Source organism: Sphingomonas sp., from assembly GCF_017745215.1.
GTDB lineage: Bacteria > Pseudomonadota > Alphaproteobacteria > Sphingomonadales > Sphingomonadaceae > Sphingomonas.
The window spans coordinates 57,672-111,990 of sequence record NZ_JAGHZV010000012.1; the positions used below are offsets into that span (position 1 = coordinate 57,672).

35 protein-coding genes and 1 pseudogene (1 of these 36 running past the window's edge) are annotated in these 54,319 nt (G+C 70.2%); 30 read left to right on the forward strand and 6 right to left on the reverse strand.

Going from position 1 to position 54,319, the window contains the following annotated elements:
- Together J7495_RS13270 and J7495_RS13275 are read left to right on the forward strand one after the other, a co-directional pair.
- Window positions 1-1,057 carry the end of a TonB-dependent receptor gene (locus tag J7495_RS13270; protein WP_294057051.1) on the forward strand. Its footprint begins 1,199 nt before the window's first position, so only the last 1,057 of its 2,256 coding nucleotides appear in the window; its start codon lies beyond the left edge, outside the window; its stop codon occupies window positions 1,055-1,057.
- Between the two features lie 346 nt (window positions 1,058-1,403).
- A complete protein-coding gene (locus tag J7495_RS13275; RefSeq protein ID WP_294057052.1) occupies window positions 1,404-3,734 on the forward strand; it encodes a TIM-barrel domain-containing protein in 2,331 nt (776 codons plus the stop codon).
- Here J7495_RS13275 and J7495_RS13280 read toward each other — a convergent pair.
- The 5 genes from J7495_RS13280 to J7495_RS13300 form a co-directional block, all read right to left on the reverse strand.
- Window positions 3,720-4,319, reverse strand: coding sequence for an alpha-ketoglutarate-dependent dioxygenase AlkB (locus tag J7495_RS13280; RefSeq protein ID WP_294057054.1), 600 nt, complete (start codon window positions 4,317-4,319; stop codon window positions 3,720-3,722). The two genes, J7495_RS13275 and J7495_RS13280, sit on opposite strands and share 15 nt — an antisense overlap.
- Before the next feature lie 41 nt (window positions 4,320-4,360).
- Window positions 4,361-5,047, reverse strand: coding sequence for a helix-turn-helix domain-containing protein (locus tag J7495_RS13285; RefSeq protein WP_294057055.1), 687 nt, complete (start codon window positions 5,045-5,047; stop codon window positions 4,361-4,363).
- Between the two features lie 4 nt (window positions 5,048-5,051).
- Entirely contained in the window at window positions 5,052-6,677 is a 1,626-nt protein-coding gene (locus J7495_RS13290; protein WP_294057056.1) for a tannase/feruloyl esterase family alpha/beta hydrolase, read from the reverse strand.
- Complete coding sequence (locus tag J7495_RS13295) at window positions 6,674-8,302, reverse strand: AMP-binding protein (protein WP_294057057.1); 1,629 nt, start codon at window positions 8,300-8,302, stop codon at window positions 6,674-6,676. Before J7495_RS13295 ends, J7495_RS13290 begins: the two co-directional genes overlap by 4 nt.
- A 76-nt stretch (window positions 8,303-8,378) precedes the next feature.
- Window positions 8,379-11,045: a TonB-dependent receptor gene (locus J7495_RS13300; RefSeq protein ID WP_294057059.1), complete on the reverse strand. Its 2,667-nt coding sequence runs from the start codon at window positions 11,043-11,045 to the stop codon at window positions 8,379-8,381.
- A 137-nt stretch (window positions 11,046-11,182) separates the two neighbouring features.
- Between J7495_RS13300 and J7495_RS13305 the strand changes: the two genes are divergently transcribed.
- The 28 genes from J7495_RS13305 (at window position 11,183) to J7495_RS13440 (ending at window position 53,317) form a co-directional block, all read left to right on the forward strand.
- Window positions 11,183-13,129 carry a cellulase family glycosylhydrolase gene (locus J7495_RS13305; protein ID WP_294057060.1) on the forward strand — a complete coding sequence of 649 codons (1,947 nt, stop codon included), beginning with the start codon at window positions 11,183-11,185 and terminating at the stop codon, window positions 13,127-13,129.
- 21 nt (window positions 13,130-13,150) lie between these two features.
- Window positions 13,151-14,692 carry a carboxylesterase family protein gene (locus tag J7495_RS13310; protein WP_294057061.1) on the forward strand — a complete coding sequence of 514 codons (1,542 nt, stop codon included), beginning with the start codon at window positions 13,151-13,153 and terminating at the stop codon, window positions 14,690-14,692.
- A gap of 14 nt (window positions 14,693-14,706) precedes the next feature.
- Window positions 14,707-15,759: an alpha/beta hydrolase gene (locus tag J7495_RS13315; protein WP_294057062.1), complete on the forward strand. Its 1,053-nt coding sequence runs from the start codon at window positions 14,707-14,709 to the stop codon at window positions 15,757-15,759.
- 21 nt (window positions 15,760-15,780) lie between these two features.
- Entirely contained in the window at window positions 15,781-17,940 is a 2,160-nt protein-coding gene (locus tag J7495_RS13320; protein WP_294057064.1) for a glycoside hydrolase family 3 N-terminal domain-containing protein, read from the forward strand.
- Window positions 17,937-19,277, forward strand: a complete 1,341-nt coding sequence (locus J7495_RS13325) for an MFS transporter (RefSeq protein ID WP_294057065.1) — start codon at window positions 17,937-17,939, stop codon at window positions 19,275-19,277. Before J7495_RS13320 ends, J7495_RS13325 begins: the two co-directional genes overlap by 4 nt.
- On the forward strand, window positions 19,274-22,576 hold the full coding sequence (locus J7495_RS13330; protein ID WP_294057067.1) for a glycosyl hydrolase: 3,303 nt from the start codon (window positions 19,274-19,276) through the stop codon (window positions 22,574-22,576). Before J7495_RS13325 ends, J7495_RS13330 begins: the two co-directional genes overlap by 4 nt.
- An 84-nt stretch (window positions 22,577-22,660) precedes the next feature.
- Window positions 22,661-23,269 (forward strand): TetR family transcriptional regulator, encoded by a 609-nt coding sequence (locus tag J7495_RS13335; RefSeq protein ID WP_294057068.1) that lies wholly within the window; start codon window positions 22,661-22,663, stop codon window positions 23,267-23,269.
- Window positions 23,270-23,699: 430 nt separating this feature from the next.
- Entirely contained in the window at window positions 23,700-25,748 is a 2,049-nt protein-coding gene (locus J7495_RS13340; protein ID WP_294057069.1) for a phage tail sheath C-terminal domain-containing protein, read from the forward strand.
- Window positions 25,749-25,761: 13 nt separating this feature from the next.
- Window positions 25,762-26,283, forward strand: coding sequence for a phage tail protein (locus J7495_RS13345; protein ID WP_294057070.1), 522 nt, complete (start codon window positions 25,762-25,764; stop codon window positions 26,281-26,283).
- A 17-nt stretch (window positions 26,284-26,300) separates the two neighbouring features.
- On the forward strand, window positions 26,301-26,966 hold the full coding sequence (locus J7495_RS13350) for a hypothetical protein (protein ID WP_294057071.1): 666 nt from the start codon (window positions 26,301-26,303) through the stop codon (window positions 26,964-26,966).
- Window positions 26,963-27,724, forward strand: coding sequence for a hypothetical protein (locus J7495_RS13355; protein WP_294057072.1), 762 nt, complete (start codon window positions 26,963-26,965; stop codon window positions 27,722-27,724). The genes J7495_RS13350 and J7495_RS13355 overlap by 4 nt, the downstream gene beginning before the upstream one ends.
- Window positions 27,721-28,449, forward strand: coding sequence for a DUF4255 domain-containing protein (locus J7495_RS13360; protein ID WP_294057073.1), 729 nt, complete (start codon window positions 27,721-27,723; stop codon window positions 28,447-28,449). The genes J7495_RS13355 and J7495_RS13360 overlap by 4 nt, the downstream gene beginning before the upstream one ends.
- Window positions 28,446-30,299 (forward strand): ATP-binding protein, encoded by a 1,854-nt coding sequence (locus tag J7495_RS13365; protein WP_294057074.1) that lies wholly within the window; start codon window positions 28,446-28,448, stop codon window positions 30,297-30,299. Before J7495_RS13360 ends, J7495_RS13365 begins: the two co-directional genes overlap by 4 nt.
- Complete coding sequence (locus J7495_RS13370; RefSeq protein WP_294057075.1) at window positions 30,296-30,496, forward strand: hypothetical protein; 201 nt, start codon at window positions 30,296-30,298, stop codon at window positions 30,494-30,496. Before J7495_RS13365 ends, J7495_RS13370 begins: the two co-directional genes overlap by 4 nt.
- Window positions 30,493-33,762, forward strand: a complete 3,270-nt coding sequence (locus J7495_RS13375; RefSeq protein WP_294057076.1) for a DUF4157 domain-containing protein — start codon at window positions 30,493-30,495, stop codon at window positions 33,760-33,762. Before J7495_RS13370 ends, J7495_RS13375 begins: the two co-directional genes overlap by 4 nt.
- Window positions 33,759-34,409: a hypothetical protein gene (locus tag J7495_RS13380; RefSeq protein ID WP_294057077.1), complete on the forward strand. Its 651-nt coding sequence runs from the start codon at window positions 33,759-33,761 to the stop codon at window positions 34,407-34,409. Before J7495_RS13375 ends, J7495_RS13380 begins: the two co-directional genes overlap by 4 nt.
- On the forward strand, window positions 34,406-34,720 hold the full coding sequence (locus J7495_RS13385; protein WP_294057078.1) for a hypothetical protein: 315 nt from the start codon (window positions 34,406-34,408) through the stop codon (window positions 34,718-34,720). Before J7495_RS13380 ends, J7495_RS13385 begins: the two co-directional genes overlap by 4 nt.
- A complete protein-coding gene (locus J7495_RS13390) occupies window positions 34,713-35,831 on the forward strand; it encodes a hypothetical protein (protein WP_294057080.1) in 1,119 nt (372 codons plus the stop codon). The genes J7495_RS13385 and J7495_RS13390 overlap by 8 nt, the downstream gene beginning before the upstream one ends.
- Window positions 35,828-36,340 carry a phage baseplate assembly protein V gene (locus tag J7495_RS13395; protein WP_294057081.1) on the forward strand — a complete coding sequence of 171 codons (513 nt, stop codon included), beginning with the start codon at window positions 35,828-35,830 and terminating at the stop codon, window positions 36,338-36,340. The genes J7495_RS13390 and J7495_RS13395 overlap by 4 nt, the downstream gene beginning before the upstream one ends.
- Entirely contained in the window at window positions 36,340-36,684 is a 345-nt protein-coding gene (locus J7495_RS13400) for a PAAR-like protein (protein WP_294057083.1), read from the forward strand. Before J7495_RS13395 ends, J7495_RS13400 begins: the two co-directional genes overlap by 1 nt.
- Window positions 36,681-37,055, forward strand: coding sequence for a GPW/gp25 family protein (locus J7495_RS13405; protein WP_294057084.1), 375 nt, complete (start codon window positions 36,681-36,683; stop codon window positions 37,053-37,055). The genes J7495_RS13400 and J7495_RS13405 overlap by 4 nt, the downstream gene beginning before the upstream one ends.
- Entirely contained in the window at window positions 37,052-39,571 is a 2,520-nt protein-coding gene (locus tag J7495_RS13410) for a putative baseplate assembly protein (protein ID WP_294057085.1), read from the forward strand. Before J7495_RS13405 ends, J7495_RS13410 begins: the two co-directional genes overlap by 4 nt.
- On the forward strand, window positions 39,568-42,126 hold the full coding sequence (locus J7495_RS13415; protein WP_294057087.1) for a baseplate J/gp47 family protein: 2,559 nt from the start codon (window positions 39,568-39,570) through the stop codon (window positions 42,124-42,126). The genes J7495_RS13410 and J7495_RS13415 overlap by 4 nt, the downstream gene beginning before the upstream one ends.
- Window positions 42,123-44,540, forward strand: coding sequence for a hypothetical protein (locus J7495_RS13420; protein WP_294057089.1), 2,418 nt, complete (start codon window positions 42,123-42,125; stop codon window positions 44,538-44,540). The genes J7495_RS13415 and J7495_RS13420 overlap by 4 nt, the downstream gene beginning before the upstream one ends.
- On the forward strand, window positions 44,537-47,338 hold the full coding sequence (locus tag J7495_RS13425) for a DUF6519 domain-containing protein (protein ID WP_294057090.1): 2,802 nt from the start codon (window positions 44,537-44,539) through the stop codon (window positions 47,336-47,338). Before J7495_RS13420 ends, J7495_RS13425 begins: the two co-directional genes overlap by 4 nt.
- 133 nt (window positions 47,339-47,471) lie before the next feature.
- Window positions 47,472-48,686, forward strand: coding sequence for an efflux RND transporter periplasmic adaptor subunit (locus J7495_RS13430; protein WP_294057098.1), 1,215 nt, complete (start codon window positions 47,472-47,474; stop codon window positions 48,684-48,686).
- Window positions 48,687-48,692: 6 nt separating this feature from the next.
- Window positions 48,693-51,896 carry an efflux RND transporter permease subunit gene (locus J7495_RS13435; protein WP_294057091.1) on the forward strand — a complete coding sequence of 1,068 codons (3,204 nt, stop codon included), beginning with the start codon at window positions 48,693-48,695 and terminating at the stop codon, window positions 51,894-51,896.
- Window positions 51,893-53,317 carry an efflux transporter outer membrane subunit gene (locus tag J7495_RS13440; RefSeq protein ID WP_294057093.1) on the forward strand — a complete coding sequence of 475 codons (1,425 nt, stop codon included), beginning with the start codon at window positions 51,893-51,895 and terminating at the stop codon, window positions 53,315-53,317. The genes J7495_RS13435 and J7495_RS13440 overlap by 4 nt, the downstream gene beginning before the upstream one ends.
- Before the next feature lie 96 nt (window positions 53,318-53,413).
- Here the strand turns inward: J7495_RS13440 and J7495_RS13445 are convergent.
- Window positions 53,414-54,319 (reverse strand): annotated as a pseudogene (locus tag J7495_RS13445) (DNA-directed RNA polymerase subunit beta'); the annotation flags it as partial.

Sequence of the window (54,319 nt, forward strand, 5' to 3'; positions counted from 1 at the left end):
CGTGCGCGGGCCGTTCTTCTCGGTCGCCAACTGGTACGGCACCAACGGCAACAAGCAGTACGCCGCGTTCGGCCAGCTCGAATATGACGTGCTCGAGAACACCACGCTGATCGCCGGCGCGCGCGTGGGCAAGAACAAGATCTACGTGACCTTCAAGGACCGCACCGGCGCGGGCGCCTTCTATCAGGGCAGCAGCCCCGAGACCTACGAGACCTACAAGCTCGGCGTGCAGCAGAAGTTCTCGCCCGATGTGATGGCCTTCTTCACCTTCGCCACCGGCCACAAGGGCGAGGCGTACGACGTCGGCACCGGCTTCAATGCGACGCGCCTGATCCCGGTGCGGCCGGAGAAGTCGACCGACTGGCAGCTGGGCTTCAAGTCGCAGTTCGCGGACCGCCGGGTGACGTTCAACGCGACGCTGTTCAACACCACCTTCGACGATTTCCAGGCGCAGGGCATCGAGACGCTGTCCGACGGCACGATCAACTTCCGCCTGGCCAATGTCGGCAAGCTGCGCACCCGCGGGCTGGAGCTCGAGGGCGGGGTGCGCGCGGCGCAGGACCTCAACTTCTCGGGCGGCGTGACCTACACTGACGCCAAGATCCTGTCCTTTCCGCTCGCGCAATGCTGGCCCGGCCAGACCTCGGCGCAGGGCTGCACCGGCAGCCCGGCGCGGCAGAACCTCAAGGGCTTCCGCCCCGCGCAGGCGCCCGAGTGGAAGCTGTCGTTCAACGCCGATTATTCGCCCGAGCTCACCGACACGCTGAACGGCGTCGCGCAGGTGGCGTTCAACTATTCCAGCAAGTTCAACTTCGGCATCAACAACGATCCGGAGACGATCCAGAAGGGCTATGGGATCATGAACGTCTCGCTCGGCGTGCGCGATCATGGCGACCGCTGGGAAGTTGTCGGCTTCGTCAACAACCTGTTCGACAAGCAGTATTTCTACAACATGGCCAATTCCTACGGCAACCAGGGCAACGCCCAGGCCACGCAGAGCTACATCCCCCGCGATTTCCGCCGCTACGGCGGGGTCCGCGCTTCGTTCAACTTCTAAGCCCCCAGGCTTTCCAACCCCCTTTGGGCGCGCCGGCGACGGTGCGCCCGTTTGTTTTGGAACGTTGTCGAGCGCGCCGGACCCGATCGGGTTAAGCAGCCGTCATCCCGGCGAAAGCCGGGACCCGGGGCCACGAGCGGCATCCTTTGTAACCCTGGGTCCCGGCTTTCGCCGGGATGACGTTTCAAGTTGATCGGGTCCAGATCCAGGGCCGCACGAGCGATCGAGGGCACCCCCTGTTCCGGGCCTTCGAACACGCCGGCTATTCCGCCATTCCCCCGATCGTGCCATGGCTTCACCCGCAAGCGCCGGCGGCTGCACGGCGTCGTTCAGGAAGAGGAAGCCCATGACCGTTCGCCAGACCCTGCTCGCCGCCGCGGCGCTGCTGACAGCGCTGCCAGCCGCCGCCCAGTCGCTCGGCACGGTCGAGCGCAACGGCAGCCGCGTCGCGGTCGAGGCCTATGGCCCGAACATCGTCCATGTGACGATCGCGCTCGATCCGGCGGAGATCGACGCGGGGCCCGGCTATGGGATCAGCGCCAAGGCCGATCCCGCCGGCTGGAGCCATCGCGCCGACGCCTCGGGCGACGTCTATGCCTCCGCCGCGCTCAGCCTCACCGTAAAGGCCCAGCCCTGGCCCGCCGCGCCGAGCCAGATGGAGCGTTATTTCGCGCCGTCGCTCCCGCCCGTCTCGATCGTCATCGCCGGCGCCGACGGGCGCGAGATCACCCGCATGGACGGCTGGGAGATGGCGCCGCAGACGGTCAACGGCGAGAAGACCTTCAAGGTGGGTGCGAGCTTCGCCGACACGCCCGACACGCATTACTATGGCCTCGGCCAGAACCAGGAGGGCATCCTCGATCTCCGCGGCCGCACGATCGACTGCCGGCACTATTACGACGCGCCCGCGGGCGAGACGGTCTGCGTGCCCTTCCTCGTGACCAGCAAGGGCTATGGCATCGTCTGGGACAATCCCTCGCCGACGATCGTCTCGCCGGGGCTGCACGATGCGACGCGCTTCCAGTCGCAGGTCGGCGAGCGCGTGTCCTTCTTCGTCATCACCGGCAAGTCCGCCGACGAGCTCTATGCCGGCTATGCGAAGCTCACCGGGGGCACGCCGCTGCCGCCCAAGGCCGCGTTCGGGCTCATCCAGAGCAAGGCGCGCTACGAAAGCCGCGACGAGCTGATGGGGATCGCCCAGGGCTATCGCAGCCGCAACTACCCGCTCGACGTGATGGTGCTCGACTGGTTCTATTGGACGCGGATGGGGCAGATCGACATCGACCGGAAGTATTTCCCCGATCCCGCGGCCATGAACCGGCAGCTCCACGACTGGGGCATGCATTCGATCATCAGCGTCTGGCCGCGCTTCGAGCGCGAGTCGCGCTATTACGACATGCTCGCCGCCAAGGGCTGGCTGCTCCACGACAAGGACGGCGGGGTGGTCGACGGGCTGGCGGTGCGCTCGGACCGCGCCGGCGCATTGCTCGACAGCACCAATCCCGAGGCGCGCGCGTGGTTCTGGGAGAAGATCCGCGACAATATCGCGAGCCAGGGCTTCGACTGGTTCTGGCTCGACGAGACCGAGCCCGATCTCGTGCCCGACGGCTATCAATATTCGATCGGCTCGGGCGACCGGTTCCACAACCTCTACCCGCTCGTCCACACCTCGAGCGTCGCCGAGGGCTCGGCGAAGGACCGTCCGAACCAGCGCAACCTGATCCTCTGCCGCGCCGCCTATCTCGGCACGCAGCGCAACGGCTGCCTCTTCTGGTCGTCCGACGTGCGCGCGACCTGGGAAGCGCTCAGGCGCCAGGTGCCGACGGGGCTCAACTTCACCGCGAGCGGCATGGCCTATTGGGGCAGCGACACCGGCGGCTGGCAATGGCCGAGCGGGCCCAAGGCGCCGCGGCCGGTGCTGGTCGATCCCGCGGGTGCGACTGCGATGGGGGCGAACTACCCCGACTATCCCGAGCTGTTCGTCCGCTGGTTCCAGTATAATGCCTTCACGCCGACGCTGCGCATCCACGGCCAGCGCCCGGCGACGGCGATCTGGGAGTACGGCAAGGCCGCCGAGCCGATCCTCGCGAGCTATCTCCGCCTGCGCTATGCGCTGATGCCCTACCTCTATTCGCTTGGGCGCCAGACCTATGAGACCGGCTCGCCCTTCATGCGCGCGCTGTTCATGGACTTCCCCGACGATCCAGAAGCGGCGACGCTGGGCGACGAATATATGTTCGGCCCCGCCTTCCTCGTCGCCCCCGTCACCGAACAGGGGGTGACCAGCCGCAGGGTCTATCTCCCGGCCGGCAGCGACTGGTATGATTACTGGACCGAGGAGAAGCATGCCGGCGGCCAATGGATCACGGCCGCCGCGCCGATCGACCGCATCCCGCTGTTCGTCCGTGCGGGATCGATCGTGCCGATGGGCGTGCAGGTGCCCAACACCTCGGTGCGCCAGCCGCTCGAGGCGATCCGCGTCTATCCCGGCCGCGATGCGAGCTTCGCGCTCTATGACGACGACGGCGTGACCAACGCCTATCGTGGTGGGGGCGGCGCCAAGGCAGTGATGCTGCGCTGGAACGACGGTGCGAAGACGCTCACCGCCGCGGGCAAGCTGCCCACCGGGCAGGACCCGGCGAAGCTGGCGCGCGTGGCGGGCTCAGCGCCCCGCTGAGGCAAGGCTACGGAAGGTGATCGAACAGCGCAGCGCGTCGATCGGGGCGATGCTGTGTTCCCAATCGTGCCGCGCCTCGCCGCTCAGACGGTAGATCGATCGCGGCGCCAGCGGCACGGCGGCGCGATCGAACCCGCCCTCGCGGCGGCGGCGGAAGCGCAGCGTCGCGGGCTCGCCGAGCGAGACGCCGACGACATGCTCGAACGCCGGCCGGTCGCGGTGCCAGCCGATGCCCGCGCCGGGGTCGTAGCGGACGAGCAGGACCTGGACGAGCTCGGTCGGGTCGAGCCCGGCGAAGCCCGCGGCGCGATCCCGCAGCGGTTCGAGCCAGTCGGGGATCGGCTCGGCCTCGCCGAGGTGGCCGGTGGTGAAGTCGTAGCGCCAGCCGAACGAGCGCGTGAGCCGCTTGCCGGTCCATTGCTGGAAGCGGAACGGCGACAGCCCGGTCGCGTCGATCCGTGCCAGCAAAGCGCGCTCCTCCGTCTCGCTGACGACCGCCTCGCGATAGTCGAGCCCGGGCAGGATCGCGCCGGACAGGATCTTGGGGCCGAACAGGTCGGCCTGGGCGTCGGGGAATGCGTTCATGGCTGCGATATGGGAAGGCGCGCGCGGCGCGGCGAGTCCGCTCAGCGGCGCGGATCATCCCAGCCGAGCAGGCGGGCGAGCGCCATCGCCGTCTCGGCGACCGCTTGCGCGAAGGCGCGCTCGACCGCGGGGTCGCGGCGCTCGGCGACGCCCGAGATGCCGATCGCCGCGGCGATCGTCCCATCGCCGCCGAACACCGGTGCAGCGATGCAGCGGACGGTCGGGTCGCTGCTGTCGGGGGCCGAGATCGCCCCCTCCGCCGAGAGCGGCAAGGGGAAGCGCGCAGGCTCGCTCGCGAGCACCGCACCCAGCGCATGGGCGCCGAGCGGCAGGCGCTCGCCGATCGGGCGGAGCACCAGGATGCGGCTCTGCCCCGCCGCCCGGTCGAGCACCATCGCGGCGTCGCCCTGGCGCGCGGCGAGGTCGACGCTCTCGCCGGTCTTCGCCGCCAGTGCCTCGAGCAGCGGCCGCGCGGTGCGGACGAGGTCGAGCTGGCGCCGCGCCTGGAAGCCGATGCGCAGCGCCGAGGGCCCGAGCCGATAGCCCGCGCGCGAGACCGGCACGAAATAGTTGCGCGCGACCAGCACGCGCGCGAGCCGGTGCGCGGTGCTCTGCGACAGCCCCGTCGCGGTGGCGAGCGCGGCGAGGCTCGAATCCCCGCGCGCGACCGCTTCCATCAGGTCGAGCCCGCGCTGGAGCGTCTGCGAGGTATTGCCGGCCTCGTTCACCGCCTCACTCCTTGCCGCAGCGATAGCTCGACGCCTTGCCGGGGTCGTTCCGGCCATCCCAGATCGACACCTTGGGATAGGCGCAGATCAGGCCGGTGCGGCGCGGCTCGGCGAGCCGCATGTCGCCGGGCGCGACCTGCCAGTTCCTGGCCGAGACGCCGACGAGCTGCTCGGGAACGCGCCCGCGCTCGATCCAGGCTTCCATCGCCGCATCGATGTTGCCGGCCGGGTCGGCGCCCGGCTCGGGCGCGGCGCCCTGGCCGAAGCTGTTGAGGCCGGGGCCGGCGTTGCAATGCTCCATGCCGGGGACGAGGAACAGCCGCATCGCCCCCGCCGCGCGGCCGCGCATCCGGGCCATGACGGTGTCATAATAGTCGATCGTCATCTCGGGCGGTACCGCGGCATCGCCCCAGCCGTGGTAGAGGATCAGCTTGCCGCCGCGGCCGAAGAAGCCGCTCAAATCGGTGTCGGTCGCGTTGAGGAAGGGCGCGAGCGCGCCGTCGAGCGCCGGGCCGTCGCGCATCGGATCGAAGCTCGCGAAGCTCAGCTTGGTCATGTTGGCGAAGTAATGCGGCAGCCCCAGGCCGAACACGCCCGCGGCAGTGAGCAGCGGGTTGGCATTGGAGATCCACGGATTCCACCCGCCAGGCTCGGCCTCGACGCCGCCGAGCGAATAGCCGATCCGGCGCGCGCGGCTGTTCGGCGGGCCCTGGTGGATGCGGTCGAGCGCTTCGGCCTGGTCGGGGGTGAGGCACTGGTTGGTCTCGGCGCCGGTGCAGACCATCGAAGCGGCCTTGAAGTCGCAGCGGCGCGGGTCGCGGATCAACCCGTCCTTCTGCCCGTCGAGGCCGTCGCATTGCGCGAGGATCGCCGCCTGGATCGCGGGCAGCTTGGCGGGCGGGATGTTCGAGCCCGGCGTGCGCGTCAGGCTCTGGCCGTTCCACAGGAAGATTTGCGCGAGCCGCGTCCAGTCGTACGCCGGCGCGCCGGCGATGATCCCGTCATAGTCGCCCGGGTAGCGCTGCGCCTCCATCAGCGCCTGGCGCCCGCCGTTCGAGCAGGAGCTGAAGATCGAGAGCCGCGGCTTGCGCCCGTAATAGGCCTGGACGATCGCCTTGGCGTTGACCGCGGTGAGGTGGACGGCGCGGTGTCCATAGTCGATCTGCGCATCGAGGTTGCCGATCGCCCAGGTCGCGGTGAGGCCATTGGCGACGTGGCCGGTGTCGGTGGTCGCGACCGCATAGCCGCGCTCGACGCCTTCGACGAGGCCGCCGCGATAGGCGATGTCGCCGGCATAGCCGCCGTTGCCCGCACCCTGGAACTTGCCGTTCCAGCCGCTCGCCGGCATCCAGACCTCGAAGCCGATGTTCGAGCGCGGCGCCGGCTTGATCACGCCGACGATCCGGCAATGCGCGGGCAGGGTGACCTTCACGCCGCCGGCGTCGGCATTGGGTCCGATATAGGGCCCGGCCGCGACATAGGCGGCGGACTTGATGGTGACGTCGGGCAGCGCGAGCTTGGCGAGGTTCTCGCAGCGCGCGGCGGGGTCGTTCGCCGCATCTGCGGGCGCGACCCAGCCGAGCAGCGCCGTGCCGCCGAGCAGCGCTGCCATCATCACCTTGGACTTCATGCGACTTCCTCCGCTTCGTGCGCCATCATGCGGCGCATCTCGAATTTCTGGATCTTGCCCGTCACCGTCATCGGGAAGCTGTCGACGCAGCGGACGATCGACGGGATCTTGTAGTGCGCGATGCGATCGCGGCAGAAGGCGCGCAGCGCCTCGGCGTCGATCTCGCGCGAGGTGCGCACCCAGGCGACGACCTGCTCGCCCCAATGCGGATGCGGCATGCCGAACACCGCCGCCTCGATCACATCCGGGTGCGACATCAGGAAATTCTCGACTTCGGCCGGGTAGATGTTCTCGCCGCCGCGGATGATCATGTCCTTCACGCGGCCGACGATCCGGCAGGTGCCGTCCTCGCCGAACACCGCGAGGTCGCCCGAATGCATCCAGCCGGCGGCGTCGATCGCGGTCGCGGTCGCTTCGGCCTGGTTCCAATAGCCGCGCATCACGCTGTAGCCGCGCACGAGGAACTCGCCCGTCTCGCCGCGCGGCACGACGCGCCCTTCGCCGTCGACCAGCTTGGCCTCGAGGAAGGGGAGGATGTGCCCCACGGTGGCGGTGCGCGTGCGGAGGTCGCTGCCGATCCGCGTCTGGAAGCTCACCGGGCTCGTCTCGGTCATGCCGTAGCAGATGGTGACGTCGCGCATGTGCATCCGCTCGATCACCTGGCGCATCGTCTCCTCGGGGCACGACGCGCCCGCCATGATGCCCGTGCGCAGGCTCGACAGGTCGAACTCGGCGAAGCGCGGATGGGCCAGCTCGGCGATGAACATCGTCGGCACGCCGTAGAGCGCAGTGCAGCCCTCCGCCGCGACCGCTTCGAGCACCGCCTCGGGATCGAATGCCTCGGCGGGGAAGACCATCGTCGCGCCGTGGGTCACGCAGGCGAGCACGCCCATCACCATGCCGAAGCAATGGTAGAGCGGCACCGGGATGCAGATCCGGTCGAACGCCGTCAGCGCCATGCCGCGGCTGACGAACAGGCCGTTGTTGAGGATATTGTGATGCGTGAGGGTGGCGCCCTTGGGCGCGCCGGTGGTGCCGCTGGTGAACTGGATGTTGATCGGGTCGTCGGGCGTCATCGCTGCGGCGCGCGCGGCCAGCTCGGCGCGGGCCTCGGCCACGGGCGTGGCGGCGAGCGTGTCGAAGGCGATGAGCCCGGCATGGCGCGGGCGCCTGATCTGGATGGTGAACTCGAGCTCGGGCAGCTCGTCCGCGACCGAGGCGAGGATCGCGACATAGTCCGAGGTCTTGAACCGCTCGGCCATCACCAGCGCGCGCACCCCCGCGAGTCGCAGCGCATGCGCGAGCTCGCTCGAGCGACAGGCCGGGTTGACCGTGACGAGGATCAGCCCCGCCTTGGCGCTCGCGAGCTGGGTGAGCACCCATTCGGCGCAATTGGGCGCGTAGATGCCGATCCGCTCGCCGCGCGCGAGCCCGAGCGCGACGAACCCCGCCGCCAGCCGCTCGACCCGCGCGGCGAGCTCCGCCCAGGTCCAGCTTATGCCCTGGTGGCGCACCACCAAGGCGGTACGGTTCGGGTAGCGGTCGACGGCCTCGTCGAACGCTTCGCCGATCGTCTGGTAGCGCAGCGGCACCTCTCCCGTGCCGAACAAATGACTGGCCCGCACCGCCTGCCTCTCCTCTCCGGTGGATCGCCCCGCCGCCCTCCCATCCGGGCGGCGAGGCGAAGCCGGCATCCTCCGCTCAGAACGTCTTGCGGACGCCGAACTGGAACAGCCGCCCCAGCGTCGACCCGTTGTACTGGCTGAAATTGGTGTTCGACACATTGGCATAGGGCGGGCCGACGTCGAACACATTGTCGACGTTGAGCATCAGCTGGGTGTCCTTCAGCCAGCCCTTGGCGGGCAGGTCGTAGGCGAAGTGGAGGTCGACCGTCTCGAACGCGCCGATCCGCGTCTGGTTGACCAGCCCCAGGATCGGATAGCCGCCGCGATAGTTGAACTGCCCCCGCGCGGTGAAGCCGCGGAACTTGCCGCCCAGCATCGCGACGAAGCTGAGATCGGCGGTGCCGTTCTTGAGCGTGTCGGTCCAGGGGCCGTTGGTGCCGGTCGCGGTCAGCCGGTCTAGCGTCCAGGTGCCCGCCCAGTCGGCGAGCAGCCCGAACTCGCCGAACTGGTGGGCATAGGCGAAGTGGAAATCGATCCCCTTCACCTTGATCCCGCCGAAATTCTGCAGCCGCGCGTCGGCGAGCAGATAGGGCGAGCTGCCCGGCGCGCCGGCGAACAGCGCGGCGACGCTCGGCGCGCCCACCACCGTCATCCCGCCGGTCAGCGCCTGCGCCTGCGCCAGCGTGGGGTTGACGATGTAGAAGGGCGCGAAGTTGGGATCGGTGAACAGGGTCGTCGCCGAGAGCAGGCCGATCCGGCTCTTGAAGTCGATCTTGTAATAGGTCGCGCTCACCAGCAGCCCGGGGATCGCCTTGGGCTTCCAGTCGGCGCCGACCGACCAGGTGTCCGCGGTCTCGGGCTTGAGGCCGGGGTTGCCGCCCGCGAGCACGATCGTCGGCCGCAGGAAGTTGAGCGCGGAGTCGCCCGGACGGATATAGGGGCTGACCGGCAGGATCTGCGCCTGCTGCCCCACCGGGCTGATCGATTCGAGCCCCGGCGCGTGGAACGAGGTGCCCCAGTTGCCGCGGATCTTGAGATCGTCGAACGGCTCCCAGGTGACGCCGACCTTGGGATTGGTGGTGCCGCCGACGTCGTTGTAATCGTCGTAGCGCACCGAGCCGCTGAGCGTCAGGCTGCGCAGCCCCGGCATGCCGTTGCTCGCGCCGAACAGCGGCACCGCGATCTCGCCGAACACCGACTTGACCGTGCGCGAGCTGTAGGTGCGCGTGGCGCCCGCGGTGGTGCCGCGCGGGCCGCTCACCATCATCTGACGCAGGTTGTTGTAGTGATATTCGCCGCCCGCGGCGAGGCGGACGTCGCCGCCCGGCAACGCGAACAAGGTGCCGTCGGCGACAACGCGGCCCTCGGCGAGCTCCTGCACGCCATAGGAGTAATTCTCCCAATTCTCGACCGCGGCTAGCACCGCGGGGTTGGTCGCGCCCAGGTTGTAGGGATTGAGCGCGGTGGTGGTCGAGGTACCGGCGAGCGCCAGCGCCGCGGCGGTGGCGTTGATCCCGTCCTCGTGGATCGTGCTCTCGCTGCGCCCGAAGTTGCTCTCCGCGCGGATCTGCCAGCCGCCGCCGACGTCCCAGGTCAGCCCCTGGGTGGTGCCGTAGGAATCGAAGCGCTGGTTGGTGACGTTGCTCGGCCCGAACACGCTCGACCAGGAGAAGGCGACGCTCTGCGACGTCTCGGCGCCGATCGGCGAGAAATAGGGATTGAGCGCGGTGATCGTGCCCGTCGAGGTCGATTGCGCGGTCTTCACCGTCGTGTCGCGGCGCGACCAATAGGCGGTCGCGTTGAACTCGAGCGACGGCGAGAGCTGCTGGTCGAACGAGGCGAACACCGAGTTGCGCTGCTCGCGCGGGTAGAGGTCGATCACCTTGGGATCGTCGCAGCGGTTGAGCGTGCCCGCGACGCGGCCGGGGAGCGCATAGGTGACGCCGCCCACCGTGAGGTTGCCCGGCGCGCAGGCGGTGTTGCGCAGGTCCGATCCGCCCGCGGCGAGGTGGTTGCTCGTCGCATAGTCGCGGTACTGGCCGAGCAGGTCGCTGTGCCACGCATAGGCATAGGCGACGTAGAGCGAGCCGCTGCCCCAGTCCTTGCCGACGGTCAGGTCGGCGTCGACCGCGTCATAATGGTCGGCGGTGCTGTAGTGGCTGGCCGCCTCGACGCCGTCGAAGCGCTTGCGGGTGACGAAGTTGATCACGCCGCCGATCGCGTCCGAACCGTAGATCGACGAGCCGCCGTCGGGGATCACGTCGACGCGCTGGAGCACCGCGGGCGGGATCACCGTCGGGTCGGCGGTGGTCGCCTGGATGCCCTGGCCGACCATGCGGTGGCCGTTGACCAGCAGCAGCGTGTCCTGCCCGCCCGAAGCGCCGAGGTTGCGCAGGTTCGGATAGAAGACCGGGCTGCCCGCGTCCTGGTTGGCGCGCGGCACGCTGCCGAAATAGTTGAGCTGCGGGATCGAGGCGAGGACGTCGGTGGTCGACGCCGCGCCGCTCGCGAGGATCTCCTCGCGGTCCTTGCCGATCACCTGGGTGCCGGTGGGCGCGATGCCGCGGATCAGCGTGCCGGTGACGACGATCTCGCTCTTCTGCGCGTCGTCCTGCGACTCGGCCGGCTGCGACTCGGCGGTCTGGCCCGAGTCGGCGGGCGCGTCCTGCGCCTGCGCCGGCACCGCCGCGGCGAGCAGCGCGGCCATCGCGGCCGAGGTCATCCACATGGTCTTGTTCTGCATTTTCCGTTTCTCCTCCCCCCTGCGACCGAAATCCAGGGCGACCTTGTTTTGCGTACTGGACTGAGCGGCTCTCAGCTCTTATTGACCATTTGCATAACGAAAACGAATCCGAAGTGGAAGAGAGAATGCGAAAGCCCATGATCGACGTTGCCGAAGGGCGGTTCGTCGACGCCCATGGCCGGCATGTCGTGCTGCGCGGGCTGAACCTGGGGGGCGACTGCAAGATCCCGTATCCGGACGGGGGCACGCACCTGCCGAGCGACTTCGCCGACCATCGCTCGGTGAGCTTCGTCGGCCGCCCGTTCCCGCTCCCCGAGGCCGACGATCATTTCGCAAGGATCGCGTCCTGGGGCTTCAATTGCCTGCGTTTTCTTGTGACGTGGGAAGCCATCGAGCACGAGGGGCCAGGCTGCTACGACACCGACTATCTGGAGTATGTCGCGGCGCTTTGTCGGCGCGCGGCGGCGCATCGCTTCGTGATCTTCATCGATTTCCACCAGGACGTGTGGAGCCGGATGACCGGCGGCGACGGCGCGCCGGGCTGGGTGTTCGAAGCGGTCGGGCTCGATTTCACGCGCTTCGACGCGGCTGGTGCGGCGCATGTGATGCAACGCCGCTATGATTATTCAAGCGGTGAGGGACGCCAGGAATCGCGCTATCCGATGATGAGCTGGTCGCGCAATTACCGGCTCCCGGCGAACGGCATCCTCTGGACGGCCTTCTTCGCCGGCGCGACGCTGACGCCGCATTGGACCGCGGGCGGCGTCAACGTCCAGGGTTTCCTCCAGCGTCACTACCTCGGCGCGATGGCGGCACTTGCGAAGCGGCTCGCGGACATCCCCGAAGTGATCGGCTTCGACACGCTCAACGAGCCCAGCCTCGGCTTCATCGGCCAGCGCATGTCGGAGCCGCAGCTCGCGGCCGATCGCGATTGTCCCATTCCGGTACGCGCCGGCCCGTGCTGGACGCCCTTTGCGGCGCTCCGCGCGGCCGCGGGCGAGCCGGTCGAGCTGCCGGTCCTGGGAGCAGGAGAGGGCGGGATGCAGATCGTCGGCAGCCAGATCGCCAACCCCGAGGGCGTCTCGATCTGGCTGCCCGGCGTCGAGGACCCGTTCGAACGCGCCGGCGCCTGGACGCGCGAGGGCGGCGCGGCGCGGGTGCGCGACGAGGATTTCTTCCGCCGCACGGGCGGCCGCGCGATCGACCCCGACGCCGACCTCGTGCTGCCCTTCCACCACGCCGTCGCCGCGACGATCCGCAATGTCTGCCCCGACTGGCTGGTCTTCGCCGAAGCCAACCCCTATCAATTCACCCACGGCCGCGGCTTCGCCAAGGGCATGCCGGCCCGGACAGTCAACGCCAGCCATTGGTATGACGTCGACATCCTATGGCGGAAATCCTTCGATCCTGCGGCCGACCGCGCCGCGCTGAGCGAGCGCTACCGCGCCGAGATGGCGATGCTGTTCGACACCGGCGCGATCGAAGGCGCGCCGCGGCTGCTCGGCGAGTTCGGCATTCCCTATGACTTGGATGGCGGCCGCTCCTTCGCGCGCTGGGCAGCGGGCGAGCGCGGCGAGGCAGTCTGGGACGCGCATGCCGCGGCGCTCGGCGCGATGTACGATGCGATCGACGCGCTGCTGCTCAATTCGACGCAATGGACCTACACCGCCTCCAACCGCAACGACCTGCGCATCGGCGACGGCTGGAACCAGGAGGACCTTTCGGTCTACTCCGCCGACCAGGTCGAGAACGGCGACGGCGCGCGCGGGCGGAGCGGCTTTGCGCGGCCCTATGTCGAGCGCGCGCAGGGCGTGATCCGCGCGATGCGCTTCGATTCGGCGAGCGGCCGCTTCGAAGCCGAGATCGACGTCGACCCCGCGATCGCCGCGCCGAGCGAGATCGTGCTCCCCGAGGCCTGGTTCCCCGGCGAGATCGTCGTCTCCGGCGCCGAATGCCGTTTCGACGGCGAGCGCCGCCGGCTGATCGTCGCGGCGCGCGCGCGCGGGCTCCTCAGCATCGCCGTCGAGCCCGCGACCGGAAAAGATGCGAAAGGGGAGTCGACAATTCGTTATGCACGTGCATAACGTTTTTCCAAGGAGAGGACGATGCGCGGTTTGGGAGAGTCGCTGGCGGCGGCGGCCATGGCGATTGGCGTCGCGGCGATGCCGGGAACGGCTGCGGCCCAGGCCGCCGCGCCGGTGGTGAAGGTGGAAGGGGGAGCGCTCTCCGGGTCGCACCAGGGCGGGCTCGATGTCTTCAAGGGAATCCCCTACGCCGCGCCACCCGTCGGCAACCGGCGCTGGCGCGCGCCGGCGCGGGCGCAGCCCTGGGCGGGCACGCGCCCGGCGACCGAGTTCGGCGCCGATTGCGAGCACAGCCGCCGCGACTGGGAGGCCGACCGCAACGGCGCGCCGATGAGCGAGGACTGCCTGTTCCTCAACGTCTGGGCGCCGGCCAAGGCGGTCAAGGGCGGCGCGCCGGTGATGGTGTGGATCCACGGCGGCAGCTTCACCGCGGGCTCGGGCTCGCAGGCGGTCTATGACGGCAGCGCGCTCGCGGCGCGCGGCGCGGTGGTGGTGACGCTCAACTATCGCCTCGGCCGCTTCGGCTTCTTCGCGCACCCCGCGCTCACCGCCGAGGCCAGGGGCGCCCCCACCGGCAATTGGGGCCTGATGGACATCCTCGCCGCGCTGCGCTGGGTGAAGCGCAACGCCAGGGCGTTCGGCGGCGATCCGGCCAAGGTGACGATCTTCGGCGAATCCGCGGGCGGCGGCGCAGTCAATGCGATGATGGTCTCGCCCCTGGCCAAGGGGCTGTTCCAGCGTGCGATCGTCCAGTCGGGCGGCGGACGCGATCGCGGCGGCTCGCTCGCCGACGCCGAGGCGAAGGGCGTGGCCTTCGCCAGGAAATACGGCGTCGAGGGCAACGACCTAGCGGCGCTGCGCGCGATCCCCGCCGACAAGGTGCGCGGCAACATGTCGCTGATGAACAGCGAGAGCGACACCTATTCGGGCGCGATGGCCGATGGGCAGATCGTGCTCGGCAACCTCGACGACGCCTGGCGCTCGGGCCGCGCGGCGAAGGTGCCCTATCTGGTCGGCTCGAACAGCGACGAAGTGGCGTTCCTGCCCGCGCCGCTGCGTGCCGCCGCCGCGGCGATGGCGCCCGGCCAGCTCGGCGAGGATGCCGCGGCGATCAAGGCCGCCTATGGGTCGGACGAAGCGTTCAAGCATGCGATCGTCACCGACCTGGGCTTCGGCGAGCCCGCGCGCTTCGCCGCGACGATGAACGCGGCCAATCCGAGCTTCCTCTACCGCTTCGACTATGTCCCCGAAGCGGCGCGCGAGCCCGGCACCGGCGCGGCGCACGGCGGCGACGTGCCCTTCGTCTTCGGCACGCTGGGCACGCTCGCCAGGCCCGCGACCGACGCCGACCGCGCGATGGCCAGGGCGGTGGGCGATTATTGGGTCGCCTTCGCCCGCGACGGCGTGCCCGATCCCAAGGGTCTTCCCGCCTGGCCGCGCTTCGCCCCCGACGGACCGATGATGGTGTTCGGGCCCGCCGGCCCCGCGGTCGGCAGCGCCGCCTCGCCCGCGCTCGATGCCGTCGCGCGGCACAATGACAAGCCCGCCAAGCCCAAGCCCTGAAAGGAATCCCTGCCATGCGTTCGATCAAGCTGCCCGTGCTGCTCGCCGGGCTGATGCTCCCTGCGGCCGCGCTCGCGCAGGCGGCTCCGGCGGAGGACCTCCGCTTCGTCCTGCCCAAGACCGTCTCGCCGCAGGCTGCGGCGGTGCTCAAGCCCGGCCTCGCGGCGCAGAAGGCGATGCGGCCGCAGCGCATGGCGATGGCACTCGATTTCGCGGCGCTGCGCGCGATGGCGGAGAAGGATGTCGACACCAAGGTCGCGGCGACTGCGGCGGCTTACAAAGTGACCTATGCGCCGGACACCGTCGGCGGCGTGCCGGTGCTCCGCGTGACGCCGCAGAACGCCGCGACCGACGGGCGCGTGCTCGTCTATATCCATGGCGGCGGGTGGATCGGCGGATCGCCCAAATCGGCGTTCCGGCTCGCGGCGATCTATGCCTCGGCGACCGGGCTTCCCGTCGTCTCGGTCGATTACGGCCTCGCGCCCGAGCACGACTTCCGCGACATCACCGGCCAGGCCGTCGCGGTCTACAAGGCGCTCATCGCGCAGGGCCACAAGCCCGGCCAGATCGGCCTCTACGGCGACAGCGCGGGCGGCAACATCATCCTCGGCAGCACACTCCGGATGCGCGACGAGGGCCTGCCGCTCCCCGCCGCGCTGGTCGCGCTCTCGCCCGCGGTCGATCTCGGCAACGACGGCGACACGCGCACCACGCTCGCCTATGTCGATCCGGTGCTCGATAATCAGGCGTGGCTCGACGCGGTGATGAAGGCCTATGCGGGCGCCGATGTCGGGGCCGGGATGAAGAACCCCTGGGCCTCGCCGGTGCTCGGCGATTATTCCAGGCCCTTCCCCGCGACCCTGATCCAGGGCGGGACGCGCGAATATCTGATGAGCGACTTCATCCGCGAATATCAGGCGATCCGCATGGGCGGCGGCGAGGCGGTGCTCGACCTCTACGAGGGTATGCCGCACGTCTTCATGGGCTTCCTGTCCGACACGCCCGAGGGCAAGCAGGCGATCGGCACCGCGCGCGACTTCCTGCTCAAGCGCCTCGCCAAGCAGTGACGCACTGCTAGGATGGCATCCGTGCGTCCCGCGTCTCGTCTCGACCGGAGTCCCGAGCAGCTGCTCGGCCTGATGACGGTCGCCGAGAAGGTCGGCCAGCTCAGCCTCTATTCGGCGGCGGTGCACTGGGGCGGCGATCCGGTGAACCCGGCGCTGACCTTCGATCCGCCCGAGAAGCGGCTGGCGGCGATCCGCGCAGGCGAAGTGACGGGGATCTTCAACGTCCATGGCGAGGCGTCGGTGCGCGCGCTCCAGCGCATCGCGGTCGAGGAATCGCGCCTCGGCATCCCGCTGGTCTTCGCCGCCGACGTGATCCACGGCTTCCGCACCGCGCTGCCCGTGCCGCTGGCCGAGGCGGCCAGCTTCGAGCCGGCGCTGGCGGGGCGCGCGGCCGAGCTGGCGGCGAGCGAAGCGGCGGCGGCGGGGATCCACTGGACCTTCGCGCCCGGCGCCGACCTCTGCCGCGACGCGCGCTGGGGCCGGGCGGTCGAGAGCTACGGCGAGGACACCCATCTCGCGAGCCTCATCGCTGCGGCGCGCGTGCGCGGCTTCCAGGGCGAGGACCTCGCCGATCCGCGCCGGCTGATGGCGACGGTCAAGCATTTCGCCGGCTATGGCGCCGCCGAGGCGGGGCTCGACTATGGCTCGGCCGAAGTCTCCGACGCGACCTTCGCCGAAGCCTATCTGCCGCCCTATCGCGCGGCGATCGACGCGGGCGCGGGCGCGGTGATGACCGCGTTCAACGACGTCGGCGGCGTGCCCTGCACCGCGAGCCGCGACCTGCTCACCGGGGTGCTGCGCGAGGGCTGGGGGTTCGAGGGGGTCACCGTCTCCGACTATAATTCGGATGCCGAGACGATCGTCCACGGCCACGCCGCCGACCGGCGCGAAGCGGCGAAGTGCTGCTTCCTCGCCGGGCTCGACATCTGCATGGAGAGCGGGCTCTACGCCGAGCATCTCGCCGATCTCGTCGCGAGCGGCGAGGTGCCGATGGCGCTGCTCGATGCCGCGGTGCTGCGCGTGCTCCGCGCCAAGGCGGCGCTGGGGCTGTTCGACGATCCATATCGCGGACTGGCCGTCGAGCAGGACGCCGCGGCGCTCAAGACCTTCGCACGCGAGGCAGCGCGGCGCTGCCCGGTGCTGCTGAAGAACGAGGGTGGCGTGCTGCCGCTCAGGCCAGGCGTGCGCGCCGCGCTGATCGGGCCGTTCGCGGACGAACATGCGCACCTCAACGGCGCCTGGGCGATCTTCGCCGACAATGGCGAGTCGGCGAGCCTCCTCGACGGCTTCGCGGCCTCGCCCGAGATCGCCGCGCTCAGCGTCGCGCCGGGATGCGGCATCGAATCGCCGATCGAGGGCGGGATCGCGGCTGCGCTTGCCGCGGCGGAAGGCAGCGATGTCGTGGTGCTCGCGCTGGGCGAGGGGCAGCATATGTCGGGCGAGTCCCGCTCGCGTGCCGATCCGTCGCTGCCGGCCGCGCAGCTCGAGCTGGCGCGGGCGATGCGGTCGCTCGGCAAGCCGGTCGTCACGCTGCTCCGCACCGGCCGGCCGCTCGCCATCCCCGAGCTGGCGGGGCTGTCCGATGCGCTGCTCGTCACCTGGTTCCTCGGCGCCGAGACCGGCCATGCGATCGCCGACCTCGTCCTCGGCCGCGCCGCGCCGGGCGGGCGGCTGCCGATGAGCTTCCCGCGCCATGTCGGCCAGCTGCCGCTCTACTACGCCCGCAAGCGCACCGGTCGCCCGCCCGAGGCCGGCAAGCCGCGCTTCACCGCGCGCTACATCGATGTCGAGCCCGGGCCGCTCTACCCGTTCGGCTTCGGCCTTGGCTATGGCCGCGCCGATTACGGCCCCGTCCGGCTGGATCACGCGACGATGGCGTGGGACGGCACGCTCACCGCGCGCTGCACGATCCGCGAGACTGCGGGCGCAGCGATCGAGGAAGTGGCCCAGCTCTACCTCCACGACGTCGCCGCGAGCCGCATCCGCCCGGTGCGCGAGCTCAAGGGCTTTGCCAAGCTGGCGATCCCCGCGAACGGCGAAGTCGAGGCGGTGTTCGAGATCACCCGCGGGCTGCTCGCCTTCGCCGACGGCACCGCCGAGCCCGGCGCCTTCGAGCTCTGGATCGCTCCCCACGCCGAGGCCGGCGAGCCCGCCCGCTTCGTCCTGGAGCCCGAAGCATGAGCGCCCCGCTCGGCTGGCGGCGCACGATCGCCTTCGCCTCGGGCGACTTCGCCTTCAACCTCTACTGGCAGAGCGTCTCGCTCTACCTGCTCTTCTACTACACCGAGGCGGTGGGGCTCTCGGCCTCGGCGGCGGGGCTGATCTACATGGTCGCGTCGATCTGGGACGGGTTCGCCGACCCGGTGATCGGCGCCGCCGCCGACCGCACCCGCACGCGCTGGGGCCGCTACCGGCCCTGGCTGCTCTTCGGCACGCTTCCGCTCGCGGGCGGCTTCGCGCTGCTCTACTTCCGCCCGCCGCTCGCCGGCACCGCGCTGGTCGTCGCGGTGATGGCGGCGCACCTCGTGTTCCGCAGCCTCTATGCCGCAGTGAACGTGCCCTATGCCGCGCTCACCGCCCGGATCACTCGCAGCGCCGCCGAGCGCGGCAATATCGCCGGCGCGCGGATGGTGTTCGGCACCTGCGCCTATGTCGCCGTCGCGCTGCTCACCCAGCCGGTGGCGGCGCTGGCGACCGGCAGCCGCGACGCACCGTTCGGCTTCTTCGTCGCGGCGCTGCTCTTCGCGCTGCTCGCCACGCCGATCCTGCTGCTGGTGTTCCGCACCACGCGCGAGGAGACCACGGAGGACGCGCGCGCTCGACGCGCGCTCGACTGGGCTCCTGTGCTGCGCAACCGTGCCTTCTGGACGCTGGTGCTCGCCGGGCTGTGCTTCGTCGTCTGCTACACCGTCTTCGCCAAGTCGGTGCTCTACTATTTCAAATACGTCCTGCTCGACGAGAAGGGCGCGCCCGCCGCGCTGGCGATGGCGGGGGCGAGCGGGCTCGTCGTCGTGCCGCTGTGGATGCTGGTCGCCCGGCGCATCGGCAAGCGCGCGGTGTGGCTGGCGAGCTGCGGGCTCTTCGCCTCGGGCCTCATCCTGTTCGCGCTCGCGCGGCCGGGCGCGGGCTGGGGGATGAACGCGCTGCTCGTCTATGTCCAGGCGGGCTATCTCGGCATCGTCTTCGCGTATTGGGGGATGCTGCCCGACACGGTCGAATATGGCGAGTGGCGGAGCGGCGGGCGCGCCGAGGGGCTGGTGTTCGGGCTGGCGCTCTTGTTCCAGAAGGTCTCGCTCGGGCTCGGCGCCGGGCTGTTCGGGCTGGCGCTCGACCATGTCGGCTTTGTCGCAAACCGCGCGCAGAGCCCGGCGACGATCGCCGGGCTGGTGACGATCATGGTCGCGCTGCCGCTCGCCGGCGCGCTGCTGTCGATGCTTGCGATGGCGTTCAACCCGCTGCGGCGCGGTACCCACGAGGCCATCGTCGCCGAGATCGCGGCGCGGGGAGAGACGCGATGATCCGCTCGCTCGCCGTCGCGCTGGCCGCGATGCTGCTCGCCGCCGCGCCCGCCCAGGCGCAGGAGGACCCGCTCCGCGACGGCTTCCGCGATCCGCCGCAGTCGGCGCGGCCCTGGGTCTGGTGGCATTGGATGGACGGCAACGTCACGATCGACGGCATCGACCGCGACCTCGCCTGGTTCCGCGACATCGGCCTCGGCGGCTTCCAGGTGTTCGACGTCGCCCAGCCCGGCGTGCCCAAGGTCGTCGACCATCGCCTGATCTACATGCACCCCGACTGGCAGGCCGCTTTCCGCCACGCGATCGAGCAGGCGGCGCGGCTGAAGCTCGAGGTCGGCATCGCCTCCTCGCCCGGCTGGAGCGAGACCGGCGGCCCCTGGGTGGCGCCCGAGGCGGCGATGAAGAAGCTGGTGTGGAGCAGCACGTTCGTCGAGGGCGGGCGCCGCTTCACCGGCATGCTCGCACCGCCGCCCGCGGTGCCGGGGCCCTTCCAGGACCTCGCGCGCGACGACAAGGCCAGGGCGACCGCCTTCTACCGCGACGTCAAGGTCCTCGCCTGGCGCGTGCCCGCCGACGCCGCGCCGCTGCCGCCCGCGCGGGTGACGTCGAGCGGCGGCCCGCTCGATGCCGCCTTGCTCGCCGACCCGCGGCTCGAGCGCGCGTCGGCCGCCACGCTGCCGCTCTCGCAGGGCTCGCCGCAGTGGATCCGCTTCGATTATGACCGGCCCCAGACCGTCCGCGCCTTGGTCTATGCCCCCACCAGGCCCGGCCTGTTCGACCTCGCGCCCGCCGCCATGCTCGAGGCGAGCGACGACGGCGTCACCTTCCGCAAGGTCGCCGACCTCGCCTTCTCGCCACGCAGCCAGAGCACGGTGAGCTTCGCCCCCGTCACCGCGCGCAGCTTCCGGGTCAGCTTCTCGCCGCCCGCGGACCCCGGCTCGCTGTGGCGGCGCGTGGTCAACCTCGCCGCGCCCGGCATTGCCAACAAGCGCTACGATCGCGCGCCTGCGCCTGCCGACCTCCGGCTGCAGCGGCTCGCACTCCTTCCCGACGCGCGCGTCAATCGCTTCGAGGACAAGGCCGGCTTCGGCGCTGCCGACGATTATTATGCGATCGAGACTCCCGCCGCCGATCCCGGCTCGGCGATCCCTCAGCAGGGCGTGCTCGACCTCACCGACAAGCTCCGCCCCGACCGCACGCTCGACTGGACGCCGCCGCGCGGGCGCTGGGAAGTGCTGCGGCTCGGCTGGTCGCTGACCGGCGCGGTCAACGCCCCTGCGCCGGCGGAGGCGACCGGCTATGAGGTCGACAAGCTCGATGCCGCGGCGGTGCGCGACTATATGGCGCGCTACCTCGCCACCTATCGCGCGGTCGTCCCGCCCGAACTGCTGGGCAAAGGCGGCATCACCACGATCCTCAACGACAGCATCGAATCGGGCCCGCAGAACTGGACCGGCGCGATGCTCGCCGAGTTCAGGGCACGGCGCGGCTACGACCCGACGCCCTGGCTCCCCGCGATCACCGGCCGGATCGTCGGCAGCGCCGCGGCGAGCGACAAGTTCCTCTGGGACTATCGCCAGACCATCGCCGAGCTGATCGCCGTGAACCACTACGGCGAAGTCGCCCGCAGCGCGCATGAGGCGGGCCTGCGCGTGCGCGGCGAAGCGCTCGAAGACCATCGCCCGGTGCTCGGTGACGACATGGCGATGCGCGCGCATGCCGACGAGCCGACCGGCGCGATCTGGGCGCCCAACGAGCAGGGCCATGTCGAGCCCATGTCGGTCGCCGACCTCAAGGGCGCCGCCTCGGTGTCGCACCTCTGGGGCACCGGGCCGGTCGCGGCCGAAAGCTTCACCTCGGGGCTCGCGCCCTGGGCGGGGTCGCCGCGCAGCCTCAAGCGCGTCGCCGATGCCGCGCTGGCGATGGGCGTGACGCGCTTCATGATCCACAGCAGCGTCCACCAGCCGGTGGAGGGGCATCCGCCAGGGCTGACGCTCGGCATCTTCGGCCAGTTCTTCAACCGCTACGAGACCTGGGCGGGGCAGGCCAAGCCCTGGGTCTCGTACCTCGCCCGCTCGGCCTATCTGCTCCAGCAGGGCCGCTATGCCGCCGACATCGCCTATTTCTTCGGCGAGGAAGCGCCGCTGACCGCGCTCTACGCCGCGGGGCCGCCGGCCGACCTCCCCGCGGGGCACGGCTTCGACTTCGTCGATGCCGAGGCGCTGAAGGGCCTTCTCGGCGTTCGCGACGGACAGCTCGTCACGCCGTCGGGGATGCACTATCGCGCGCTGCTGCTCGGCGGCACGTCGCGGCGGATGACGCTGGGAACGCTGCGCAGGATCGCCGCGCTCGCCGACGCCGGCGCGCTGGTGATCGGCCCGCGCCCGTTGTCCTCGCCAAGCTTCGCCGACGATCCCGCGGCCTTCGCGGCGCTGGTCGCGCGGCTCTGGGACGGCGGCAAGGTCGTCGATGCGCCCGCAGCCGACGCGCTTTCCCACGCCGGGATCGCCCCCGACTGGCGCGTCGAAGGGCAGGCCCCCGAGTTGATGGTGCTCCATCGCACGCTCGACCATGGCGAGCTCTATTTCCTGTCGAGTCGCTCGCGCACTGCTGCTCGCGCCGAAGTCTCCTTCCGCGTGACCGGCCTCGCGCCCGAGCTCTGGGATGCCGACACCGGCGAGGTCCGCCCGCTCGCCTGGCGCAGCGAGGGCGGGCGCACGATCGTGCCGCTCGACTTCGATCCCGACGGCGCCGCCTTTGTGCTGTTCCGCAAGTCCGTCGTTGCGCCCGCACCGGCGATCCCCGCCCCGGAACCGCATCTTCTCCAGACGTTCGACCAGGGCTGGACGCTCGCCTTCCAGCCCGATCGCGGCGGCCCGGCGGAAGGCATCCCCGCCAGCGCCGGCTCGTGGAGCGACAGTCCCGATCCGCGCGTCCGCTATTTCTCGGGCACCGGCACCTACAGCCGCACGATCGACGTTCCCGCGGCGATGCTCGCCGGGCAACGGATCCTCCTCGACCTCGGCGAGGTGCGCGAGCTGGTCGACGTCGTGATCAACGGCCAGACCCTCCGTACGCTGTGGAAGCCACCCTATCGCCTTGATGTCACCCAGGCGCTCAAGCCCGGCGCGAACCGCGTCGAGCTCCGCGTCACCAATCTCTGGGTCAATCGCCTGATCGGCGACGCCCAGCCCGGCGCCGCGCCGCTCACCAGCACCGCGCTTCCCAGCTATCGTCCCGACGCCAAGCTGCTCCCCTCGGGGCTGATCGGCCCGGTGAGACTGGTCGGCGAGCGCTGAGGTTCGCTCACCATTCGGTCAACGATTGATTTCGCTAGCCCGATTGGCGAATGTGGGGGTCGAGGCCATAGGGGATCGAGCGAAATGAACATGCGCGTGCGCCAGAAGGAGGCGACGAGGGCGAACATCCTCGAGGCAGCGCTCCAGGAATTTTCGACGCACGGCTTCGAAGGCACGTCGACACGCGTCATCGCCGAGCAGGCGGGGGTGCACCATGCGCTGATCAAATATCATTTCCAGAGCAAGGACGCGCTGTGGCGCGAGGCGGTGACTTTCCTCTTCGAGCGCCAGCTCGCGCAAATCCAGCATTCGCCGCGGCTCGAGGATTATGAGGACAAGCGCGAATACGCCCGCGCGATGCTGCGCCAGCGCGTCCATTACTGGGCGCAGCATCCCGAGCACGCCCGGCTGATGGTGCAGGAGAGCTGCCGCGACACCGAGCGCTTCCGCTGGATGGTCGACACTTTCATCCTCAAGACGAGCGAATCCTCGGGCGCCTTCGTGCAGTGGCTGATGGACGAGGGGCTGGTGCCGCCCGCCTCGCTGCCGGCGCTGGTCTATATCCTCGTCGGTGCGGCGCAGCTGTTCTACACGCTGGCGCCCGAGGTCCAGCGCGTCTGGGGCCTCGACCCGTCGAACAAGGCGGCGATCGAAGCGCATGCCGACGCGCTCGTCCGGCTGGTGATCCGCTAGGCTCCCGCAGGATCGCTAATCGGAAAATAATAAACTCATAGTGGAATGAAATCCGATCCCTCGATCGGCGCAGAATCCGATTGCTCAATGACTTAGGCGAGCGAGCCGAGAAAATACCACTCAATCTGACGCATCTGACGCTTTCGACGCCGTTACGATGGCGATAGAAGCGCGAGCAAGAGCGGGTCCGGATTCGCAAGAGTCCGAAGATAGATGATCGTTACCCGGGTCGCCACAGATCAAGAACTGCCGAGCCGACTGTCGACAAAGTTCGGCGGGATCGGACAGGCAATCGGGCACATAATATCTTCCGATTTTCTTTGAATTTCGGAGAGTCGCTTTGGCGGTCGGGAGATCGCCGAAGGCGTGTGGTTTTGTCTTGCGTATGGATCGGGGGATATTTCCTATCGACTGAGGGAGTATTTGACGGATGCGACTGACTGCACCGGGCGTCTACACGCGCGAACTCGACAGCGGCGTGAGGACCATCGTCGGCGCCCCCACTTCGACGGCGCTCTTCGTCGGCCCTTCGGTCAGCGGGATCGACCTTCGCCCTCAGCGCATCGCGAGCTTCGCCGATTTCGAGCGGCTCTACGGCGGTCTCAGCGCGACCAGCCTCACCAGCTATGCCGTGCTCCATTTCTACGCGAACGGCGGCGGCGAGGCCTATTTCATCCGCGTTCCCCCGAGCGGATCGGGCGCGAGCGCGAGCAGCTTCAAGGCCAATGGCGTCGCGAACGCGGTGGTCTCGCTCAAGGCGCTGTCGAAGGGCCTGTCGGGCGACGGCCTGATGATCGAGTTCGACAGCTTCGGGCTCGGTGCCAACCTCGAGGCCGCGACCGCGCCGAGCGATTTCAACGTCACGCTGACCGACCGGATGAGCGGACTGAACGAGCGCTTCGGCAGCCTCACCACCTCCGCCGCGGGCGGCCGCGCGATCAACAAGGTGCTCAACGATCCCGACACCGGCTCGAAGTTCGTTTCCTCGACGCTCGACCAGCCGGGCAAGCCGGCGCCCCAGGCGAACGGCACGATCGTCAAGCTGCCCGACATCGCCAATCCGGGCGCGGACTTCGCCAAGGATTGCCGCGTGTCGCTGCAGGTCGATGTGCTCGACGGCACGGGCGCCTTCGCCGCGGCGCAGGGCTTCACGCTCAAGAATGTGATGGTGTTCGAGAAGGGCAAGCCACGGCCGAGCTCGAAGCTCGAGCTGCTCGCGCGGACCTTGTTCGCGCTCAACACCGCGATTTCGAACGATGCGGGCGCAGCGCCCAAGATGAACGGCCTGGCGATCGAGGCGACGCTGCACGACGGCGGCAAATATGCCCGCTTCCGTGTGAGCGCGCCGGGAGGCGGCATCTACGACCGCCGCATCTACGACGCCGCGGTTCGCTTCGCCGAGCCCGATCCGGCGCCGACCAGCCCCGAGAAGAGCTGGCTCGCCGACTTCACCGACGTGGCGGGCTTCGGGCAGAAGATCGCGCCGGCGCGCTACCAGCTCGGCGCCAAATATCCCGCGGACTTCGTGACCGCGCAGGCGGCGGGCGTCGCCGGCAATGCCGATGGCCAGCCGGGCGAGAGCGACTTGCTGAGCGCGGTGCAGATGCTCGGCACGCGCGATCCCTTCTTCAACACGCTGTGCCTGCCCGAACTGGCGCGCGCCAAGACCGACGATCCCAAGGCGCCCTATTTCAGCAATGCCGGATCGATCTACGCCGCCGCCGCGCAGGTCTGCGACAACAAGTTCGCCTTCCTGATCGTCGATCCGCCGCCCGACATCACCGATGCAAGCGCCGCGGTCGCGTGGAAGAGCCTGAAGTTCCCCTTCCAGTCGAGCCATGCCGGCGCCTGGTTCCCCAACATCCGGGTCGACGATCCGCTGGTCCGCGGCTCGATCGTGTCGATGCCGCCCTCGGGCGCGATCGCGGGGATGATGGCGCGGATCGACGGCGAAGTGGGCGTGTGGCAGGCGCCTGCGGGCACCGATGCGTCGCTCAACGGCGTCTACGGCCCGTCGATCGTGCTGTCGGACGACGAGCACGGCCTGCTCAACCCGCTGGGGGTGAACTGCATCCGCCAGTTCCCGATCTTCGGGACGGTGGGCTTCGGCTCGCGCACCACCGACGGCGCCGATGCGATGGCGAGCGACTGGAAGTACATCCCGGTCCGCCGGACCAGCAACTACATCCTCCGGACCTTGTCCGAGGGGCTGCGCTGGGCGGTGCACAAGCCCAATGGCGAGGAGCTCTGGTCGCAGCTGAGGATCAGCGTGACTGCCTTCATGCAGGGGATGTTCCGCCAGGGCGCGTTCAAGGGCGTCTCCGCGCGCGACGCCTATTTCGTGAAGTGCGACTCCAGCACCACCACGCCCGCGGACATCAACCTGGGCATCGTCAACATCGTGATCGGATTCGCGCCGCTCAAGCCGGCCGAGTTCGTCGTCGTCAGCCTGCGCCAGATCGTGCAGCCGGCGGCCTGAGGGGAGAGGCGAAATGGCACAATTCTCGGTCAACGCCAATCGGCTCGATCCGTACAAGAACTTCAAGTTCCGGGTGAAATGGGACGGGCGCTACGTTGCCGGCGTCTCCAAGGTGTCGACGCTCAAGCGCACCACCGAAGCGGTGAAGCACCGTTCCGGCGGCGACCCTTCGACCAGCTACAAGGGTCCCGGCCGCACCGAATATGACGCGATCACGCTCGAGCGCGGCGTCACCCACGACCTCGATTTCGAGCGCTGGGCGAACAAGGTGTGGAACTGGGGTTCGGGCAACGGCGGCGAAGTGTCGCTCGCCGATTTCCGCAAGGACATCATCCTCGAGCTGCTCAACGAAGCCGGGCAGGTGGCGCTCGCCTATCGCATCTATCGCTGCTGGGTGTCCGAATATCAGGCGCTGCCCGATCTCGACGCCAACGCCAACGCGGTCGCGATCGCCAAGCTCAAGCTGGAGAACGAGGGCTGGGAGCGCGACTATGACGTCGTCGAGCCCAGCGAGCCGAGCTTCACCGAACCCTGAGCGGGGGCACGCAACGGATGGACATGCAGATCCTGCTCGACGGCTGGCCCGGCGGCGGGCCACCTCACCAGCGACTCGATCGCCTGCTCCGCGCGCTCGCTTCCGGCGAGGGCGCGGGGCTGGGGCGCGACACGTTGGGCATGCGCAACCAGCGGCTGCTGCGGCTGCACGCCGAGCTCGGCGGCGGGGCGCTGGAGGCGGTGGCGAAATGCCCGGCCTGCGGCACCGACAACGAGTTTGCGCTGCCCGGCGACGCGCTGCTCGCGCTACCCCTGCCCGCGAGCGACGCCGCAGCGACGATCGGCGCTGCGCGCTTCCGGCTGCCGCGGATGGACGATCTGCTGAGCGACGACCCGCGCCCGCTCGCAGTGCGTTGCTGCGACGGGCGGCGCGCGCCCTCGGCGGCGAGCATCGTGCAGGCGGGCGAAGCGCTCGACGCGCTCGATCCGGCCGCGAACCCGGTGTTCGACCTCGCCTGTTCGACCTGCGGGGGTGCCTATCGCGCGGCGGTGGACATCGCGGGCTTCGTCGCCGCGGCGCTCGACCGGGTTGCCACGCGCCTGCTGCATGACATCGATACGATCGCCGCGGCCTATGGCTGGAGCGAGCAGGCGATCGCTGCGCTGCCCGCCGATCGCCGCCGCCGCTACGTCGAGATGATCGCCGCCAGGGGGACCCGATGAGCTATTGGGCGGCGGCCGAACGCGTCCGCAGCGGTGAAGCGGGCGACGCCGCGCCGCGCCCGCTCAGCCGCTTCGAAGGCGAGTCCGACGAGGCAGGCGGGTTCGACGTGGAGGAGGCCGACTTCGTCGCGCCACTGCCGGTTCCGCGGACGCCGGGGCGCGAGCCGGACGAAGCGCATCGGCTCGCCGACGTCGATCGCCCGCCGCCGCAGGTCGCGGAGAAGCAGACGAAGGTCGAACCGATCGAGCTGCCGACGATCGCGCCGGACGAGGCCGCACCGCCGCCCGTCGCCACCCGGCCGATCGCCCCGGAAGCGATCGAGGCGCCGCCGGTTGCGACGCCCCCGACGGTGCCGGCCCCGTCCGAACAGGCGATGCGCGTGACCGAGCTGCCCGTTCTTCCGCCGCCGCCGGTGGAAGCCGCGCCGCTACGCCCGATGGTGTCGCCGGTGGAGGCCGCGCCGCCCGTCGCGCCGACCCTAGCGATCGCTGCCGAACCCGTCGCCGCAGCACTGCCGCCGGTCACCGCCGCACCGCTCGAAGTGGTCGCTCAGCCGCGCGTACCCCAGCCCGTCAGCGTTCCCTCGGCCGAGCCGCCCCGCGCCGAGGGAGTCGCGCCCGAGCCCCTGCACATCCATATCGACCGCATCGAGATCCGCATCGACGCCCCCACGGCGCCCGCGCTCGCTGGCCAAACCCAACGCCGCGCCCCCGCGCCCGTCGACCTCAACGACTATCTCGCGCGGAGGAGCCGTTGAGCGAAGCGCTTGCCATTCCCGCCACCACTTTGGTGCTCAAGCTGCTGATCGAGAAGCGGCTCAAGGCGGCCTATGACACGCTCACGCCGCCGCCCGTCTCGATCGCGCCGCCGCCGCAGCGCGCCGCGGTCCCGCCCGGGCCGGGCCCCGCGCCGTCCCCCGAGGGGGCAGGGCTCTATCTCTTCCTCCACCACGTCACTCCCAATCCGGCGTGGCGCAACATGTACGACCCGCATGTCGGCTTCGACGGCAAGCGCATGGGCCCCGCGCCGGTGGTGCTCGACCTCTGCTACCTCGTCACCGCGCAGGGCGCCGATCTCGAGCGCGAAGCGATCCTCGGCGTCGCGGTGAGCGCGCTCACCCGCAACGCGATCCTGCCGCGGCCGATGATCACCGCGCTGCTCGGCAGCGTCTCGGTCAACCCCTCGCCGACGAGCATTCACGACGAGATCCCCAAGGCGCCGCTCGCCGATCCCGCGCACCAGCTCGAGAGCCTGGCGATCTCGCAGACCCCGCTCGACATCGACCTTTCGACCAAGCTCTGGTCGGCGCTCCAGTCGCCGCTCAGGCCCAGCGCCTATTTCACCGTGACGACGGTGTTCCTCGACGTCGACGAGACCTTCCCGGCCGGCATCGACGTCGAGAAGCTCCGCCTCGGCGTCTGGCCCGACACCGCGCCGCGATCGGACCTGCCCGCCGACAACCTCGTCGAGGTGACGCCATGAGCTGGCCGCTGCTCGCCCGCGCCGAAGCCGAAGTGCTTGCGGCGCTGGAGAGCGGCACGCCGTGCCTGGCCGATACGATCGCGATGGTCGGCGCCGCCGAGGAGGATGCCCCCGAGCGCAGGCTGGCCGAGACCTTCGTCCTTTCCGACGGCGAGCTCGGCCTCGTCCTGCTGCTCGCCACCGCCGCCTTCTCCGAGCCGGCCGCGCGGGCGCTCGAGGCGCGGGGCGGCGCGGGCGGCGTGCCGGTCTGGCTCGCGCGTTCGCTGCTGCCGGCGCTCGCGCTCGAGCAGCTCTCGGCGCAGGAACGGCTGCGGCGCTTCGAGCTGGTCGAGGCGAGCGGCGGCGACATCGCCGCGCGGCTCAAGCTTCCCGCCGCGATCCAGGACTGGCTGCTCGGCCTGCCCGCGCTCGATCCGCGCTGTCGCGCCTGGATGGCGCCAGTGCCGGTCGTCCCCGGTCTCGCCGAGCCGCAGCTCACCGTCGCGCTCGCTGCGCGCCTGCGCGAACGCAGCGGTGCGCTTCCGCCGCTGGTGCAGGCAGGCAGCGAGGAGCCGGGCGCGCTCGCCGCCGCGCTCGCCGCGCTGGGGCTCCAGCCCTGGCTGCTCCGCGCCGCCGATCTCCCGCCCGAAGCCGAGGCGCGCGACAGCCTCGCGCGGGCCTGGAGCCGCGACGCCGCGCTCAACCGCGGCGCGCTGCTGCTCGACGCCGGCGGCGTGGCGCCCGCGCTCGCGCTTGGCTTCGCCGCGCGGGTGGCCGGGCATGTCGTCCTCTCGGGGCTCGAGGGAACCGCGGCGAGCCTCAGGCCGCTGCACCCGCTCGCCGCGCCCGCGCCGGATCGCCGCAAGCGATGGGCGCAGGCGCTGGGCGAGCCGCGCGCGACGCGACTAGGGGCGGGCCTTGACCGCGTCGCGCGCCAGTTCCGGCTCGACGGAGCGACGATCGACGCGCTGGTCGCGAGCCATGGCGCGCGGATCGACGCGGCCGAGGATCCCGCCGAGCTGCTCTGGCATGCCGCCGCGCGCGCCGAGCCGGCGCGGGGCCTGCCCGGCGTCGCGCTGGTCGAGCCGTCGCATCGCTGGGACCAGCTCGTGCTGCCGCCGGGGATCGAGGCGGCGCTCCACCGGCTCGAGGCGCACGTCCGTCACGCCGGGCGGGTGTTCGACGAATGGGGATTCGCGACCGGCTTCGGCGGGCGGGGCAGGGGCGTCGCGGCGCTGTTCGCCGGGCCGAGCGGCACCGGCAAGACGATGGCGGCCGAAGTGCTTGCGCATGCGCTCGACCTGCGCGTGCTCGTGATCGACCTGTCGCAGGTGATCAGCAAGTTCGTCGGCGAGACCTCGAAGAACATCGCCGCCGCCTTCGACCTCGCCGAGCGCAGCGGCGCGGTGATGGTGTGGAACGAAGGCGATGCGATCTGGGGCGCGCGCGGCACCGTCGGCCAGGCAGTCGATCGCCACATCAACGCCGAGGTCGGCGACCTGCTCCAGCGGATCGAAGCGTTCGAGGGCTTCACCGTCGTCACCACCAATCTGCGCCACGCGATCGACCCGGCCTTCCTGCGGCGCTTCCGCTTCGTCGTCGATTTCCCCGTGCCCTCGGCGGCCGAGCGGCTGCGGATCTGGCAGCGCGCCTTCCCCGCGGCGGCGCCGCTCGACGAGATCGACTTCGGCGTGCTCGCGCAGCAGCCGCTCACCGGCGCGGCGATCCGCAACATCGCGCTCGCCTCGGCCTTCCAGGCGGCGGCGGGCGGGGGGCGGATCGACCGCCAGCTGATCGCCGCCGAGCTCGCCGCCGAGCTCAGGAAGTCCGATCCGCTGGTATCGGTGATCGACTGGGGGACGGCGCAATGAGCGCGTTCCTCAGCATCTCGATCGGCTCGATCTCGGTCCGCGCGTCGAGCGGGATCGATGCGCGCCGGCTCGCCGATGCCTTGCCGAGGGCGCTCGAAGCGGCGCTGGCCGAAGGCGCCGTCCGCCCGGCGCGACCGACGCCCGTCGAGCGCGCCGCCTGGGCGGTCGCCGATGCGGTGCGGGAGAAGCAGCCGTGAGCCTTACCCAGGCCCGCCGCGATCCCGTGCTCACCGCGCCGGCATTCCGCGACGCCGGCCGCCCGCTCGACGCGGCGACGCGCAGCGGGTTCGAGAGCGGCTTCGGCCGGGATTTCTCGCGCGTCCGCGTCCATGACGACGCGCATGCGCACGACGCCGCCCGCGCGCTCGACGCGCGCGCCTATGCCGCGGGCGATCATCTCGTGTTTGGCGCGGGCCAGTATCAGCCCGAGACCGCCACCGGCCGCGCGCTGATCGCGCACGAGCTCGCGCACACCGTGCAGCAGGCGGGCGTCGCGATGAAGGCCGACGGGCCGCTTCCCGCGGGCAGCGACGCGCGGCTCGAGGCCGAGGCGGACCGGGCGGCAGTCGACGTGCTCGCCGGCCGCAGCGCGCCGGCGCTCAGCCGCGCGAACAAGCCGGTGGTGTTCCGCAACCCCGCGAGCGCGCCGCCCCCGGCCCCGCCTGCCGGCAGCGCTCCGTCGGGGGTGGTGCAGCCCCCCAACATCAAGCCGGGCTTCACAGTCGACAAGGCCAACCCGCCGATTGCCAATTCGAACGAGGTCACGATCTGGCTCGACAAGTTCAAGATGCCCAAGCCCAAGGGTTCGGGCCCCTGGGTGCAGCAGGCGTTCAACGAAGTCGCCGCGGGCAAGCGGCTGGGGACGACCTTGTTCGTCGACCAGAGCTATTCGGCGTGGAAGGAGGATTCGAAGACCGACGAATATCGCGACGCCTGGCTGCGCCGGAACGGGTTCAAGACCTTCTGGGAGCTGGCCAATGCGATCACCGTCGCGAGCAAGCACCCGACCAACCCGCTCGTCGTCCATGCCGACATCAAGGCGATCCTGCCGACGCTCGGCGGGGGCTTGCAGAAGATCAAGTGCGACATCGACCATATCGTCGAGAAGCACATGGGCGGCACCAGCCAGCCGTCGAACCTCCAGCTGCTCACCTCGAACGTCAACCAGCCGTCGGGCAGCGCCGCGCACGGCGAGCTCAAGGCGCTGGCGCAGCAGTTCATCGACTATTCGCCCGATTGGAAGAATGTGAAGCGGATCACGCTGCGCATCGCCAATTGCGAGATCGACCCGACGCCCGACGACATGAGCGTCAAGCTCGAGACGCTGCTGCGCGCCAATCCGCAGCTCGGCAACGCCAAGGTGGCGGCCTCGGCGGACCGCAAGCCGCTCTACCTCGCCGCGGGCGCGATGGGCGAGACGATCCAGGTCCAGCCCAAGGGCGAGACGCCGATCGACGATGCCGGCGTGCGGATCGTTCCCGGGGTGAAGCTCTCGAAATACAAGCGCGGCGCGGCGGCGACGCTGCCCGACACCGTGGTCGGCGAGCTCGACAATCGCGCGATGACCAAGAGCGGTGCGGCGGACAAGGGCATCGAGTTCCAGGCCAAGCCGCCGCCGAAGCCCGTCCCCGGTGCCGCCGCGGCCGCGGCCACCGGTCCCGCCACGCCCGCCGAGACGATGATCCCGGCGAACACCGAGCATCGCGTGCTCTCGCTCGACAAGACCAAGTTCAAGGGGCTGGCCTTCTATTATCCCTACCTCAGCCCCGGCACGATCAAGACCGTCGACATCGACGGCAACGGCGGGCTGATCGGCACCGGCGTGATCAAGCCCACGGTGCAGTTCTTCGGCGACCTCGACATCGCCTTCGGGCCCAACGAGCTCAAGCTGGTCAAGAAGCTCAACGTCGAGACGCTCAACGGCTCGGCGCTGATGCAGCGGCTGAAGAACAACTTCCGCTTCACCGACAGCAGCCTCGACCTCGACCTGATGAAGTTCGTGCCGAGCGGTCAGGTGAGCTTCAGCGCCGGGCCGGCGGACAAGCCGATCGTCACCGGCACGATCAAGGCGAGCGTCGAGGGCGGCGCCTTCGTCGCGACCGGCGACCTCAAGGCGGGCGAAATCCCCGGCATCACCGCGGCCGACGGCAAGGTCACCTACAACAGCAAGACCGGCTGGTCGGGGCTGGTGAAGGCGACCTCGACGAAGTTCCCGGGCGCGACCAAGGTCGATGTCTCGGTCGGCATGCGCGAGGGGGCCAAGGGGCTCGAGTTCTTCGGCGACGGCGGCGTCACCACCAAGGTGCGCGAGACCGACATCACTCTGAACGCCTCGTGGCGCGGCAGCACGATCGGCTATTACGGCAAGGCCGTCATCCCCAAGCCGTTCCCGCTGGTCGATGCGGTCGAGATCGGCGGCAGCTACCAGGATTCGACGCTGGTGCTGAACGGCACGGTCAAGGGCTTCACCTGGAAGAACAAGTTCCAGGGCGACCTGGCGGTCAAATATGTCAAGAAGGACGGCGAGGACGGGAAGTTCTCGGGGACCGTCGACGCCAAGACGATCGGCGACACGTCGAAGATGGACGGCCACATCAACCTGACGCTGCACGACAGCGGCCGGCTGAGCGGCCTCGGCGAAATCTCCTACCAGGTCACCAAGGACATCCGCCCCAAGCTCGGTATCGAGCTGCTGGCCGGCAATCCGGGGTATCGTGTGCGGCTGTTCGGCGAAGTGAGCTTCAACACCATCCCGCTCACCGGCCAATGGCCCAAGCCCGGCGGCGAGCGGCGCGATATCCTCAAGGGCGTCGGCGTCAAGGTCTCGCTGCCGGTGGCGCCGGTGCCCGGCCTCTCGGTCTATTTCAGCGCGAAGGGGTCGCTCGGCGTCGAATATGGCGTCGGGCCGCTCGCGCTCAACAATGTGAAGTTCAACGGCGAGCTCTGGCCGCTTGAGGACGATCCCAAGGTCAAGGCCAAGCTCACCGGTCGGCTCGCCGCGCCCGCGTTCGTCGGCGTCTACGGCACCTTCGGCGCGCGGTTGGGCGCCGAGGTGTTCGCCGGCGCGCTGGGGCTGAACGGCGGGATCGACATCACCCCCAGCCTGCGCCTCAACGTCGATGCGGGGATCGACGTCGCCGCCGAATATGGCGCGCAGGGCTTCTCCTTCGAAGCGATCGCCACCGTGAAGGGCGCGCTCGAGGCGGCGCTCGGCATCGACCTCAAGGGCGAGATCTACGGCGCCTATGGCCTGCTTTCCTACACCTGGACCTATCCGGTCGCGCGGACCCAGCCCAAGCGGCTGGGCCCCGAGCTCAAGGTGACGCTCGGCAAGCTCGCCTATTCGAAGGAGAAGGGCATCACTTGGCCGAGCCTCGACCAGATCGACTATGAGCCCAAGGAGTTCGATCCCAAGTCGATCATCTCCGACCTGCTCAGCGACACGAAGCCGCAGAAGACGTGAGCACGACGCCGATCGCGCCGCCGGTGCTCCAGGGCGGGTTCATCCTCTTCGACGGGGAGGGGAAGACGCTGCTGCGCACCATCCCCTTCCAGTACAACCCCGACACGCTCACCCGCACGCTCACCCCGCGCGCCGCCAAGGCCGAGGGCGGCGACCGGCTCGAGGCGCTGCGGCTGATCGGCCCGCCGGTCGAGACGATCAAGCTCGACGCCGAGTTCGACGCGGTCGATCGGGTGGGCGGCAGCGGCGGCCAGCCGGGCGGCGACGGGGTGGCGGGCGACCTGGCGGCGCTCGAGACGATCGTCACCCCGCGCGCCTCGGACATCCAGAGCGAGGCGCGCAACGCCGCGATGGGCACGCTCGAGATCCTGCCCGCGCCTGCGCCGCTCGTGGTGGTGGTGCTCGGCCCCAACCGCATCCTGCCGGTCCGGATCAACGACCTCGGCATCGTCGAGGAGATGTTCGACACGCGCCTCACCCCGATCCGCGCGCGGGTCAGCCTCACCCTGCGCGTGCTCAGCACCGACGATCTCGCGCCGGGCAGCAAGGGCGCTTCGCTCTACATCGCCGCGCTCCAGCGCCGCGAGCGGCTGGCGGGCGCGCGCAAGGGCTCGCTCGGCGGGCTCGGTCTCACGGGAGCGCCATGATGGCCGAACTGCCGCTCAACAGCCGCTATCGCTATGTCGCCGAGCGCCGCACCACGCTCCCTTCGGGCGACGAGGTCGCGTTCCTCGGGCGGCGCGTGATCCCCGACCTCGACAAATACACCCCGCTCGACCGCCACCGCGTCGTCGAGGGCGATCGGATCGACCAGGTCTCGACCGGCGCCTATGGCGATCCGCTGCTCTACTGGCGGATCGTCGACGCCGCGGGCGAGTCCGATCCCTTCGCCGCCTGCCGCCCGGTGGGGCGCACGCTGATCATCCCCTTGCCGATCGAGGTGACCGGCAATGGCTGACCTGAAGGGCGTCTCGCTCACCTTGCTGATGGGGCCGGTCGCGGTGATGCCGGTGCCTGCGGTGGTGACGCACGCGTTCGAGAGCGCGCAAGTGACGCGCGGAGTCGACCAGCGCTCGGGCTTCCAGATCAGCTTCACCTATTCCAAGACCTCGCCGATCGCGACGCAGATGCTGCCTGCGGGCTTCTTCGACCCGATGATCCGCGTGATCCTGGTCGCGACGCTGAACGGTCTTCCCCATGTCCTCGCCGACGGGCCGATCAAGCGCCAGGACGTCGCGGCCTCGCCCAACCCGGGCGAGAACAAGCTGACGATCACCGGCGAGGACGTGACCAGCTACATGGACCTGATCTCGCTGGACGGCATGCCCTATCCGGCGATGCCGCCCTTCGCGCGCGTCGCGATGATGCTGGCGAAATACGCGATGTTCGGGGTGATCCCCGCGACGATCCCGACGCCCTTCTCGTTCACCGCGAGCCCGACCGAGAAATACGCCCAGCAGAAGGGCACCGACTATAGCTACGCCAAGAAGCTCGCCGACGATGCGAAATACGCCTTCTACGCGACGCCGGGGCCGATGCCGGGCACCAACACCGTCTATTGGGGGCCCGAGATCCGCGTCGGCGTGCCGCAGCCGGCGATCACGATCGACATGGACCAGGCGAGCAACATCGACGCGCTCAACTTCAGCGCCGACGGCAATGCCGCCGAGCTGACCTATGCCTTCGTCAAGATCGCCGGCTTCTCGGTGCCGCTGCCGATGCCGCCGATGTCGCTGCTCCGCCCGCCCTTGAGCGCGCGGCCGCTGATCACCACCAAGCTCCGCCTGCTCGACACCGAGCGCAAATCGACCCCCGAAGTGCTCGAGGCGCTGCTCGCCGGCGGCGCGCGCGCCGAGCCGATGAGCGCGACCGGATCGCTCGACACCCAGCGCTATGGCACCCCGCTCGATGCGCGCCAGCTCGTCGGGGTGCGCGGCGCGGGGCTCGCGCATGACGGGCTCTGGTACGTCAAGCAAGTCACCCACACGCTCGGCCGCGGCAGCTGGAAACAGGCGTTCCAGCTCGCGCGCGAGGGGCTGATCTCGAACGTCCCGGCGGTGCGGCCATGAGCGAGGGCCAGCGCTATTACGGCAAGTACCGCGCGACGGTGCTCAACAACATCGATCCGCAGATGCAGGGCCGCGTCCAGGTCCAGCTCGGCGACCAGTACGGCCTCTTCCCCTCGACCTGGGCGCTGCCCTGCTTCCCCTTCGCGGGCAAGGGTCAGGCCGGCGCGGTCGCGCTCCCCGCGATCGGCAGCCTGGTGTGGGTCGAGTTCGAGGCCGGCGACCCCGACTATCCAATCTGGACGGGCTCCTTCTACGGCGATCCCGCGGGCTTCCCGGTGCTCGCGATGGGGCTCACGCCGGTGACGCCCAACATCCATTTCCAGACGACGACGGGGGTGACGCTCACCCTCTCCGACAATCCCGCCGCGCAAGTGATGATCAAGACCGCGGCGGGCGCGAGCATCCTGATCGGCGCGGCGGGGATCACCATCTCGAACGGGCAGGGCGCCTCGATCGCGCTCGCCGGGCCGACGGTGGCGATCAACGGCACCGCGCTGGTGGTGACCTGATGCCCGGCCCCGTCCTCCACACCGGCGCGACCGCGATGTGCCCGCACGGCGGTCAGCTCAACATCGTCGTCGCGAGCCCGCGGGTGGTGGTGAACGGCATGCCCGCCGCGGTGATCACCGACCAGGGGCTCGTCGCCGGCTGCCCCTTCCAGGTGCCGGTGGGCGCGGGAACCAAGCCGCAGCCCTGCGTCACCACCAAATGGATCGTCGGCGCGACGCGGGTAATGGCGGGCGGCATGCCGGTGCTGATCAATCCGTGCACCGCGCTCTGCCTCTCGGCCGAGCAGATCCCCGGCGGGCCGCCGGTCATCTCGGCCTCGCAGACGAGAGTGATCGCGACATGACCCGCATGGCCTATCCCTTCCGCCCCTCGGCGAGCGGGCGCAGCGTCACGGTGGAGGACGGCAGCCCCGAGCATGTCCGCCAGATGCTCATGCTGCTGATCCTCACCATCCCCGGCGAGCGCGTGATGCGCCCCGATCTCGGTAGCCCGACGCTGCAGATGCTGTTCGGCGCGGGCAATGGCGCGGCCGCCGCGGCGCTCGAAGCGACGCTCGCCGCGACGATCACCCAGCAGCTCGGGCAGTATCTCCACCTCCAGGGACTCACCGTCGAGTTCGACGAGGCCGAGGCGGCGCTGGAGGTGACGGTCGATTACTGGCTGCTCCAGGCGCTCGAGCCGGGCAAGCTCTCGCTCCAGAGGAAGCTCGGATGACCGGCGCGCGCTTCCTCTGCTGCGACGAGGGCCGCCGCGCCGCGCTGCTCGCGCTGCCGTCGCCGGCCAAGTACAGCGGTATCGACTATGTCGAGGTCCATGCCGGCGCCACTGTCGCCGATCCGACGACGATCGTCGTCACGCTGGTGCGCGAGATGCCCGACAATGTGTCGAAGCTGGGCGTCGCCAATTTCCGGCTGACCGGCGGCACGCGCTTCCCCGCGCCGGCGCTGTCGCCGACCATCGCCTATGATCCCGGCAGCGCGCCCAACCTCATCGCCAGCTACACACTGACCATCCCCGGCGGGTCGCAGTTCGACTATTCGCTCTATCGCCTCGCGCTCGTCTCCGGACCGGGGAGCGACGCACCGCCCGGCTTCATCGATCCGCGCCTGTCGGCGGTCGACCTCGATTTCAAGCTCGCCTGCGCGCGCGACGTCGATTGCGCGCCCGATTGCGACGACGATGCCGATCTGCCGCTCGAGGACGCGACCTTCGACTATCGCACGCGCGACTGGCCCGCCTTCCGCCAGGCGATGCTCGACCGGCTCGCCGCGCTCGTCCCCGGCTTCCGCGGTGACGATCCGCTCGACCTCACCGTCACGCTCGTCGAGATGCTCGCCGCCGAGGCGGACCGGCTGAGCTACAGGCTCGACTGGATCGGTACCGAGGCGTTCCTGCCCACCGCGCGCAGCCGCACCTCGGTCGCGCGCCACGCGCGGCTGGTGGGCTATCGCCCCGGCGAAGGGGTGAGCGCGCGCTGCTTCGTCGGCTTCGACTTTGCGGCGGGCGTGGTCGCCGACGGGATGGTGCTCGCGCAATCCACCCCGCTGCTGCTCCGCCGCGACGGCGTCGACCCGGTGGTCGCGGCGAGCGGCTGGCCGGGGATGATCCCCAACGAGCCGATGGTGTTCGAGACGATCGCCGACCTGCGGCTGTGGGAATGGCGCAGCGCGATCGCCTTCCACACCTGGTCCGACGACAGCTGCCGCCTGCCCAAGGGCTCGACCTCGGCGACGCTGGTGGTCAGCGACAGCCCGAGCGCCGATGCCGACCTCAAGCCCGGCGACCTGCTGCTGCTCCGCGAGATCCGCTCGCCCGACAATGGCGAGAAGGCCGATGCCTCGCCCGCGCACCGCCATGTCGTGCGGCTGACCGGCGTGGCGCCGGTCGCCGATCCGCTCGCGCCGGTCGGGACGAAGCTGGTCGACGTCGGCTGGGACATCGCCGATGCCTTGCCCTTCGACCTGGTGATCCAGGCCCGCGCCGACGGCGAGACCAGCGCGGCGGCGACCACCCTTTGCGCCGATGCCGCGGCGAACGTCACCGTCGCCGACCATGGCATGTCGATGCCCCCCGCCGCGGCGCTCGGGCTCGCCCCTTCGGCGACCGAAGCGCTGCGCCCCCGCCTCGATCCCGACGCGCCGGGCGGGGAGGGGGCGTGGCGCCCGGTGCTCGACCGCGCCGACGTCGCGCGCGCCCAGCCGCTCCGCCAGGATCGCGCGCTGCCGCCCGGCGTGCCCGCTAGCCAGTTGCTCGACGCCGATGCCGCGGGCGTGCTCCCCGCGCTCGGCATCCTCGACGCGTTTTCGAGCTGGAAGGCGCGGCCGGACCTGCTCGCCTCCGATCCGTTCGACCGCGGCTTCGTGGTCGAGGCGGGGATCGACGGGCGCGCCGAGCTGCGCTTCGGCGACGGCATCCACGGCCTCGCGCCCGCGCCCGGCAGCAGCTTCGCAGTGCAGGGGCGGTTCGGCAGCGGGCTCGCGGGCAATATCGGCAGCGATTCGCTCGGCCACATCGTGCTGCCCGACGCCCAGGCCAAGGCGAAGCTTCGCGTCACCAACCCGCTGCCCGCGCGCTCGGGCGCCGATCCCGAGCCGATCGCGAGCGTGCGGCTGAACGCGCCCTATGCCTTCCGCTGCCAGGACCGCGCGGTCACACCCGAGGACTATGTCGCCGCAGCGAAGCGCCACCCGGAGGTGAGCGCCGCGCTGGCGATCCCGCGCTGGACGGGCGCCTTCCAGACGATGCTCGTCTATGTCGACCGCAAGGGCGGGCTGCCTACCGACCGCGCCTTCCTCGCGACGATCGCGACGCATCTGGAGCATTACCGGCTGATGGGGATCGACGTCGCAGTGCGCGCTGCGGTGCCGGTGCCGCTCGATGTCGAGCTGTTCGTCTGCGCGGCGCCGGGCGCGCTCCGCGGCATGGTCGGCGCCAGGGTGCGCGACGCGCTCCACCCGCGCCGGGCGGATGGCGGTGCCGGCTTCTTCGATCCCGACCGCTTCACCTTTGGCGAGCCGCTGCGGCTCTCGGCGCTGATCGCCGCGGTGATGGCGGTGGAGGGCGTGCAGAGCGTCGAGGTCACCACCTTCCAGCGCTTCGGCCGCCAGGCGGCGGGCGAGCTCGCCGCCGGGGTAATCCACGCCTTCGGCGCAGAAGTGCTCGAACTGCCCGACGACCCGAACTTCCCCGAGCGCGGCCGGCTGCGGATCAAGGTGGGAGGCGGGCGATGAGCGACGTGCTGGCCTGCGCCTGCGGTACCTGCCCCGATTGCGCGCCAGGCAGCGGCGGTGCGCCCGGGCCGCTCGACGCGCTGCGCTGGCGCCACGGCGTGGTGCGCGAGCGGCTGCTCGAGCGGATCGGCCGCATCTCGATCGAGGAGACGCTGCCGCTCGCCGCGCTCACCACGCGCACGCGCGACGATCCGGCGATCGCGCTGGTCGACGCTTTCGCCGGCAGCCTCCACATCCTCGCCTGGAACGCCGCGCGGCTCGCCGACGACGCCACGCTCGCGCGCGGCGAGGACCGCCAGGCGCTCGCCGATCTCGTCGCGCTCACCGGCTATCAGCCGCGCCCCGCGCTCTCGGCGACGACTCTGCTTGCCTACACGCTCGACGCGTTTCCCGGCGCGCCGGCCGAAGTGACGATCCCCGCGGGCAATCGCGTCGCGTCGCTGCCCAATCCGGGCGAGCTGCCGGTGAGCTTCGAGACCGACGCCGAGCTGGTCGCGCGGCCCGAGTGGAATACGCTGCTGCCGGTGGTGCCGCAGATCGTCACCCAGCCGGCCAAGACCGACACCGCGATCGACCTCGCCGGCACCAGCTTCGCCGGCAAGGTCGGCGACATGGTCGCGGCGAAGCTGGACATGCCCGATTCGGGCAAGGACTGGTTCGTCGCCCAGATCACCGCGATCGCGGTGTTGGACAAGATGGATCCGCCGCGCGTCCGCGTGTCGGTGGGCGGCATCAAGACCAACGGCCCGGTTGCTGCCGCCGCGTCGGACAAGAAGGTGCTGATCCTGCTCGGCAAGCGCACCGTCGCCTTCGGCGCGACCTCGCCCGATCCGCTGCTGCTGCTCAAGCCGACCGCCGCCGGCGCCGATCCCGTGAAGGACCAGATCGACCAGCCCCAGGGCCAGCTGCCCGAATGGAAGCTGCTGCTGCTCACCACCCCGGGCACGGGAGGCGACACGGTCGACCTCGACGGCAGCGTCGCCGAGGCCGTGGCCGGGCGGCTGATGGTGATCCAGGCCTCGGTCGGCCAGCGCGTCGTGAAGATCGTCTCTGCGAGCGAGACGGCGCGGCGCGGCTACGGCATGTCGGGCAAGGTCACGCGCACGACTTTCACCGGCCTGACCTTCCAGACCTATCTGTCCAACCCGGTCACCTCGATCGACACCCAGGTGCGCGGCACGTCCTTCCTGGTCGAAACGGCGCGCTATCCTTTGCTCTCGACCCCCGATCCCGACGCGATCCTGCCCGATGCTGCCAAGCCCGCCGAACTGGTGGTCGAAGGCAAGGTCACCGTCCCGGTCGGCCGGATGCTGCTGCTCACCGGCTTGGCGAAGGACCCCGACACCACCCAGTGGAACGATGCGAGCGAGACGGCGCTGGTCAAGTCGGTCGCCGTCGAATCTGCCGATCCGCCGCGCACGCGGATCGTCTTCGCCGCCGATCTCGCGAGCCGCTTCCGCACGACCAGCGTCGCCCTCTGGGGCAATGTCGTCGGCGCCTCGCACGGTGAGAGCGCGCCGACGACCACCCCCGAGCTTCTCGGGTCGAGCGACGCGACGGTGCTCAACCCGCGCTTCAAGCTGATGCGCAAGCCGCTCACCGAGCTGCCGGCGGATGGACCTCAGGGCTATGCCCCCGCGCTCGAGGTGCGCGTCGACGGGCGGCGCTACGACCTGCTGCCCAACCTCTACGACGTGCCCGCGAGCGCGCATGGCTATCGCGTCGAGACCGACGGCGACGGCCGCAGTTTCGTGCGCTTCGCCGGGCGGCTGCCCACTGCGGCGAACAGCGTGACCGCAACCTATCGCGCGGGGGCAGGGGCGATGGGCAACCTCGATCCCGGAAAGATCGTCACTGCGCTCGCGCCGGTGCCGGGGGTGCGCGCGGTCGTCAACCCGGTGCCTTCCGACGGCGGCAGCGACGCCGAGGGGATCGACGCGATGCGCGATGCCGCGCCGCGCCAGCTCGGCACCTTCGATCGCGTCGTGTCGCTCGCCGATTTCGAAGCCTTCGCGTCGGGCTATCGCGGCGTCGGCAAGGCGCTGGCGAGCGAGCTGTGGCTGGGCATGCGCCGCATCGTCGTGCTCACCGTCGCGAGCACCAGCCTGCACCAGCCCTCGCAGGAGCTGATCGACCGGCTCGGCAAGGCGATCCGCGCGCTCGCGCCGCCCGGACGGCGGCTGCGACTCCAGGGCTTCACGCCGATGACCCCGGTGGTGAAGATCGCCTATGCCGCCGATCCGGCGCTGCGCCGCGAGGATGTCGAGACCGCGATCCGCGCGGAGCTCGGCAAGCGCTTCGGCACCGCCAACCGCCGCTTCGCCGAGGGGTTGGCGCGTTCGGCGGTGATCGCCGCGGTGCAGGGTGTCAGTGGCGTCACCGGCGTGATGCTCACTCAGTTCGGCCTGCCGAACGGCCAGCCGCTCGACAATGGCCGGCTGCTCGTGCCCGGGCCGAGCGCGAGCATCGGCGGCGCGGGCGTGGTGACCTTCGCGCTCGCCGGGCTGCTCTCGATCGACCCGGTCACCGTGCAATTCGAGGAGCTGGCGCCATGAGCGGCGAGACCGAACTGCTCGATTCCGACGCGCTCAAGGCCGCTGCCGCCGAGCTGCTCGCGCTGCTCCCCGCGACGATCCGCGTGCGCGACGCCGCCGAGGGGCATCCGCTCGAGGCGCTGATCCGCGTCTTCGCGAGCGGCAGCCTCGAGCTGTCGCAGGCGCTCGACGCGATGGCCGACGCCGCCTTCGTCGAGACTGCCGACGATGCCGGGCTCGAGGACCTCGGCCAGCTCGTCGGCGCGACGCCGCTGGTGCCGCTGCCCGCGGGCGCGGGGCATGACCTGCGCGCCTATGTCGCCAACACGCTCCGCAACCGCGCGGGCAAGGGCACCGCGCGCTCGCTCGAGCAGCTCGCGACCGACGTCGGCAGCTTCGGCACGCTGGTGGTGGAGTATTTCCAGCGGCTCGCGCGGACCGAGAACCTGATCGATGTCCGCGCCGAGCGGCCGGGCTTCGCAGGGCTCCGGCCGGGGATCACCCGAGGGCAGGCGGGGACGGGCTTCGATACGTTGCCGCGCCTCGCCGACTTCCGCTCGATCGCGCGTGCGGCGGGGCGACACCATGTTCCCAATGTCGGTGTCCACCTGCTTCGCCCGGTGGTGCCGCGCTTCCCCGCCCCGCCCGGCGCGACGGTTGCGGCGGAGGACATCGACGGCGTGCCGCGTGCCGCGGCCTGGACCGCGCAACCCGGGTTCTTCCGCCTGGCCGCCCAGCCCGACGGCGTCGTCCGGTTGTTCAACCCCGATCGCCGCCCGGACGCCCCGGGGGCGCGGCCGGTCCCGCAGGCGCTGCCCGATCGGCTCGCGCGGCTCCCGCTCCATCTCGAGACGCAGGAGCTGCGCCGTGCGCTCGCCGGGGGCCGCTCGCCCGTGCTCGCGGCGATGCCCTGGTTCACTGCCGATGCACCCTTCACGATCTTCACCAGTATCGACGGCTTGAGCTTCCGCCGCGTGCCCCCGGCCGAGATCCGCATCGCCAACCTCGCCGCGCCGCCTTCGGGCCGGCCGTTCGACACCGCCGACGGCGCGCCGGTCGCGGTGGTGATCGACCCCGTTACCGGCCGGCTGGCGCTCCCCGCGCCGCCTCTCGGCAAGCCCGAGGCGAGCGAAGTCCGCGTCGCCTATGGCACCGGCATCGCACTGCCGATCGGCGCGGGGCCGCAGGAGCGCAACGACGACAGCGTTCCCTTCGAGCTGGTCGACGAGCCTGGGCTCGCGCATTTCGTCCGCATCGTCGACGCGACCGTGGCCGCGGTCGCTGCCGATGCCATGCCGCTGCGCCGGGTGCCGACGCTTGCCGCGGCGCTCATCGATTGGGCCGAGGCGCGCAAGGCGGCCAAATGGAAGCAGCGCGCGTACCAACGCGTCTTGTTCGTGCTGGACCGTTGCGACCGCGAGACCGCAGCCGGCACCTTCGCACTGCCGCTCGCCGCGGGGGTCGAGCATCATCTCGTCGCCGGACAGTGGCGCGACTATACTCCGCGCCCCGGCGCGCCGCCCGATCCGGGCCGGCTCGGCTTCATCGTCCGGCTCGAGCGCCGCTCGATCCTCCAGCAGAAGCTCGCGATCAGCGCCGCGCCCACGGTGCTGCCCGAACAGGTGGCCGGCAGCGGGACGCTGGTGATCGATGGGGTCGAGTTCGTCGCCGGGCTCGCCGTCGCCGAGGATTGCGCACAGTCGATCCGCGTGCGCCATTGCACGGTCAGGGCGCCGGGAAATATCGCGATCCAGGTGATCGGCGCCTGGGACGGGGGTTCGCTCAGCTTCGAGCAGGCGGTGCTCGGCCAGATGAAGCTCAGCGCGATCGGTGCGACGGGCACGCTGGCGATCCGCGATTGCATCGTCGCGCCCGATGGCGCCGCCGGCGCGGCGATCGAGGCGGACGCGCTCGACACGCGGCTCGACAATGTCACGCTGCTCGGCACCAGCAGCTTCAAGTCGCTCGAGGCGACCAACATATTGTTTACCGACGTGGTGACGGTCAAGCGCACCCAGGCCGGCTGTGTGCGCTACTCCTATGTCCACAAATGCTATGACGCGGCCGGCGGCTCGCGCGTGCCGCGCCGCTTCCGCTGCCTGCCCGATCTCGCCCGCGCTGCCGCAGTCGCGAAGAAGGGCGCCGAGCTCACTGCGTCCGAGGCGGCCGAAGTCGATCTCTCGGTGCGCCCGTTCTTCCTCGACACGGGGGTCGAGGAGCCGACCTGCGCGATGCTCCACCCGCTCGCCTCCGAGATGCTCCGCCTGGGTGGCGAGGGCGAGGCCGAGATCGGCGCCTTCGCCCGCGCCGCCGAGGGGCTGCGCATGGCCAACGTCCGCCGGCTGTTCGACGAAGCGCTGCCTTTCGGCCTCGAAGCCGGACTGATCGATGACACGCGGTCGAGCGCCGCCGCCGCACGAAGGAACGTCCCATGACCATCCGAAACGACGCCACGCGCCAACGCATCCCGGTGACCGAGGCCCGGCCCTTGCGCGGGGTGGTCGCGCGCCAGGGGCAGGTGTTGCTCGACACCGACGTCAACGAAGCCGAGCGCACGCTGATCGACCGGGTCGAGACCGCCGACGCCTCGATGCTTGGCCCGCCCGATCGGCTGCTCTATCCGGCGGGGACGACGGGCTTCAACGCCACCGGCACGCCCGCCAATTGCACGATCGGGCCCGGCACGGGCTATCTCAAGGGCTGGCAGCTGGTGAACCCCAGCGCGGTCACGCTCGCCAACCAGCCCAATCCCTGGAACGGCTCGGCGCCGCCGGCGCCCGCGCTGGTCGTGCTCAAGGCGCTTGTGCGCCACATCGATCCGGCCGAGGATTCCGCGCTCGCCGATGTCGCACTCGGCGACGCCCAGGCTTCGGGCCGCGCGCTCAACGACTGGCAGGCCTTCCTCTTTCCCGTCCCCTCGGGCACGACCTGCGCGCAAGTCACCGGCCTTGCCGACTATCAGCTGCTGGTGGGGCCCTCCACCGGTACGCTCGCCTTCCAGCTCTCGGCGCCCGCCGCTTCGTCCGATCCGTGCTCGCTCACGCCCGCGGGCGGGCACAGCCGGTTCGAGAACCTCCTCTACCGGATCGAGGTCCATGGCGGCACTGTCGACCCGAACCGGCCCACCGCGGATGGGCCGCGTTTCAAGCTCGCCGGGCTCAAGCTCAAGCTCTCGCGGCGGAACGCCAGCCTGATGGCGCAGGTCACCCAGGTGAACGGCAACGAGATCACGGTCTCGCCGCCCGCGCTCGATCCGCGCGCCTGGTTCTCGCAGGGGGCCTATGCCGAGATCGTCGGGCCCGGCGACGACATCGACCCCACCAAGGCGCTGGCGAAGGAGCGGCTGCTCAAGATCGCGCTCGCCACCGACGAAGTGATCACGCTGACCGGCGACGTCGCCGGCACCGGCCTCCAGGCCGGCATCCAGGCGGGCGGCAAATGGTTCCTGCGCCTGTGGGACGCCTGGCCCGACGGCAGCGGGGTCGCCACCGTGCCCGGCGGCGGCGGCACGATCGACCTGGGCGACGGCATCGCGATCAAGGTCGCGGGCGGCGCCAGCGCCATCTTCCGCCGCGGCGACTATTGGACCGCCGCGGTGCGCGCCGACGGCAGCATCGCCTGGCCGGGGATCGCGACGCCGAATCCCACCCAGCAAGCGCCGCACGGCCCCGAGATCCGCTACGCGCCGCTCGCGATCCTCGGCGCGGCGGGGATCGAGGATTGCCGCATCCCCTTCGCGACGCTCTCGGACCGCGCGCTGCTCTATCGCGGCGGCGATGGGCAGGAAGCCTTCGCGCCCGAAGCCAGCGCGCCGACCCCGATCGCGCTGCCGCTCAAGCTGCGCGTCGCCGTGATGCGCGGCGCGACGCCGGTGCCGGGCGCGCAGATCGCCTGGCGCACTTCGGGTGGCGGCGCCGGGAGCTGGATCAACGGGACCGACATCTCGGGCGGACCCGTCGTCACCGCGACCAATCCCGATGGGCTCGCCGAAGTCACCTGGTCGATCAACGCGCAGCAGCAGGCGGTCGCGCACCGAGTCGAAGCGGTGCTGCTCGACAACGGCCAGGCGGCGAACACGCCGCCGATCGTCTTCGGCGCGCAGTTCCAGACCGCGGCGCGGACCAGCTTCAGGCCCGGCGACTGCGAGACGCTTTCCGACGTCACCGACGTCCAGGCCGCGCTCGACGCGCTGTGCGAGGCGCTCGACGAGCGCGAGCCCGACACGATCCGGCTCAAGCAGATCACGCTGGCGAGCGATGCCGGCAAGGAAACCGAGCTGATCGACCGCGACCTCATCCTCAACGCGCTCGAAGTCGATTCCACGGCCTTCACCAGCGAGATCCGCTTCGATCTCAACGTGCCGTCCAAGCTCGGGCTGGGGGTCGAGCCCGACGATCCCGTCGCCGAGATCTCGCTCGACCTGCCCTATCCCACCACCGATCCCGAACGGTCGTGGTGGCTGCGGATGATCAACCCGCCCGCCGCTGGCGCGCAGGTGCAGCAGATGGGCAATTTCGGCTATCAGACGACGCGGCTCGACGGCACGATCGCGGTCGACGACAACACGCTCATCTGGACGCCTTCGAATTTCGCCAGGCGCTTCCTCAACACGGCGATATTCCATCGCTTCGGCTCGGAAGTGCGCGATCCCGATCTCAAGCCCTTCTGGACCGGGCCCGAGCTGAAGCGCGTGCTTTGCCGCATCCGGCTGCGCTCGGCGCTGATCTTCGTCGACGATCCCAAGACGAAGAAGCGCATCTGGCTCAACGCCGAGCATCTCGGCACGCGCGAGAAGGTCACCGGCCGCGAGCTGATGCTCGGCGAGCGCGATCCGCAGCGTGCAGCGGATCTCGACATGTTCCTCTATCTCCGCGTGGCCGAGCCGGGGATCGTCTTCTACTTCCCTCGGGGCAGCTCGACCGCGAACCGAAGCAACCTCGGCACGGTCGAGGACGGCATGAAGGCGGCGCTCGCCCATTGGCAGGCACAACCGACCGGCGTGAAGCTCACCTCGAACACCGACGAGACGGCGACCAAGCCGCAGCTCCTCACGCTCAGCCAGCAACGCGCCGACAAGATCCGCACGGCGTTGACGGGGAAGGGCGTCAACGCCGGGGCGATCACGATCGAGTCGAACGCCGACACCAAGCAGCCGTTTCAAGCGACGCCCGACGCCGATGACTCGCTCAACCGGCGCGTCGCGGTCACCTTCGAGGGGAATTTCAAGCCGTAGATTCGCTCGCCGAAGTGCGCAAAAGACGCATTCCTGCCGTGTTTCAGAAATCTTGGAAACAAGAACGGAGGGCACGAGTTTCGCGAATGAGCCAGTATCATTAGACTGGCGTTATGATCGGAAGCGCTGCTTGATCCTCCCCCGTCCGCCTGCCCGCCGCCATGCGCGACTCGTCCCGCTGGCTGCCCTCGCGCTGCTCGCCGCCTGTTCGGGCGAAAGCGCCGACAGGAAATCCGGCAGCCGCGGCCCCGGCGGCCCCGCCCAGGTCGGCTATGTCGTCGTCCAGCCGACCAGCGTGCCGCTCACCGCCGAGCTGCCCGGGCGCGTGACGGCGTACCAGATGTCCGAGGTGCGGCCGCAGGTCGCGGGGATCGTCCAGCGGCGCTTCTTCCAGGAAGGGACGATCGTCCGCCAGGGGCAGACGCTCTACCAGATCGATCCCAGCCTCTATCAGGCGCAGGTCTCGCAGTCGGCCGCCAACCTCGAGAGCGCGCGCGCCAATGCCGCAGCGGCGCAGGTCAAGGCCGATCGCTATCGCCCGCTGGCGCAGATGCAGGCGGTGTCGCAGCAGGATTATACCGACGCGGTCGCCGCTGCGCGCCAGGCCAATGCCTCGGTCGCGCAGACCAACGCCGCGCTGCGCACCGCGCGGATCAACCTGCGCTTCACCCGCGTCCCCGCGCCGATCACCGGGCGGATCGGCCGCTCGCTGATCACCGAGGGCAGCCTGGTGACCGCCAACCAGGCGGATCCGCTCGCCGTGATCCAGCGGCTCGACCCGATCTATGTCGACATCCAGCAATCGAGCGCCGACCTGCTCGCGCTGCGCCGCACGCTCGCGCAGGGCGGCGTCGTGCCCGCGAGCGCCGCGGTGCGGCTCAAGCTCGAGGACGGCAGCGACTTCGAGCAGGCGGGCACCGTCCGCTTCGCCGAAGTGATGGTCGACCAGAACACCGGCACGGTGACGCTGCGCGCGAGCTTCGCCAATCCGCAGGGCATATTGCTCCCCGGCATGTTCGTCCGCGCGGTGCTCGCCCAGTCGGTCGACACCCGGGCCTATCTGGTGCCGCAGCAGGCGCTGATCCGCGATCCCAAGGGCGGCGCGACCGTCTGGGTGGTCGGCCCCGGCGACAAGGCGCTGCGCCGCCCCGTCACTGCCGACAGGACGCAGGGCGCGAACTGGGTGGTCACCAAGGGGCTCAACCCGGGCGACAAGGTGATCGTGCAGGGGACGGGCACGCTCAAGCCGAACGCGGACCTCAAGCCGGTGCCCGCGAGTTCGGCGCAGCGGATCGAGCCGCCCAAGCAGGGGCAGGGCAGCCAGGGCGGCCAGGCGAAGGGCGGATAGAGTCTCATGTCGCGTATCTTCATCGATCGCCCGATCTTCGCCTGGGTGATCGCGATCATCGTGATGCTCGCCGGCCTCGGTGCGATCCTCACGCTGCCGATCGCCCAGTACCCGGACGTCGCGCCGCCGCAGGTCAACATCCGCGCGACCTACCCCGGCGCCTCGGCAGAGACGGTGCAGAACAGCGTCACCCAGGTGATCGAGCAGCAGCTCACCGGCATCGACGGGCTGCTCTACTTCAGCTCGTCGTCGAGCTCGCGCGGCTCGGTGAGCATCTCCGCGACCTTCGAGAAGGGCACCGACCCGGACATCGCCCAGGTCCAGGTCCAGAACCAGGTCCAGCAAGCCCTCTCCAGGCTTCCGCAGCAGGTACAGCAGCAGGGCGTGCGCGTCACCAAGTCCAACCCGGACTTCCTGCTGATCGTCGGCGTCTATGACGAGACCGACAAGATGACCGGCCAGGACGTATCGGACTGGCTCGCCTCGAACCTGCAGGACCCGCTCGGCCGCGTCGAGGGGGTGGGCGATTCGAACGTGTTCGGCGCTCCCTATGCGATGCGCATCTGGCTGAACCCCGAGCGGCTGGCGAGCTATTCGCTGATGCCGAGCGACGTGATCACCGCGATCACCAACCAGAACACCGAGGTCGCCGCGGGCGAGATCGGCGGCCAGCCGATGCCCAGGGAGCAGATGCTCAACGCGACGGTGACCGCCCAGTCGAAACTCCAGACCCCCGAGCAGTTCGGCAAGATCCTGCTCAAGACCGAGACGAGCGGCGCGCACGTGCTGCTGCGCGACGTCGCCCGGGTGGAGCTGGGCGCGGACAGCTACAATGCCGTCACGCGCGTCAACAACCACCCCGGCGCAGGCATCGCGATCAGCCTCGCGCCCGGCGCCGACGCGCTTACTACCGCCGAGAATGTGAAGGCCGCGGTCGCGCAGGCGTCGAAGAGCTTCCCGCCGGGGCTCAAATACGCCTACGCCTTCGACACCACCGCCTTCATCAAGCTCTCGATCGAGGAAGTGGTGAAGACGCTGATCGAAGCGATCGTGCTCGTCGTGATCGTGATGTTCGTCTTCCTCCAGAGCTGGCGCGCGACGCTGATCCCGACGATCGCGGTGCCGGTGGTGCTGCTCGGCACCTTCGCGATCCTCTATGTCGCCGGCTACACGATCAACACCTTGACCCTGTTCGGGCTGGTGCTGTCGATCGGCCTGCTCGTCGACGATGCGATCGTCGTGGTCGAGAATGTCGAGCGCCTGCTCGAGGAGAATCCGGACATGTCGCCGCGCGAGGCGACGATCGCGTCGATGTCGCAGATCCAGGTCGCGCTGGTCGCGATCGCGCTGGTGCTGTCGGCGGTGTTCCTGCCGATGGCGTTCTTCGGCGGCTCGACCGGCGTGATCTACCGGCAGTTCTCGATCACCATCGTCTCGGCGATGGTGCTCTCGGTGCTCGTCGCGCTGATCCTGAGCCCGGCGCTCTGCGCGACCTTGCTCAAGCGCAAGGCGGAGGAAGGCGCGCCCGAGGAGGGCTGGATCGCCCGGCGCTTCCCCGGCGTGGGCGATCGCATCGGCCGGGCGCGGGCGTGGTTCAACGACAGCTTCGAAAAGGGTGTCGACCGCTACGCCGGCGCGGTCAGCAAGGTGGTCGACCGCAAGTTCATCTTCCTGCTGATCTATGCGGGCGTCGCGGTGCTGCTCGTGCTGCTGTTCTCGCGGCTGCCCACCGGCTTCCTCCCCACCGAGGACCAAGGCGCGGCGCAGCTCCAGTTCCGCCTGCCCGCGGGTGCGACGCAGGGCCGCACCACCGACGTGCAGCAGAAGATCGAGCAATATTTCAAGCAGCACGAGGCCAAGAACGTCACGACGATGTTCACCGTCGCGGGCGGCGGCGGGGGCGGCGGCCCCAGCGGGCAGAACACCGGTCAGGGCTTCGTCAACTTCGCCGACTGGGCCGATCGCCCGGGCTCGAAGAACTCCGCCGACGCGATCGTCGCGCGCGCCTCGGCCGCTTTCCACAATTTCCGCGACGCGCAGGTCTTCGTGCTCGTCCCCGGCGCGATCCGCGGCCTGGGCCAGTCGAACGGCTTCACGGTCGAGCTGCAGAACGCCAGCGGCATGTCCGCCGCCGATTTCGCCGCCGCGCGCGATAAGCTGCTCGCCGCCGCCAACGCCGATCCGGACCTGACGGCGGTCCGCCTCTCCGACCTGCCCGACGTGGCGACGCTCAAGATCGACATCGACCAGGAGAAGCTGACGGCGCTCGGCCTCACCCAGGCCGACGTCAACACCACCCTCTCCACCGCCTGGGGCGGCCGCTACGTCAACGATTTCGTCGACCGGGGCCGGGTCAAGCGCGTCTATGTCCAGGGCGATGCCGAATTCCGCGCCGCGCCCGAAGACATCGACCAATGGTTCGTCCGCACCGGCAACGGTCAGATGGTGCCGTTCTCGTCCTTCGCTCAGACCAGCTGGCAGACCGCGCCGACCACGCTCTCGCGCTTCCAGGGCATCCCCTCCTATGAGCTCCAGGGCCAGCCGGCCGCGGGCAAGAGCTCGGGCGAGGCGATGAAGCGGATCGAGGCGCTCGCCGCCGAGATCCCCGGCACCAGCATCGCCTGGTCGGGGCTCTCCTATCAGGAACGGCTGTCCTCGGGGCAGGCGCCCTTGCTCTACGCCATCTCGCTGGTCGTCGTGTTCCTCTGCCTCGCCGCGCTCTACGAGAGCTGGACGATCCCCGTCGCGGTGCTGCTCGTCATCCCGCTCGGACTCGTCGGCGCGGTGTTCGCGGTGACCCTCAGGGGACTCCAGAACGACGTCTACCTCCAGATCGGCCTGCTCACCACCATGGGTCTCGCCGCCAAGAACGCGATCCTGATGATCGAGTTCGCCGAGCGCGCCGAGAAGGAAGGCAAGCGCGTGATCGAAGCTGCGCTCGAGGCGGCGCGGATCCGCTTGCGGCCGATCCTGATGACCAGCCTCGCCTTCATCTTCGGCGTGCTGCCGCTGGCGATCTCGACCGGTGCGGGCGCGAACAGCCGCATCGCGATCGGCACCTCGGTGATCGGCGGCATGCTCACCGCGACGATCCTCGCGATCTTCTACATCCCGCTGTTCTTCGTGCTCGTCCGCCGCACGACGCGGAGCGCGCTCCACGCGATCCACCATCACCCGGCCCCGCCGCCGCAACCGGAGCCCGGTCCATGAAGCGCCTCGTCCTTTCGCTGATGATCGGCACGGCGCTCGCCGGCTGCTCGATGGACCCGCATTATGCGCGGCCCGAATCGTCGGTGCCGGCATCCTGGCCGGTGGGCGACGCCTATCTTCGCCAGAGCGAGGCGTCGCTCCCCGCGATCAGCTACCGCGACGTCTTCCGCGACCCCCGGCTCCAGGCGCTGATCGAGCAGGCGCTGGTCAACAACCGCGACCTGCGCGTCGCCGCCGCCAACATCGCCGCGGCGCGCGCGCAATATCGCATCCAGCGCGCGAACCAGCTCCCCGAGGTCGACGCCAACGCCGGCGCGACCGTCGCCGACAGCAAGGGCACGCCGCGGCGGACGAGCTTCACCGCCGATGTCGCGGTCCCAAGCTTCGAGATCGACCTGTTCGGCCGGCTCGCCTCCTTGAGCCGCGCCGAGCAGGACCGCTATTTCGCCACCGAGGCCGCCGCGCGCGCGACGCGGCTCACGCTGGTCGGCGACATCGCCGAGGCGTGGCTCACCTATGCCTCGGACGCGAGCCTGCTCAAGATCGCGCAGGATACCGCCGCCAATGCCGAGCGCAGCGTGACGCTCACCAAGGCGCGGCTCGACGGCGGCATCGCGCCGCGCACCGACCTGCGCCAGGCCGAGCAGGTGCTCGAGACCGCGCGCGGCGACGTCGCGCAGCAGACCACCGCGCTCGCGCAGGACATCAACGCGCTCCAGCTGCTCGTCGGCGCCCCCATCGATCCGGCGACGCTCCCCGCCTCGATCGACGAAGCCGCGGCGACCGTTGCCGAACTGCCCGCCGGCATGGATTCGAGCGTGCTGCTCCGCCGGCCGGACGTGGTCCAGGCCGAATACCAGCTCCGCGCGGGCAATGCCGAGATCGGTGCCGCGCGCGCCGCGCTGTTCCCGCGGATCACGCTCACCGGTCTCCTCGGCCTCGCGAGCAATGCGTTGACCGGTCTGTTCAGCGGCGGCGGGTTCAACTGGTCGGCGGGCGCGGCGGCGAGCTATCCCATCTTCCGCGCGGGCGCCGGGCGGGCGAACGTCCAGCTCAGCGAGGCCCAGCGCGATGCGCTGCTCGCCACCTACGAGAAGACGATCCAGACCGCCTTCCGCGAGGTTTCGGACGCGCTCGCGCGCCGCGGAACCATGGCCGAACAGCTCCGAGCCGCCCGCGCGCAGGTCGACGCCACCGCGGATACCTATGCACTCACCGACGCGCGTTACCGCGGCGGGATCGACACCTTCCTCGCCAGCCTCGACGCCCAGCGCTCGCTCTATTCGGCGCGGCGGACGCTGGTGGCGACGCAGCTGACCCAGGCGACCAACCTCGTGAGCCTCTACCGCTCGCTCGGCGGCGACATGCTGCTCGAGGCAGGGGAGGGCGAGCCCGTCCCGGTGCCCACGCCGAACCCATAGCTTTCCAGCCCCGGTAACCCCCCGCAACGAAAAAGCCGCCGCCCGGCAGTCCGGACGGCGGCTCTTTTCTTCAGCGGATCCCGCTGACCGGGGGGCTTATTCCCCGGTCTCGAGATAGTCGCCCGCATCCTCGTCGGTGCCGTGGCCCGAAGGCACGACCTCGCCGAGCGGATCGCTGCCGGTGCCGGCCGCGTCGCGCACCGAGCGCGCGTGCTCGGCGGCACGTTCCTCGGCCGCGCTGTTCGGCGCGATCAGGGCGTTCTGCAGCGCCTTCTGCTGGACGCGGAGCGCCGCATCGCGCGACGTGGCCGCAACCCGCAGGCGGTTCATGCCCGCGCCGGTACCCGCCGGGATAAGGCGGCCGACGATGACATTCTCCTTCAGGCCCTGCAGCGTGTCCTGCTTGCCCTGGACCGCGGCCTCGGTGAGCACGCGGGTGGTCTCCTGGAACGACGCCGCCGAGATGAAGCTGCGGGTCTGCAGCGACGCCTTGGTGATGCCGAGCAGGATCGGCTTGCCCTGTGCGGGGGCCTGACCCGGAGCCAGCTTCTCGTTGTGCTCGTCCATCTCGTCGCGATCGACCTGTTCGCCGGCGAGCAGCGTGGTGTCGCCGCCGTCGGTGATCTCGACCTTCTGCAGCATCTGGCGAACGATCACCTCGATGTGCTTGTCGTTGATCTTCACGCCCTGGAGTCGATAGACTTCCTGGATCTCCGACACGAGATATTCCGCGAGCGGCTCGATGCCGAGCACTTCGAGGATGTCGTGCGGATCGGGCGAGCCGCCGATCAGGTTGTCGCCACGCTTGACGTAGTCGCCTTCCTGGACGTCGATCACCTTCGACTTCGGAACCAGATACTCCACGACCTCGCCGCCATCGTCCGGCTGGATGCCGATCTTGCGCTTGGCCTTATAGTCCTTGCCGAAGACGACACGGCCCGAGACCTTGGCGATGATCGCATTCTCCTTGGGCTTGCGCGCCTCGAAGAGCTCGGCGACGCG

Excerpts from the sequence above, each read along its gene's own strand:
- J7495_RS13345 (WP_294057070.1), top strand. The coding sequence starts at position 25,762 with ATGGCACAATTCTCGGTCAACGCCAATCGGCTCGATCCGTACAAGAAC.
- J7495_RS13315 (WP_294057062.1), top strand. The coding sequence starts at position 14,707 with ATGCGTTCGATCAAGCTGCCCGTGCTGCTCGCCGGGCTGATGCTCCCT.
- J7495_RS13410 (WP_294057085.1), top strand. The coding sequence starts at position 37,052 with ATGACCGGCGCGCGCTTCCTCTGCTGCGACGAGGGCCGCCGCGCCGCG.
- J7495_RS13385 (WP_294057078.1), top strand. The coding sequence starts at position 34,406 with ATGATGGCCGAACTGCCGCTCAACAGCCGCTATCGCTATGTCGCCGAG.
- J7495_RS13350 (WP_294057071.1), top strand. The coding sequence starts at position 26,301 with ATGGACATGCAGATCCTGCTCGACGGCTGGCCCGGCGGCGGGCCACCT.
- J7495_RS13330 (WP_294057067.1), top strand. The coding sequence starts at position 19,274 with ATGATCCGCTCGCTCGCCGTCGCGCTGGCCGCGATGCTGCTCGCCGCC.
- J7495_RS13400 (WP_294057083.1), top strand. The coding sequence starts at position 36,340 with ATGCCCGGCCCCGTCCTCCACACCGGCGCGACCGCGATGTGCCCGCAC.
- J7495_RS13415 (WP_294057087.1), top strand. The coding sequence starts at position 39,568 with ATGAGCGACGTGCTGGCCTGCGCCTGCGGTACCTGCCCCGATTGCGCG.
- J7495_RS13405 (WP_294057084.1), top strand. The coding sequence starts at position 36,681 with ATGACCCGCATGGCCTATCCCTTCCGCCCCTCGGCGAGCGGGCGCAGC.
- J7495_RS13335 (WP_294057068.1), top strand. The coding sequence starts at position 22,661 with ATGAACATGCGCGTGCGCCAGAAGGAGGCGACGAGGGCGAACATCCTC.
- J7495_RS13280 (WP_294057054.1), bottom strand. The coding sequence starts at position 4,319 with ATGAACGCATTCCCCGACGCCCAGGCCGACCTGTTCGGCCCCAAGATC.
- J7495_RS13290 (WP_294057056.1), bottom strand. The coding sequence starts at position 6,677 with ATGAAGTCCAAGGTGATGATGGCAGCGCTGCTCGGCGGCACGGCGCTG.
- J7495_RS13395 (WP_294057081.1), top strand. The coding sequence starts at position 35,828 with ATGAGCGAGGGCCAGCGCTATTACGGCAAGTACCGCGCGACGGTGCTC.
- J7495_RS13355 (WP_294057072.1), top strand. The coding sequence starts at position 26,963 with ATGAGCTATTGGGCGGCGGCCGAACGCGTCCGCAGCGGTGAAGCGGGC.
- J7495_RS13370 (WP_294057075.1), top strand. The coding sequence starts at position 30,296 with ATGAGCGCGTTCCTCAGCATCTCGATCGGCTCGATCTCGGTCCGCGCG.
- J7495_RS13390 (WP_294057080.1), top strand. The coding sequence starts at position 34,713 with ATGGCTGACCTGAAGGGCGTCTCGCTCACCTTGCTGATGGGGCCGGTC.
- J7495_RS13300 (WP_294057059.1), bottom strand. The coding sequence starts at position 11,045 with ATGCAGAACAAGACCATGTGGATGACCTCGGCCGCGATGGCCGCGCTG.
- J7495_RS13340 (WP_294057069.1), top strand. The coding sequence starts at position 23,700 with ATGCGACTGACTGCACCGGGCGTCTACACGCGCGAACTCGACAGCGGC.
- J7495_RS13435 (WP_294057091.1), top strand. The coding sequence starts at position 48,693 with ATGTCGCGTATCTTCATCGATCGCCCGATCTTCGCCTGGGTGATCGCG.
- J7495_RS13325 (WP_294057065.1), top strand. The coding sequence starts at position 17,937 with ATGAGCGCCCCGCTCGGCTGGCGGCGCACGATCGCCTTCGCCTCGGGC.
- J7495_RS13305 (WP_294057060.1), top strand. The coding sequence starts at position 11,183 with ATGATCGACGTTGCCGAAGGGCGGTTCGTCGACGCCCATGGCCGGCAT.
- J7495_RS13425 (WP_294057090.1), top strand. The coding sequence starts at position 44,537 with ATGACCATCCGAAACGACGCCACGCGCCAACGCATCCCGGTGACCGAG.
- J7495_RS13420 (WP_294057089.1), top strand. The coding sequence starts at position 42,123 with ATGAGCGGCGAGACCGAACTGCTCGATTCCGACGCGCTCAAGGCCGCT.
- J7495_RS13365 (WP_294057074.1), top strand. The coding sequence starts at position 28,446 with ATGAGCTGGCCGCTGCTCGCCCGCGCCGAAGCCGAAGTGCTTGCGGCG.
- J7495_RS13310 (WP_294057061.1), top strand. The coding sequence starts at position 13,151 with ATGCGCGGTTTGGGAGAGTCGCTGGCGGCGGCGGCCATGGCGATTGGC.
- J7495_RS13440 (WP_294057093.1), top strand. The coding sequence starts at position 51,893 with ATGAAGCGCCTCGTCCTTTCGCTGATGATCGGCACGGCGCTCGCCGGC.
- J7495_RS13275 (WP_294057052.1), top strand. The coding sequence starts at position 1,404 with ATGACCGTTCGCCAGACCCTGCTCGCCGCCGCGGCGCTGCTGACAGCG.